Origin of the sequence: Actinoplanes flavus, assembly GCF_017592555.1 — a bacterium.
Classification (GTDB): Bacteria; Actinomycetota; Actinomycetes; order Mycobacteriales; family Micromonosporaceae; genus Actinoplanes; species Actinoplanes flavus.
Window position 1 is genome coordinate 57,672 of record NZ_JAGFNS010000002.1, and the last position, 57,671, is coordinate 115,342.

Consider the following 57,671-nt stretch of genomic DNA (forward strand, 5'->3'; position numbering starts at 1 on the left):
ACGCAGCGCCCCGAGCGCCTGTGCGGTGGGCACGCCCATGGCGGTCAGCACCGGGGACGGGATGTGGGCGCCACTGTGGCAGGCGGAGCCGGTGGATGCGGCGATCTGCGGTGCGGCGGTGAGCACGTCATGACCGGCGACGCCGGTGATGCTGATGTTGAGGGTGTTACCCAGCCGCTGGGTGACGGGTCCGTTGAGGTGGATCCGGTCGGGCAGCGCGCTGGTCAGTCTGTTGTGCAGATCGTCGCGCAGCGCTGCCAGCTGTTGCGGCAGGCCGTCACGCAGATCGTCGGCCGCGAGCTGGGCCGCGGCGCCGAGTGCGACGGCCAGCGCGACGTTCTCGGTGCCGGCTCGTAGGCCGTGTTCCTGGCCGCCGCCGTAGACCACCGGCTCCAGGCGTACGCCGTCGCGTACGTACAGTGCGGCGATGCCCTTGGGGGCATACATCTTGTGCCCGACGACGGTAAGTAGGTCCACCCCCGATTCGTTGACGTCGAGGGCGATCTTTCCAGTGGCCTGTGCGGCATCGCAGTGCATCAGTGCCCCGCGTGCGTGCGCGATGGCGGCGAGTTCACTGAGCGGCTGCAGGGCGCCGGTCTCGTTGTTGGCGGCCATCACCGAGATCAGAACGGTGTCGTCGGTGATGGCTTCGGCGAGCACCTCCGGGTCGAGGATGCCGTGGCCGTCGACCGGGAGCACCGTGACCCGGGCGCCGTGCAGCCGGTGCAGGGCCCGGCAGGTTTCCAGCACGGCCGGGTGCTCAGTGATCTGGGTGATCACGTGTGGCCGCCGACGGCCGCAGGCCAGTACCGGACCGCGCAGGGCCAACAGGTCGGCTTCCGAGCCGGACGCGGTGAACACGATCTGCTGCGGATCCGCCCCGATGAGGTTCGCGACCTGCGCACGCGCCCGGGAAAGGGCGGCCCGCGGTCCGGCGCCGTAGGCGTGACCGCTGGACGGGTTGCCGAACACGGAGGTCAGATGGGGCAGCATCGCCTCGGTGACGCGCGGGTCGATGGGGGTGGTGGCGTTGTAGTCCAGATAGACCGGCATGCCGGCAAGTCCGGGGTGCGCGGCACGGCTGTCGGTGGTGCTTCCCATCCTCGCTCCAACGGGGTTCTGGTGGCGGCCGCCCTCTGTGCGGCTGTGGGCTTCAAGGACACCGGCGACCGGGAGGACGAGGACATCGTCGTCGCCTCCCGGTCCGGCGCTCGGCTGGTGATCGCCTACTTGGGCGCGGTCCCGATCGTCGAACCCGGCGCGTTCGGGATCCGATAGCGGCGCCCGTCCGGCAACGTCGCCCAGACCTCGATCTGCTCGGGAGTGACCGTTGAGGACACCTCCACGACGGCCCCTTCGTCTGCCTGGCCCACCTTGTCGGTGTCGCTGCCGCTCGTCACGCTGATCTGCCGATCGGCGGGTGCCTGAACGAGAACGAACTTGCCGCCGTCCGCCTGCTGCCGTACGACGTAGAAGCCGAGGCCGGTCGGCCGGACCGCGACGCACACGTCGTCGCCTTGAGTGCATCCGTAGTCGTAGGACAGATAGTCCAGTGCCCGGACGAAGGGCCCGGATCCGCTGGCGACGAAGATCTCGGCGGCTTTGCCGCCGGCTGCCGCCTCCTGCTCGTTGGGGGTTCGGCGTACGGCGACGAGCCGTTCCTCGCCGGCCTGCCCGACGGCGAGGATCTGGTTGCTGTCGATCGTCCGGCTGGAGGCGCCGCTGAGTTCGGCGGCCAGCGCGGCGGCAGCGCTGAGATCGGGGTCTGCTGGAAGCCCGTCCGATCCGGCGTTCACCTGTTGAAAGCCGATGAACCCGGCGGCTGCGACCACCGCGGCGGCTCCGGCGGCGCCGATGGCACGCCGGCGGCGATAGGTCTGGGCGTCCTTGACGACGCGCTGGGTGAACCCGGGCGGAAGCTGACCGGTGCTGGCCGCCTGGTCGAGCAGGTCGTGCATGCCGGTGTCCGTCATCTTTTCTGGCCTTCCGCTCCCGATGCGACACAATCCTTCACCAGTTCTCGGAGGCGTTGCAGCCCTCGCGATGATTGGCTTTTCACGGATCCGACCGAGCAGTCCAGGGTCGTCGCCGTCTCCTGCTCGCTGTATCCGAGCCAATAGCGCAGGACAATCACCGCCCGCATGCGTGGTGGCAGTTCCCGTAATGCGTCGAGGAGCATGTTCCGGTTATCTGCACGGCTCATTTCGTCACGGGTGGCGGCGGCGTCGGGAACCTCTGTCTGGCGACGTCGGACCCACGGTGACCGCTGGCGGCTGAGCAGGCGATTGAGCATCGCTCGGCGAACGTAGGCCTCGGGCTGTTGATCGCGTAGCTTCCGCCATCGCGGAAAGGAGCTCACGAGGCTGTCGTGCAGAAGGTCTTCGGCATCGCTGACGCTGCCGCAGAGCAGCACTCCGAACCGGAGAAGCCGGGGGCCACTGTGCTCCACGAATGCCGCGAAGTCATCTTTCATGTTTGCTCCATGTGTACTCAACGCCCTTGGCCCGGCAAAGGTTGAGCGAGCCGTCAGCCTATCTTCGGCAGGCCTTTCCACGCAGGTGGCGTGGTCTGTCCCCACGGCATCTTCGGATCCGAAGACACCGACGCCGATCAAAATGTGAGCCAAGTCACAAGGATAGTTAACAGTTTCCTCCGGGGCGCCCGGTGGAGCGTTTTGTGCGGTTAAGCGCTTCTCTGGCGGGCGATTTGTAGGCCTGTGAGGCATTGAGGGCGCCGCCCATCCGGTAGACGCATCGATGGACCTGTCTGTGCGGGGGCAGACGCCTGTGATCCGGGTGCCGCATGATCGCCTTTCTCGCTGACCGATGTCGATCAACGTTCGGATCGGTTCGCATGAGCTTCTTCATTGGGGGATGGTGCATGGCAAGGACAAAGCAGACCCATCGCGCAATCGCGCCCAACGGCGATGCGGTGACGCTGTCCTGCGTCACCGAAACGATGCAGGACGATTGGTTCTGGCACGCCCGGATGACCAGCAAGACGCTCGCCATCGGTGTTTCGGTCGGCACGCACGAATACGCCGAATACGGCATTGCGCACAACGACTACACCGTCACGCAGACCGTGCAGTACCGGGGGCGGCCACTGCTGGTCGCCGTGTCCCCGGACCGCCTTGGATGGCAGGTCGTCTGGAACGGCCCGTACCACAGCATGATCTTCGGCGGCGCGGGGTCCGCACCGGCCCTGCGCGCCATTGTCGAACTGCTCGACCAGATCACGCTCAAGGACAGCCCGGCCGGCCTGGAAATCAAGCCGCAGCCCGGCAGCGACATCGTCATGTGGAGCCTTTACGGCGTGAAGTTCACCGATTCAGGGATGGTGACGATCTATCCCCGCGACGATGCCGCCGCCCTGATCCCGAAGCAGGAGGGACTCGCCGTCGCCCAGGGCACGGTCTGGAAGAAGACCGTGGACGCCGCCGATGGCAAGGCCAGTCTCGGCAAGTACCTGCACGCCGGGACGGAGGCCGTCGCGATGATCAACGACGACCTCGGGCGCAACCCCGACGTCACCGCCGACGGGCAGGAGCAACTGCTGGCCACCCTCGACATCCGATGGAGCCGCTGAGTTGAACGCCGTCATCCTCGCAATGCTGATCATGTCGTGGGTGGCGATCGCGCTGCTCGTGCTCGGCTACGCGGGCCTGGTCGCCCAGATCAGGGATCTGCAGCGCCGGGCCGTCCCGGACGCCCCCACGACCGTGTTCCCGGAGCTCGCCGCGACCGGGCCCGGCGCCTACACCGTGGCGCTGACCTTGAGCTCCACCTGCGGCACCTGTGACGAGGCCTTCGAGATCTGGCCGCAACTGGCCAGCGAGCTGGTCGCCGGAGGCCACCGCCCGGTCCTGATCAGCATCGACAACTCGCCCGTCTGGACCGAGCGGGGCGCCGAAAACCTGCTGCTGGCCAGCGACCTGTCGGCGCCCCTGCTGCTCACGTACCAGCCGGCGCTCGTCAGGTTCGACTCCACCGGCGCACTGTTCTCCGCCGACCCGCTCGGGTCCGCAGCCGGCCTGCGCGAAGCGGTTCACGAGTTGCTGGCCCCGTCCGTTCCCTCCGCTCGCTGATTCCCTAAGGAGACACATCATGTCGACGTTGCTGGATCGAATCCCGGAGATTCGGATCGACCTGGAAGCCGGCGGTGAGGGCAGCAGTGCCCGGCCGATGGCCACCCGGCCCGCGACGACGCCGGTGCCGGACCTCAAGATCACGGTTCCCGGAGTCGGTCGCCGGACCTTCCTGCGCGGAGCTGTCGCCGGTGGAGGCGCGCTCGCCCTGAGCATGCTCGGCTGGGTAGCCGAGCGAGTACCGGCCTTCGCCGCCAAGGGCGACCGCACCACGTTGAGTCCCACCCACTGCATCAGCTACGACACGCCCGGAGGCGACATCCCCTGCTGGGGCCGTGACTACATCGGCTCCAGCTACTGCGGGTCCGACGGCCGCCACCGCACCGACACGGTGAACAGCGGCAGCTACTCGACCCTGTACAGCTGGGACCCCGCCTGCGCCGGATACGCCGGCTGGTTCTGGCGGACCAGCGCCGGAACCACGAACTGCTGGGACGGCCACTACTACACGCGCACCAACGCGACCGGAAAGCTGAACGGCCCCTACACCACCATCTGCAAGAAGAAGGTCAGTTGAGCACGTCACCAGACCTGCTGCGACCCGCCCTGGCCCGGCTGGCCGCGTCCCCGGTCGCGGTGGCGGCAGGCGTCTCCCTAGCCTGCGCGCTGCTGGCCGGCGCCGGACTGCTCACCGCCGGAGTCGCCGGACTGGTGGTGGCGGCCTGTGCCGTCGGCACAGCCGCGGGCTACTCGACCTCCGGCTCCGTTTGAAGCCACAACTCAGCAGCGCTGCTGACCTCGTCGGTCTGGCGAGGGACCCACAACGTCTCCTATTTCAACCGGGGCCTGATCCTCGGAGGCACAGCGACCGGGATACTGCTTCTCCTGCCGGCCGCCGTGCTGCAGCTCCTTCCTCCCACAGCACGAGTCGTCGCGCTGTGCGCCGTGGTGTCGCTGGCGCTCGGATGCGACACGAAGGTCGTACCGTTCCGCCTGCCGCAGAACGGCCGACAGGTACCCAGCGACATCATCGTCCGGCAGGACGGGACCGGAGCACTCCAGTTCGGTTTCGAGATGGGCACCGGCCTGCGTACGTTCGTGCCGACCCATCTGCCGTACGTGCTGGTCGCCGTGGCGTTGTTCGCCGCACCCTGGTGGGCGGCGCCGGTGCTGGGCGCCAGTTTCGGGCTGGGCCGCACGTTCATGGTGCACTCCGCGGTCCGCTCGGGTAACGCCACCGCATGGGACCGCCGGTTCGCCACGAACCGGACGGTGATCGTGGCCGCATGCTGGGCCGCCACCGCAATGGGCCTGACCGTCCTCATCGGGGATTTGCTGCGTCAGAGCGGGTGACGGCCCGGGGTCGGCGGGCGTGGCGGCATGCTGCGCCCGCCGACCGAAGCATCATGTGCCACAAGACCCGCAGCTATCCCGCGCTCGCAGCCTGATCGAACCGGCCGGCGGTGAGGTCGTCGCCGAGCTCTTCGACATCGGGCTGTCACGCGCGTTGCCGTGGAAGCGGCGGCCGGAAGCGACGCGTTCGCTCGATGCGATCAAGAGCGCGGAGCGAGACTTCGACGCCGTGGTCATCGGTGAGCCGCAACGGGCGTTCTACGGCAGCCAGTTCGGCATGACCTTCCCGGTCTTCGTGCACTACGGCGTCGGCCTGTGGGTGCCCGAAGTCGGCGGTGCCATCGACCCGGGCTCGGACGCTCACGATCTCGTCATGGCTCTGTACGGCGGCATGAGCAAAGGCGAACGCAACCGCATCAAGATCCGCGTCCACTCCGCGATGAAGGCACAGACCGAACTTGAAGGCCGCTACCTCGGCGGACGCCCGCCCTACGGCTACCGCCTCGCCGACGCCGGCCCGCACCCCAACCCCGGCAAAGCCGCCGAGGGCAAGCGCCTCCACCGGCTCGATCCGGATCCCGTCACCGCTCCGGTCGATCGGCGCATCTTTGAGGAGTACGCGGCCGGGCGCGGCATGATCACCATCGCACGCGGCCTGACTCAGGACGGCCCGCCTCTACTACCGCTGCAAGGCATCCCGCGGATTCGTCCGCCAGCATGAGATCGCCCACCCGCCCGTGCTGTACCTCCGCGAAGACACCATCACCGAACCCGTCGACCGGTTCCTGCGCGACGAACTCGCCGGCGACACGCTCACCGCCACCCTGCGCGGACTCGCCGACGCCCACTACCGCGCCGAACTCGCGCGGCACCAGGGCGCCGACCAAAGCCGCTACCTGCGGCAGACGATCGAGGGTTGCGACAACAGGATCAAGCGCTACCGGGCCGCACTCGACGCGGGCGGCGACCCGACACTCATCGCATCCTGGATCAGCGAGACCTCAGCCGAGCGAGACAACGCGACCGCAGCACTGCGGCTGAGCGAAGCACCGCCCCAACAGATCAACGAGGGACAGACCGCCGCGATAGTCGACGGCCTCGGCAGCCTGCTCACTGTCCTGCGGGACGCCGACCCGCGCGACAAGGCGGAGCTTCACAGCCGCATCGGCCTGCGGATGACCTACCGACCTGGCCTAGAAACACTGATCGCCGAGGTTTCCACCCCGGCGAGTTCTCGTGTCTTTGATTGGTGTCCGAGGATCGACACACACCGATACCCAGTATGCCGTATGGCTATCTACAACTATTCCATTGAATTAGTACATGAGGAACCCGTCCGGGAGAAGTTCACCCGGACGGGTTCCTCGCTTCATGGGTTCTGTAGCTGCACCTCGGTCCACGAGGCAGCGCATGCTCGAAGTCGGCAAGGATCTCAACAGCGGTCCCCATGAAGGGTCGACTGGCGACGAGTCTGCCGGCGCGGAGGATCGAGGACGCCGCAGGCGAGCCGGCGAAGCCATCCGTCAGCGAGGCCGAGCAGTCGGGCGAAATCCCCAGTGAGAATTCGGTGCCGACAGCGTCACCGGTGGGGGAGGACGACGTATCCGGCCCCGCGCCGACGGCGTCGGAGGAGCGGGGAACCGTGAAGCGAACGCCGTCACCGAACCGGCGGAACTTCGAGAAAGGGCAGGCAGCAGTAAACCTCATTCGATCTTGCGGCGAGCGCATTGATCGATATGGGGTTTAACGTGTCCGAGTTGAACACCGAGGACCGGGAAGGCCATCGCCGGGAGTCGGTGGGCCTGGCGCGGGTTAGCCGTAAGCCGTTGCCGCTTCCCGACGCGCCGGCGCCGCCGCGCCGGGATGTCGTCTTCGGTATGTGCACCGTCGACAGTAAGGGCCGTGTCTCCGATACCCGGGCCATGTCGACGCTCGGTTGGGTAGCCGGTTTGCGGGTGTCGTTCACGGTCGCGCACAGAGTGGTCGTGATCAATGCTGACGATGCGGGCGGGCAGGGGGTGTGTGGCCGGCATTGTCTGCGGCTGCCGTCGAGCATGCGCCGGGCGGTCGGGATTGGTGTCAACGAGCGGGTGCTGCTGGCCGCGATCCCGGTACCGGGCCTGCTGGTGGTGCACCCCCTGGTCCAGTTGGATCACTGGTCGATGCCGATACACACGGCAGTGCTGGGCGGTGACCTGTGACCACGAGCCGGGTCAAGCCCGAGGTCCTCGAGGCGGCGCGGACGCTGCTGGATCAGATGGGCATCACCGCCGAAGACCTGCTGCAGACAGCCGGGGCGCGGCCGCACGTGCCGACGTTCGGCGAGTACGTGGCAGTGGTGCTGGCCGCGATCGGCGCCGGTGCGGCCCGTACGTACGGCAACTATCTGCGCAAGGTGGTGGACCGGTGGGGTGATCGGCGTCTGGACGAGGTCACCCCGACGGAGGTGGAGACGTTGATGCGGCAGGTGCAGGCCGAGGCGGTGCAACGCCGCAACTTCCGGGGCGGCGCCGGCTCGGGCGAGCATCTGATCACCGCGTTGCGGTGCGTGTATCGGCGGGCGGTCGCGGACCGGCTGATCGCCGACGCCGACGATCCGGCGAAGAAGGTCGCCAAACCACGCCGGCCGGCCTCGCAGCGGATCGCGATACCAGACGAGCGGCTCGCCGAGCTGGTGGCGGCCGCTGCCACCGGGTGTCGGGATCCGGAACTGGACGCGTTGATCGTCCGGTTCCACATCGAGACCGCCTACCGACGCGGCGGCCTGCTCCGCGTACGGCCGAAGGACCTGGACGTGCAGCAGTGTCTGGTCATGCTGCGGGAGAAGGGCGGCACGTTCCGCCGCCAGCCGGTGTCACCGACGCTGATGTCGTTCCTGCTGCACCACGTCCACCAGCGCGGAGCGCCGCCAGATGAGCAGCTGCTGCGGTATTTGACCGGTGGCCCGGTCGGGCGGCGCCGCTACGACGGCCTGTTCATGCGGATCGGCCGGACCCTGCCGTGGGTGACCGCACAGGGAGTGTCCGCGCACTGGCTGCGCCACACGACCCTGACCTGGGTCGAGCGGGTCTACGGCTACGGCGTCGCCCTGGCCTACGCCGGCCACGCCGAATCACCCAACGACACCGGCACCACCGCCCGCTACGTCAAAGCAACCCTGCAAGAGGTCGCCACCGCACTGGCCGGACTGACGTGTGAACTCCATCCGCTCGCGCTCAGCGAGGAGACAGAGGAGTAAAGGCGAAACGGCACCGCGGCGGAGACCTCCCGATCGCAGTCCTCTCGGTGCCGCTGAGCCGTCTGGTTTGGGCCGCGCCCTTGCCTGTTGTGGATCGGCCAAACAACATTGGACTGGTTGCCGTCGGCCTGGAGTGGCAGGTGTGCTCTGCGGGCGGTGATCTGCTGGGCGTGATCGGTCTGGGTGTGCAGTGCGTCGGCGATCAACAGGCTCCGGCCAGGCTGCCCAGCAACCTTTGGCGGCGTTGAGCAGCGGGGTGAACGCCGGGATCTCATTCGAGCTCGACCAGAAGCTTGACCTACCCGCGCCGCGGCACTCTCACACCAAGTCTCTTGTGGTAGATCACGATCTGCCTATACTCAAGATCATCAACTCTGGAGGACACTACTGTGTGTCCTCAGTGTGCGGGGGGATCCTTGATATCTAGTCCCTGGCGGCCGGTAGGCCGCCGTTTCGGTCTGCCTATCAGTCGGTTGGCTGCCTCGTCAGCTGTCTTGCTCGCAGCCGTGTCGGTGGGGGTCGTGACATCGACTTCCGCTGTGGCCGCACCGGTACGAGCGGTTGCGACCTCGGTGGAGCCGGTTGGTGCGGCTGATGCGATGCGGCAGGCATGGAAGACGCGGAAGCCTGTAGAGATCCTCGCCGAGCGGACTGAGACGTCACAGACGTTCGCCAATCCCGACGGAACCTTGCGTACCCGCGAGCATGCCACTCCGGTCAGAGTGAGGCGTGGCTCGGACTGGGTTCCAGTGAACGCGGAACTAAAGACCGCGGGTGGTGCCGTGGTGCCTCAAGCTACCACTTTGGACGTTCGGTTTTCCGCTGGTGGGTCCGGGCCGATGCTGACGCTGATAGGCGGCGAGCGCTCCCTGGCGATCTCTTGGCCCGGCGGCGACCTGCCCACCCCTGTCTTGACAGGTAACACGGCAACGTATGCCGAGGTGCTGCCGGGCGTCGACCTGGAACTGGCGGCGTACGCCGATTCATTCAGCCAGGTCCTGGTGGTCAAGACCCCGGAAGCCGCAACGAATACTGCGCTGCGTGAGTTGCGCTTCGGGCTGGTCGCCGACGGCATCACTATGCGTCAGGACGGCGATGGGTTCATTAAGGCAATGACTCCTGACCAAGTGCCATTGTTCGTCTCCGATGGCGCTCGGATGTGGGATAAGCCGCAAGCCCCGGCGGTGGCTCAGGCTCGGACGAAGAGCTCCGCGTCGTCGACGGTGACCTTGTCGCAGGAACCGGAATCCCGTCGCGTCGAGGATCTGCCCGTGTACGTGGATGACGTCTCGTTGACGGTGATTCCGTCGCAGGCGATGCTGGCCGATCCGAGCACTGTCTATCCTGTTTCCATTGACCCCGGGTTCAACGGCGGCAAGGAGATCTGGACGCACGTCAGCAGGAAGAATCCCACCAAGTCGTATTGGACCGATTCAGCGACCCGCGATGACATGCGAGTGGGTCAGCTGTGGGGTGGCACCGACACGGACGACTGGCGCACCATCGTTCAGTTCAACACCAACGAACTCGTAGACGCGACGGCGATCGTCAAGGCGTCTGTGCACGTCAATGTCAGACATAGCGCCGACTGCACGCCGTCACCCTTCCAGTTGTATCGCACGAACTGGATCAACGGTGCCGGTGCCGTAACTTGGGACAACACCAAAGACAAGACGTGGACGTTGCTCGGAACCGTGAACGCGACGGCGAACAAGAGTGCTTGTCCGAAGGGTAACGACGAGGTCAAGTTCGCCCAGACTGCGGTCAAGACGGCGTTTGAGAGCGTCGCCGCGAACGACTACACGACGTTGACCCTGGCGTTTCGTGCCCAGAGTGAGTCGGACGCGTACCAGTGGAAGAAGCTGGTGCCTGATTCGACCTATCTGGACGTCGTGTACAACAGGAAGCCGGGTGCGCCGAGCAATCTCGGGTTCAGCCCGTGCTATGCCGCGTGCGGCAACGGCACGGCCGTCACTTCCTCCAAGCGGCCGACTCTCAGCATGATGGCTGCAGACCCCGACGGCGGAACCTTGCGCTACGAGTACGAGGTCTACGCGAGCAACAAGACCACCAGAAAAGCGACGTCGGGCACCAGCATGACCGGGATAAGCAGCGGTGTTCAGCGCACTTGGACATTACAGTCTGACCTCGCGGACGGTGACTACTACTGGCGTGGTCGTGCCTGTGACAGCTATGGGTGCGGCCCGGATTCCGCCTGGTTCGGGTTCAAAGTGGATACCGCGAATCCCGGGAATCCTTCGGTGACGAGTGAGAAATATCCACCGACAGGTTGGAACGGCGGACCTGGTCAACCCGGAAAATTCATCTTCGCTCCTGGAAGCGCCGGTGACGCAGTCAAGTACTACACCTATTCACTTAACGGCGGGGCGGAAAGTCAGATCGCGCCGTCGGGGCCGTCCGGCGTTGCTTCCCGAGACCTGACTCCTACCAAGGACCTGGTCAACCTATTGAAGGTCAAGGCAATCGACACTGCGGGCAACCTGTCGGGTGCCTTTGAATACTATTTCAAGGTCAAGCCTGTGGGCGAGTCCTGGTACTGGGCGCTCAACGAAGGTCTCGGAACAACAGCCGCATCAGCGCCGGAGAACAATCGCCCCGCGACTATCTCCGGGACGGGGGTGACGTGGTCGGAGGCCGGAAAGTCCGGTGAGTCCGCAGCGACGTTCGACGGAACGGGAAACCTGTCGACAGCGTCCACCGTGTTCAACACCCTGTCTCCCGCTGGTTTCACTGTGGCTGCCTGGGTGCGGCTGCCGGCACCGCCGCCGACCCCTGACACGGGCGAAGACGACGAGCAGCCCGAACTTCCTTCACCCTTGCCGGCTGGTAACCGGTTCGCGGTATCGCAAGACGGCGCAAACACCTCGATGTTCACCCTCGGCTACCGTACGGATGTCGATGTCGACGATGACGGCGTGAACGATCCGGCCTGGTGCTTCAGTGTCGCGGCGACCGACACGGCCGATGCCGACACGAAAGCTGCTTGCACCACGGACTACGTAGAGGCCGGATCCTGGGCGCACCTTGTCGGCATCGTCGATCCGGCAACCGACAAGATCCAGCTGTACGTCAACGGTATCCCGGAAGCCGACGGCGTCCGAGCGGAGAAGCCGGGACACACGACCTGGGAAGCGACCGGCAAGTTCGGCATTGGGCGAGGCTGGACCGGCGACGTCGACACGCAATGGGTCGGTGAGATCGATGAAGTCCACGCAACGCCGCGCGTCTGGTCCGACCAGGACATTTACAGCAAAGCACAGGCCGGGTAGCCCAGCTAGGCCATAGGCACGGAACAGGTGAAGGGCCCGAACCGCATCAGGGTTCGGGCCCGCGGCCTACCTGCACCCATCTATGCGCTCTTCGGTGGAGCGTCACTTACGGGGAACGGCTGCATTCACGGCCGATAGGGAGAAAATGTGAGTAAAAGGAACCATCGTCAATTCCTGCGACGGCGCAAGATGCAAACGCCGTCACAAACCCTCCGCGCGATACTGATTACATCACTTCTGGCAAGTTCGATTGGACAACTGCCGCTCACAGCAGCCGCCGAAGCCGCAGCAGCGAAACCGCAGGATGTCAAAGGCATCAAGGTGGCGCCGGTAGAGGCCAAGCCCCTCCCGGAATACACCGCTGATGATCGCGAGTTGACCGAAGCCGACATCCCACCGGACCCCACGGTTGCCGCCAAGGAACAGGCCGTCGACCTCACCCAGCAGGGGACCGCACGAGTTCAAGCCGGCGCGTTAGCGGTCTCCGTTGAACCGGTCGCTTCCACACCGACCCTGCAGGGAACACCACAGCAGGACACCGCCAGCGTTCGGAAACTCAAAGTCAGCTCACTGAGCCGCGCCGCCACAGCGGCACTCGGCGTCAAGGGCATCGCAGTCCGTCTGGCCCGTGCCGACGGCAGTAACCTCGGCGGCCGAGTCCGCCTCACCGTGGGCTATCAGCCCGTGGCTGGCCTTTTCAACAACGAGGCACTCAGCCGCCTACGGCTCGTCCGGCTCGAAGATGGCCACCCGATCCCGTCAACTAACGATCCCCGAACCGGTACGGTGAGCGCCACGGTCGAGGTTTCAGGTGCAGCGACCGCGTCCACCTTCGCACTGACAACCGCGGCGGAGGGTGAGAACGGCGACTATTCGGCAACCAGTCTCACCCAGGCGTCGACCTGGCAGGTTTCGCAGCAGAACGGTGCCTTCGCCTGGTCGTACCCGATGAATGTTCCCAAACCGCCCGGAAGTTTCAGCCCCGATCTTTCACTGGGCTACTCCTCCGCAGCGATTGACGGACGTACCTCCGGCAACAACACCCAGGGATCCTGGATCGGCGATGGCTGGTCGTTCGATCCCGGGTTCATCGAACGCAGCTACCGGACCTGCTCCGACGACCAGGACGAGCAGAGCGGCAAAGAACCCAACAGCAAGGACATCCACGGCGGAGACCAATGCTGGTTCGACGACAACGCCACCATGTCCTTCAACGGCTCCGCCACCGAACTCGTCAAGGTCGCCAGCAGCGAGAACGACGCGGACGACACCACCGTGCTCTACCGCGGCAAAGCCGATGACGGCTCGCGCATCGAGCAGATCAAGGGCGACATCGCCAACGGTGACGACGACAAGACCTATTGGCGTCTGACTACCGTCAACGGTATCCAGTACTACTTCGGCCGCGGCAAGACCGACGGCGGCAGCTCGGACGGTGCGAGCACCAACTCCACCTGGACGGTCCCCGTCTACAGCAACCACCCCGGTGAACCGGGCTACAACGAGAAATTCGCCGAAGCACGCAAGACCCGCGCCTGGCGATGGAATCTCGACTATGCGATCGACCTGAACCGCAACACGGTCACCTACTTCTACGCCAAGGAGGAAGGCGCCTACGCCCGAGAAGGTGACGAGCAGAAACGCACCACCTACGACCGTGCCGGCTATCTCACCAAGATCGAGTACGGCAGCCGCAGCAACGCCGCGGCAACCGCACGGCCGGTCAACCGCGTCCTGTTCGACGTCGCGGACCGCTGCATCGGCACGTGTTTCACTAGCGCCGGAAAACCGATCGCCAAAAGGTTCCCCGACGCCCCCTGGGACCAGTACTGCGATGCGGCACCCTGCAGCGTGGCCCAGTACGCACCCACCTTCTGGACGGCGAAGCGGCTGGCCAACGTCAGAACCCAGGTCTACACGGGCAGCGGCGACGCCTACACCACCGTCGACAGCTACGCTCTTGCGCACGCCTACCTGCAAGCCGGCGGCAACGAGAGCACACCGATGTGGCTCAAGAGCATCACTCACACCGGCCACGTCACCACCGCAGGGGGTCCCGCGGTGACGGACCCACCCGTGGTGTTCAACCCGAACGCTGACGTCATGCCGAACCGGGTCAACACCCCGAACGGCCACTCCAGCCTGTTCCGCAACCGCATCCAGTCGATCACCACCGAGTCCGGCGGTCAGATCGGCATCACCTATTCGAAGCCCGAATGCGACGGCATCACCCTGCCGAAACCATGGGCGAACGGCAAGCGGTGCTTCCCGCAGTACTACGGAGCCGAGGGCGAGGAAGCCACACTCGACTGGTTCAACAAGTACGTTGTCACCCGCGTCGACGTCTACGACAACACCGGTGGCTTCGAACACCAGCAGACCAACTACGACTACCTCGACACCCCCGCCTGGGCCTACGACAACTCTCAGCTGACCGACCCCAAGAAGCGCACCTGGGGCGACTTCCGCGGCTACGGCCGCGTCCAGATTCGCACCGGCGTCGACACCGACACGCAGTCCCGCACCGAATACCGCTACTTCCGCGGCCTCAACGGTGACCCTCAGCCCGAGAACGAAGTCCTGCCGCCCAAGGGCACACCACGTAACGTCCAGGTCACCGACTCCCTCGGCGGTACGGTCACCGACCACGAAGCCCTCGCCGGAATGCTGCGAGAACAAATCACCTACAACGGCAACGACTGGATCTCCGGCACCCTCAACAACCCAGCCGTCCAAGGACCCACAGCCACAGCCGGAACCCTCAAAGCCTGGCGAACCCACGCGGGCAGCGAACGCCAACGCACCAAACTCGCCAACGGCGGCACCCGGTGGACAGCCACCATCACCAAAGTCAACGCCGACCACATGATCAGCGAACTCCACGACGCCGGCGACGAGGCCGTCGCCGGCGACGACCGCTGCACCCGCATGGAGTACGCCCGCAACGAGACGGCGTGGATCCTCGACCGAGTCAAACGCAAACTCGTCGACGGCGCCGACTGCACCGCCGGCAGCAAACCCGCGACCGTGATCAGCGACACCCGCTCCTACTACGACGACAAGAACGACTACGGGACCGCGCCCACCCGCGGCCTCGCCGTACGCATCGACGAACTCGACCACTTCGACGGCAGCACACCCGTCTTCGTGACATCCGTTCGCACCGGTCATGACGAACTCGGCCGAGCGATCCAGCAGACCGACGCCCTGAACAACACCACCAGGACCGACTACACCCCAGCGACCGGGGGACCGGTCACCCAGACCAAGGTCACCAATCAACTCGGCCACACTGTCATCAACACACTCAACCCTGCACTCGGCCTAGCGGTGAAGGTGACCGACGTCAACGGCCTGATCACCGAATCCGCCTTCGACGGCAACGGCCGCCTGCTGAAGGTCTGGGCACCCGGACGCTCACGGGCCACGTATCCCAACGACCCGTCCGTCAGCTACACCTACAACGTCAGCAAGACAGCATCCACCTCGATCGTCACCAAGCAACTGATCGCTTCGGGCACGAAGAACTACCGCACCACCATCGCGCTCTACGACGGCATGCTGCGCCTGCGCCAAACGCAGACACAAACGCTCGCCGGTGGCCGAGCCATCACCGAAACCGTCTACAACTCCCGCGGCCTCGTCGTCTGGGCGAGCAACCCGTACTACGACATCGACAACTCCCCACCCAGCACCACCCTGGTGACCGCCGTGCGACGCCCGGAGATCCCGTCGCTCACCACCAACATCTACGACGGTGCCGGCCGAATCACCGACGCGATCTACACCGTCAACGGCGACGAGGCATGGCGCGAACGCACCAGCTACCTGGGAGAGCGAACCAACGTCACACCCCCACGGGGCGGCATCCCCACCACCACGATCACGGACGCCCATGGCCGTCTCACCGATCTCCGCCAATACAAGGATCCGGCAAAACTCGGCAGCGACGATCCAGCGACCTTCGAGCGAACCATCTACCAATACACCAACCGCGATCAGCTCAAGTCGGTGACCGGGCCGGGCAACAACACCTGGACCTACACCTACGACCTACGCGGCAACAAGATCCGCACGGACGACCCCGATACGGGAATCTCGACCAGCGGCTATGACACCCTAGGCCGACTGAGCTGGACAAAGGACGCCCGACAGAAGGCGACCTTTTTCAAATACGACGAACTCGGACGCAAGACTGCCGCGCGGGAAGGCGCCGAGGACGGCCGACTACTCGCCGAATGGACGTACGACACTCTCGCCTACGGCGTAGCAAAACCGGCCACCGCGACCCAGTACGAGTACGACGCCAACGGCAACCGCGCGGCCTACATCACCGCGACGACCGGCTACGACGCTGCCGGCCGCCCGAAAGGCACGTCGGTAACTGTCCCGGCGAACGACAGCGGACTATGCGTCTCGGGCGAAACCAACCCGTGCACCTACACACAAACCTTCGGGTACCGCCCGAACGGTGGTCTCGAAAAGGTCACCACCCCAGCAGTTGCCGGACTTCCCGCCGAGACCGTCACCACCCTGTTCAACACCATCGGACTGCCCAACGGCCTGATCGGCAAGCAGATCTACGCCCAAGAAATCGTCTACAACCAGCTCGACGACCTCATCGGCCAAAACCTCGGCGAGCACGGCAACCGCGTCGCGCTCACCTACGGCTACGACGACGCCACCGGGCGCAAGACAACCTTCAACGCAGTTCCTGAACTGAAAAACGACGTCTACAACCTGCGCTACAAGTACAACGAAGCCGGCACCATCGAGGCGATCACCGACACACCAGACGGTGGGCAGGCCGCCGAAACACAGTGCTTCCAGTACGACGCGCTCAACCGGCTGACCGAAGCCTGGTCACAGGCGACGAACACCTGCGCCAACACGCCGACCCCCACCGTCGTGGCCGGACCCGCCGCCTACTGGCGTTCCTACACCTACGACCCGGCAGGCAACCGCAAGACCGAAACCATCCACCAGAGCACCGACATCACCCGCACCTACAACTACCCACCCTCCGCCGGCGTTGCAGGCAGCAAGCCCCACGCGGTCACCTCGATCACTGGTAGCGGTGGAAGCACCGCGGTGCACCAGTACGCCTACGACGCCAATGGCAACACCCTGTGCCGCCCCACCAGCACCGCCGCGAACCAATGCGCTGCAGACGGCACGGCAGGTACAGGAAGCCAAGCCCTGGTGTGGAACCACCAGAACCGGCTGAGCTCCAGCACCGACGCCACCGGAGCCACCAGCTACACCTACGACGCCGGCGGCAGCCGACTCATCCGCCGCGACCCGGGCGGCGCGACACTCTATCTGCCCGGTGGCATCGAAATCCGTAAACCGAAGAGCGGCAACGCCACCGGCACCCGCTATTACAGCCATGCCGGCTCCGCGATCGCCGTACGCACACCCACAACCCTGACCTGGCTTATCAACGATCATCAAGGAACCGCCACCGCCACGGTCTCCAGCGATGCGGCGCTGACAGCCACCCGCCGACGTACTACCCCTTTCGGGGAAGACCGAGGCGTCAAACCGACCTCCTGGCCCGGAGAGAAGGGATTCGTCGGGGGCACCCGCGACAACACCGGGCTCACTCACCTCGGAGCACGCGAATATGACCCAGCGATCGGCCGATTCGTATCAGTCGACCCGATCATGGACCTCGCCAACCCACAACAATGGAGCGCCTACTCCTACGCAAACAACAGCCCCATCAGCTCCTCCGACCCCACCGGCCTACTCCCGAAATGCACCGAGGAATCCGCGAACAGAGTTTGCGGTGGCGGTGGCGGCGGTGGCGGTGGCGGGGGTCCGGCCCCCGGAGAAGATGGCGGCAACAGCACCGGCGGCAACGATGGTGGCTCGTCCAGTGACACCAAGGAAGTACTTCCCCGCGTTGAGCAGCACGTAAAATGCTTCCCGGAATGGCTCTGTGAGGGATGGGAACTGCTCTGGGATAATGTGGAAGCGAACGCCGACGCGATCGTCGATATCGCAGTCGGCACCGCCGAGGCTGCTGTCGGAGTCGGTCTCGTGGGAGCGAGTACGCCCGTGGTCGCCGCTGGCGGCATTGCAATTGTCGGCTCCGACGGTTTGCTGATTTGGGTTGGGGCGCCAGCTGTCGCAGCGGGAGTCGCCGGCATTGTCACCGGTGCCGGCTTTGCAGTAGACGGAGCCGCACGCCTAGGCAACGGCTTCTCGAGACTTCAGTGGAACAATCAAGCCACACGCGGCGGTGCGGGTGGCGCCAAGCGCAAGGTTACAATCGACGACGATCACATTAAGAACGGCCATACCCCAGAGGGAATTTTCTCGACTGACTCGTCGAAGACGGAATGGGTTCCGGGGACAACCCCGGAAAGTCGGCGAGCTATGATCGAAGAGGTTCTTGAGAAGGGGCGGGTCAACAAAAATACCGGGAATAGGGATGGCGTCGTCAAGGAGCTTCGATTCAAAAATCCGGTGGGGTACAAGCGAGACCTAAAGCGGACGCCGCTCTATACGATGCGCGTCTACTTCGACCCTGCTGAGAACTTCGTGCGCAATGCCTTCCCGGTGCCATGAGGAGGTGGTGATGGAAATTTCGTTCGCGTCTGATTCTGAGTATTCCGGTCATGGGCGTGAGTTCGCTCAAGAGGGTGGTTTAGAGCTCGTTTCTCGCACTGATCTCCGGTGGTACTATTTTCTAGGTCGCTTGTCGATATCCAAGTCGGGGATCGATGTTGGTCCACCGTGGGGTTGGGTTCCGCTGTTTGATGCAATGTATTCTGTTCAGCAAACCATGCTATTTTTGCAGGGGAAAGGGGCCTTTGGTGACATCGATTTCACTGAGAACGATGAATTGATCAAGTTTGAGGTCACTCAAGGAATTCTTCATGTGGTTCCGACCTATTCCGAACTCGAGATTCGCTGTTCTGTGGACGAGTTCCTGGAGGCTGGAACCGGTTTCATTAAAGAGCAATTGCGGCGTGTGGCGACGGAATTTCCAACGCTCGCTCATAATAAGCATGCTCTTGCGCTTGGCCAAGACTTCGGCCTGGACAATTTAAGAAGGTAATGGATGCCAGTCTGCACCTCCGTAACGTGCAGACTGGCCTCTTTCCTCTTGGTTGTTCGAGGCGTCAATCCGCCGCTAAGCCCTGATTCATCAATGAATGGTCGGTTGCGGGGACCCGGAGATACAGGGGCATTGGCAATCCCCTGAAACCGTAGAGACTTTGATCTTGAGGTTTTTAGATCTTGATAGGTGGGAGAGAGCGGCGGCGTAGCCGCCTCCTTCCCCCTATCTTCATGCCGCCCGTTCGGCACGGACCCGGGCCTCGTAGACCGCCGGTGGGAGCCGGCCTGCCGTCGAGTGCCGTCTGTCGTGGTTGTACTCATCGATGAACGCGGCGACCGCGGTCCGGGCCTGGGCCCGGGTGGCGTAGCGGCCGGCGGCCGCGAGCAGCTCGAACTCCAAGGTCGAGTTGAACGACTCGGCGACCGCGTTGTCCAGCCCGGAGCCGGTGCGGCCCATCGACTGGCGCACCTTCGCCCGGCCGCAGGCGGCGCGGAACAGGTTGCCGGTGTACTCCCCGCCCTGATCGGAGTGGAAGATCACCCCGGCCACGTCACCGCCGCGGACCGCGATCGCGACCTGCAACGCCGCGGTCGCCAGCGCGGCGTCGTGGTGGGCGCCCATGGCGAACCCGACCGCCCGGCGTGAGTGCAGGTCCAGCACGGTCGCGAGGTAGAACTTCCCTTCGTCGCAGGGGATTTCGGTGAGGTCACCGACCCACGCCGTGTTCGGTGCCGCCGGCGGGGTGAAGTCGCGGTGGAGCAGATCGGGTGCCTTGCCCGCGGACTTGTCCGGCTGGGTCAGGTTGCGGCGGACCTTTGGAAGAACGGCGGCCAGATCTATGACGTACGCGTCACGGTGGAAAACCTCGCCCTCGCGGCTGCCCTCGCCGCGCTCACCGCCTGGGCAGCGGCACAGCTCGCCCCACCACCTGGATCCTCACCACACAAGCCGGCGACACCGCCACCACCGGCGCCCTGCTCCGTCGCGGCTACCTCGCAGCTGCAGCCCTCGGCCTCGCTCTCGCCGGGCTCTGGGGCCTCGGAACCGGCGCCGCCGTCGGACTTCCCGACGACGCCTACCTCAAGGCCGCCCTCTACGCCACCATCCCCATCGCCGCCAGCGCAGCGCTCGTCGCGCTTACCGCGCCACGCATCCCAGCGTCCGCGATCGCATCGTGGCTGCGCCGAGCCAGTCCACCGGTCCTGGCCATCGGCCTCGCCGCCAGCGGCGTCTACCTTCAAGAAGCAGCCAACACGCTCAGCTTCCCCGCCAACCTGCTCGGACCGCCTGGACTCGTGCAGACCGTCGGCGCCGCCCTGCTCGGCGTCGCGACCGCCATGACCGCCACCCGCCAACCGTTCCTGCGCATCATCACCGCCGTGATCCTCGGCAGCGGATACGCGCTGGTGGCCAACGTCGCCACCGCCGGCTACCTGACGATCGCCTACATCCTCGTCCTCGCCTGGTGGGCCGCCACAACCGCCATCGCCACAATCATCACGGGTGGGACGGGCAACGCCGGATGGATCACCCGCTGGCTCCCACCCTCCAGATAGAGCACGGCATACGACCAAGAGCCGCACCTCCCCGAATGCCGGGGAGTGCGGCTCTTGGTCGTATGCCGTCGGCGCATTGCCACTCAAGCTTGGAGCGGGCTTCGAGATCTGCCGCAACCGTGATTGAACGCCGAAGGCAGCTAATCAAAGGAATCGAAAGGAGCGCCATGAACGCGCACGAAAGAAGTTCCGATTGCAACGCAATTATCTGGGGGAATGTTGGCGAAAAGAGACGATATCGAATTGGCTGTTCCATCTGAAACGGAATATGATTGCGGCGGCGCTGCTGCTGACGCTGAAACGGGCGAATATCGCATAATTGTTCCACCGGAACCGCCGGATTTTGGCCCGGCAGCTGCCCGTGCATTCCTGCGCATGCTCGTACGTGCGCATCGAAAGCACGCAGGAGAATCCGCCGAAGCTGTTCTGGAGGAAGAATGACAGTAGACCACGCACGCTTGGAAGCCGACCTCGCCACTGCAAATGCCGTCGCCCCGAAGCTATCGTTCGCCTTCTACGGGCGAGTCTCGACGGAAGACAACCAGGACCCGGAGTCCTCCCTGCAATGGCAGCTCTCACGGGCCCGGACCCTCATCGCACCGCACGGTGGCCTGATCATCGCCCAGTTCTTCGACATCGGGCAGAGCCGCGCACTGCCGTGGCAGCGCCGGCCCGAAGCCAGCCAACTCCTGGCCGCGCTGAAGGACCCTGCCCGCGGCTTCGACGCCGTCGTCATCGGCGAGCCGCACCGCGCCTTCTACGGCAATCAGTACGGCCTGACCATGCCGCTGTTCACCCACTACGGCGTCCAACTGTGGGTGCCCGAGGTGGGCGGCCGCATTGATCCCGACAACGAGGGCCACGAGATGGTCATGTCGGTCTTCGGCGGTATGTGCAAGGGCGAACGCAACCGGATCAAAGTCCGCGTCCGCACCTCCATGAAATCTCAAACCAAACTCGAAGGCCGCTACCTCGGGGGACGACCGCCCTACGGATACATGCTAGGAGACCTCGGACCCCACCCGAACCCGGCGAAGGCCGCCGCGGGAAAACGACTGCACGGCCTCATCCCCGACCCGCAGACGGCTCCCGTGGTGCAGCGGATCTTCGCCATGTATCTAGACGGATACGGCCTGCACGCCATCGGCGAGAGGCTCAATCGAGACGGCATTCCGTGCCCATCGGCATACGACCGTGCGCGGAACAAGCACCGCGATGGGCTGGCATGGGCGAAGAGCGCCATCCGTGTCATCCTCAACAATCCGCGCTACACCGGGCACCAGGTCTGGAACAGGCAGCGCACCGACGAGGTGCTTCTGGACGTTGATGACGTCGCGCTCGGATATACCGCCGTCACGAAATGGAATGGCCGCGAGCGGTGGATCATCTCGGACAAGCCGGTACACGAGCCACTCGTGACAGCAGAGGCTTTCGAGCACGTGCAGCAGTTGATCGCCAAGCGAGGACGTACCTCCACCGCTCCCCAGCGGGTGTACCGCTCACACCACCCTTACGTGTTCAAGGGCCTGGTCAACTGCGGGGTATGCAACCGGAGGATGCAGGGCAGTCGCGCCAACGGGATCGCCTACTACCGCTGTAGGTACCCGCAGGAGTACGCCTTGACGAACAAGGTCGACCACCCTCGTACCGTCCTGCTGCGAGAGGACATCCTGGTCACCCCGCTGGACACCTGGCTGAGCCAAGAGTTCGGAGAACTCCAGCGCCGCCACACCGTCACGAAGATCCTGGAGCAAGCCGCCATCGGCATGCCCGTTGTGGCGCCGGCCTCGCCGAGTGGGCCGACCATCGCCGAACTCGACGCCAAACTCGCCCGTTACCGGGAGGCGCTGGATGCGGGCGCGGACCCGGCCGTGGTCGCCGGATGGATCGCCGAGACGCAGGCCGACCGTCAAATCGCACTGTCGCGTCAGCGTTTGGAGAGGACCGGGGCCGCCGACGGGAGCGCCTATCGCCTGACCGTTGAGGAGGTCACCGCCATGATCGAGGAACTCGGAGGTATGGTTGCCGTCCTCAAGACGGCCGCCCCGGAGGATAAAATCGACATATACCGCGATTTGGGTCTGCGGATGACCTACCTGCCGGAAACCAAAACGGTGCGGGCTGATCTTGCGATCGCACCACACCGTTGGCCATCGGTTTGTGTCCGAGGGGGGACTTTTCCACCCTCGTGCGGCATTCTGCACACATTCGGACAACTGGTCAACGAGTGCGCCTGAACACCTGGTTACGGCATCGCTGCCACCCGGAGTTCAGGCTTTTCGCCTGTATCCCTCGAGTGGATCTGCCGCCTGCCGGGCTGGTGAAGTCCCCGGTTTTGTAGTTGTCGGAGCAGTGCTCCTGCCACTGACTGTAGTCCTGCGGTCGCGGTTGCGCAGTCACTCGGGCGGGTGGTCGTCGTGGTGAGGGGCGTGCCGCTGCCGGCGCTGGTGCCGCGGATGAACACCGAAGACCGGGAAGGCCACCGCAGGGAGTCGGTCCGGCGGGCCCGGGTGAGCCGCAAACCGCTGCCGCTTCCCGAAGCTCCTCCGCCTCCGCGGCGGGATGTCGTGTTCGGTATGTGCGCCGTCGACAGTAAAGGCCGGATCTCCGATACCCGAGCCATGGCCACGCTCGGTTGGGAGGCCGGTTTGCGGGTGTCGTTCACGGTCGCGCACAAGGTGATCGTGATCAATGCTGACGATGCCGGCGGGCAAGGGGTGTGCGGGCGGCATTGCCTGCGGCTGCCGTCGAGCATGCGCCGCGCGGTCGGGATCGGTGTCAAAGAGCGGGTGCTGCTGGCGGCGATTCCGGATCCCGGCCTGCTGGTGGTGCACCCGCTGGTTCAGTTGGATCGTTGGTCCGCGGCCGTGCACACGGCGGTGCTGGGCGGTGAACGGTGACCACGAGCCGGGTCAAGCCCGAGGTGCTCGAGGCGGCGCGGATGCTGCTGGATCAGATGGGCATCACCGCGCAGGATCTGCTGCACACCCCGGGGGTGCGGCCGCACGTGCCGACGTTCGGCGAGTACGTGCCCGTGGTCCTGGCCGCCATCGGCGCCGGCGCGGCGCGAACCTACGGCAACTACCTGCGCAAGGTTGTCGACAGGTGGGCCGACCGGCGTTTGGACGACATCACGCCGACCGAGGTCGAGACGCTGATGCGCCAGGTCCAGGCCGACGCGGTGCAGCGTCGCAACTTCCGGGGCGGCACCGGTGCCGGTGAGCATCTGATCACCGCGTTGCGGTGCGTGTATCGGCGGGCGGTCGCGGACCGGCTGATCGCGGATGCTGATGATCCGGCGAAGAAGGTCGCCAAGCCCCGCCGTCCGACGTCGCAGCGCATCGCCCTGCCGGATGAACGGCTCGGCGAACTCGTGGCAGCAGCCGCCACAGGGGGCCGGGATCCGGAGCTGGACGCGTTGATCGTCCGGTTCCATATCGAGACCGCCTGCCGACGTGGCGGCCTGCTGCGGGTACGGCCGATGGACTTGGACGTCCAGCAGTGCCTGGTGATGTTGCGGGAGAAGGGCGGCACGTTCCGGCGCCAGCCGGTCTCACCGACCCTGATGACCTTCCTACTGCACCACGTCCACCAGCGCGGGGCACCGCCGGACGAACAGCTGTTGCGGTATCTGACCGGTGGCCCGGTCGGGCGTCGCCGCTACGACGGCCTGTTCACGCGGATCGGCCGGGACCTGCCGTGGGTGGTGACGCAGGGTGTGTCGGCGCACTGGCTGCGCCATACCACCCTGACCTGGGTCGAACGGGTCTACGGCTACGGCGTCGCCCTCGCCTACGCCGGCCACGCCGAATCACCGAACGACACCGGTACCACCGCCCGCTACGTCAAAGCGACCCTGCAGGAGGTCGCTACGGCGCTGGCCGGGCTGACCGGTGAACCGCATCCGCTGGCGCTGTCAGAGGAGGAAGCAGGGTAGAGCCGGCCAAGCGGGATGCTGCGGCAGGGGTTTGGCTTTGTCGCGGCATCCTGCACGGATCACACGCTGCGCCGGATGGCTCGAGTGTTGGTGGTTGCCGGTGGCGGTGGTGCGGGGAGGAACTCGGCGGACCGAATGGCTTTCACTGAGCACAGTGGATCCTGCAAACTGCGTACATGTCGGCGAAGCAGGGCACCGAGATTCCGGAATCGATCAGATTGGGAAGGCCTGACTCGCGGGATCGCGAAGCCATCGGCGCGGCGATCCGGCTCGGGGATGCGGCTCGTTCGACGCTCGGTCACATGCCGTTCTCGGCCTATGACAGTGCGGCCGACAAAGGCACGCTGTTACTGGCCTACTGCGGTGATCTCGTGGTTGGTTATGCACTGTATGCGCTGGCTCGCCGTCGTGTGCGGCTCAGTCACCTGTGTGTGGATCCGGCATGGCGCGGCAAGGGTATTGCGCGGCTGCTTGTTGAGGAGATCAGCCAACGTCACCACGATCATCTCGGGATTTCGGCGCGTTGCCGGCGCGACTACCGTCTCGGTGAGATGTGGATACGTCTCGACTTCGCCCAGCGTGGCGAACGTCCCGGCCGCAGTGCGTCGAAGGAACCGTTGATCGACTGGTGGCGTGATCATGGCCATCCCAATCTGTTGTCTGCGGATGCCGAGACCGTTCTGGTACGCGCGGCCATCGATATGAACGTGCTGCGCGACTTGACCGAAGATGGTCGGACCAATGCTGACGAGTCGTATGCGCTCCTCGCGCCGCACCTTGTGGGCCTGCTGGAGATTGTCCGGACGGCGGCGTTGAACACCGAGATCGATCGCATGGACAGTGATCTGCGGACTCGGTGCACTGATCGGGCGCAGAGGTTTCCGGCGGTGCGCTCCGATCCCGGCCTACGTCGTCGAGTTGTCGACGAATTGCGGCAGCACACCCGGCCGCTCGACCCTCAGGATCCGAAGGACTGGGGAGATTGGCTCGATCTTCGGCATGTCGCTGAGGCGATAGGTGCCGGGCTGAATGTTCTTGTGACCAATGACCGGGAGCTGACCCGGATCTACGGGAGCGTTGCCGAACGGTACGGGCTGCGCATCATGCGACCCGCTGATGTCGTGGTCCACATCGACGAGCTGGCGCATGCAGAGGCGTACCGGCCCGCCAGCCTTCAGGACACCGGCTATGTCGAGCAGCGCCTGCGCAGAGGTGAGAACCAGGCCATCGAGACGTTGCGCAGCCAGGCCACGAAAGAACGTCCCCGTGACCTGCAGAGCGCGCTGGACAGCCTTGCCCTCAGTGGCGCGCAGCGGCTCGGCATCTATCAGCCGACCGGAGAGCTTGTTGCGGCGTACGCGACCCTGGGCGCGGCGGGAGTGTTGCGGGTGCCGTTGTTGCGGGTGGCGAACCGGCCGCTGGCGGACACGCTCGCTCGACAGTTGTTGTTCCGGTTACGCCAGCAAGCACGCCAGAGCGGCCTTGCCGTGGTCCAGATTGCGGATCAGCATCTTTCGCCCCAAGCCCGGCTTGCTGCGGCGAATGACGGCTTCCAGGAGGTCGACGGCGGACTTTCCTGCTACGTCATCGACTTCGTCGGTCCGGCATCCGACGTAGAGCGGGCGGCGATTTCAGCCGCCAGGGTGGCCGGAATACTCGAACCCGTCCCGTTAAGATCTGGTATGCCCACCGTCGTTGCCGCCGAGCTTGAACGGATCTGGTGGCCGGCCAAGATTGTCGACAGTGAGCTGCCGACGTACATGATCCCTATCCAGCAGCCCTACTCGACACAGTTGCTCGGCGTCCCGGCAAGCTTCCTGCCCCGTCACGACGCCCTGGGCCTCAGCCGAGAGCACGTCTACTACCGCAGTCCGGGTGGCATCAGACCGCAAGCACCTGCACGGCTGCTCTGGTACATGAGCGAAGGCGGCCACACCACCCAGCAGCCGGCGGCGATCATCGCCTGCTCTCAACTCGATGCGGTCGTCACCGCGCCGGTCGACGAACTCTACGACCGCTTCCAGCACCTCGGCGTCTGGGACCGCAACACCGTGCGCCAAGCAGCCCGTGACGGTGTCGCACAGGCACTGCGATTCACCAACACCGAGATCTTCCCCCGCCCGATCCCGCGCTCCGCCATCCGACGCCTTGCTATCGAACACGGCGGACCGGCCAATGCGCCACAGCAACCCACCCGCATCCCCGCGGCCATGTTCGCTGCCCTTTACCAGGAAGGTCGAGCCTGATGACTGCCCAGCGGACACTGCTGCTCTCCCTACGTCCCCGTTTCGCCGCCGCCATTCTGGCCGGCACGAAGACCATCGAGATCCGCCGCCGGCCGGTGAACGCCTCACCGGGAACGCCGATCATCCTCTACGCCAGTTCTCCGCAGATGGCGGTTGTCGGTACGGCCCGGCTCGGCAGCGTTACCGTCTGCCCGCCCGACGATGGCTGGCAGCGCTTTCACGACGAGTTCGGCCTCGACCGCGAGGAATACGACAGCTACCTCGATGGTGCGGCCAACGCCCATCTACTTCACGTAACGGCGGTCAACCGCCTCAATGAGCCGCTGCCGCTGCGGCACCTTCGCGAGCAGGCACCGTTCCAACCTCCGCAAAGCTTCCGCTACGTGGCCGCAGGCGACCCGGCGGGCCTTCGGGATCTTGTCAACAGCTGACTGGAGCAGTCGAGACTTGCGGGCGTGAAGGCTACCGAATTGAGGGTTGCCTGAAATGCCGATTCGCCGGGGCGGCGCGGTGTGGTTTGCCGGGATACCAGAAGGTGTCGCCGAGGAGCATGGCGATGGCGGGGACGAGCAGGGTCCGGACGAGCAGGGTGTCGAGTAGGACGCCGATGCCGACGATGATGCCGAGTTCGGTGAGGGTGACCAGGGGCAGGACGCCGAGGACGGCGAAGACGGCGGCGAGCAGGATCCCGGCGCTGGTGATGACGCCGCCGGTGGCGGCCAGGGCGGTGCGCATACCGTCTCGGGTGCCGAGGGCGTGGGCTTCTTCGCGGGCGCGGGTGGCGAGGAAGATGTTGTAGTCGATGCCGAGGGCGACGAGGAAGATGAACGAAAGCAGCGGGACCTCGTTGTCGAGGCCGGGGTAGCCGAGTACGTGGACGAAGAGGAAGGTTGCGGCGCCGAGCGCGGCGAAGTAGGTGGCTACGACGGTCAGCATCAGTACGATCGGCGCGACCAGCGAGCGCAGTAGCAGGATCAGCACGAGCAGCACCACGGCCAGTACCAGCGGGACCACGGTGCTGAGGGCGTCGGTAGAGGCGGTGCGTTTGTCCAGGTTGGCGGCCACGGTGCCGCCGACGGCGGCTTCGGCGCTGGGGATCGCGTGGACGGCGGCGCGTAGCGCGCGGATGGTGTCGTAGCTGCCGGTGGTGTCGGGGGCGTCGCGCAGGACGACGTCGATTGCGGTGAGCCCGTCGGCCTGTTCAGTGGGATGAGCGCTTACGACCCCGGGTGTGCCGACGATCGCGGCCAGCACCTGCTGTTGGGTGCTCTGGCGGGTGATGATGATGGTCGGGTCGGCGGCGCCGGCCGGGAAGTGCCGTTGCAGGGTGGCGAAACCGTCGAGGGACTGTGCCTGTACCCGGAACTGCTCGGTGCGGCTGAGCCCGATCGACGCGTCGGCGAGCCCGGCGGTCAGCACGGCGAGCAGGGCGAGCGAGAACGCGAGGATCCGGCGCGGGTGGCGGCTGACCAGGGTGCCGAGGCGGGCCCACACCCCGGTTGTGGTGCTGTTGGGCTGTCCGGGCTTTGGTGTGAAGGGCCAGAACAGGCGGCGGCCGCAGACGGCCAGGGCGGCGGGCAGTGCGGTGAGCGCGAAGACCGCGGCGATGGCGACGCCGAGGGCTCCGGCGATGCCGATCGTACGGGTGAAGGTCAGCGGCGCCGCGAGAAGCGCGAGCAGGCCCAGGCACACGGTCAGGGCGCTCGCGGCGATCGCTGGTCCCGCGGTGTGGACGGCGTTGCGCAGTGCCGCGCGGCGGTCCTCGTTCTGGCGTAGTTCCTCGCGGTAGCGGGCGATCAAGAGTAGGGCGTAGTCGGTGCCGGCGCCGAAGACGAGTACGTCGACGATGCCGGTCGTGGTGGAGTCCAGTGGCAGGTTGGCGGTCCGGCTGAGCAGGGCGAGGGTCGCGTTGGTGGCCCCGTCGGCGGCGCCGACCACGGCGAGCGGGACGATCCACAGCCACGGGCTGCGATAGGTGATCAGCAGCAGCGCGGTGACGACCGCGACGGTGGCCAGCAGCAGGGTGGTGTCGGCGCCGGAGAACGAGGCGGCGATGTCGGCGGTGAATCCGGCGCCGCCGGTGACCTGGGCGGTCAGCCCGTCCGGCAGCTCGTGGCCGGCGACAGCGCGCAATTTCTCCACAGTGTTCTGTAGGTCCTCGACCGGCATGGCGGCGTCGAGAGGCACCGCGACCAGGGCGGCCTGCCCGTTGTCGGCGAACACCGGAGGGCTTACCCGGCCGGCGAGTGCGCTTTGGGCGTACTCGATCGCGTCGTTCTTGAACTTGTTTTTGTCGCTCTCGGTGAGTGCGGCGTCGTCGCGGGCGTAGATGACCAGAGCGGGATTGAGGCGGCCGCTGGGCAGGCGTTTCTGTAGGTCCGCGGCATGCGTTGACTCGGCGTTCGGTGGGAGGGCCTGCACAACGTCGCTCTGCTGTGCGGTGCCGCCCAGGCCGGTGAGTACGCCGGTGACGGCGAGTGCGGCGGCGATGGCGAGCCAGGCGGTGACGCGCCCGGTAAGGATCCAGATGATCCGATGCATGCGGGACATCATGGCAGACGAGTATCTCTGCAAACGAGATACCTAACGGGTGGCCTCTATAGTTGCTGGCGTGACCGACGGCGACACCCCGCGAGCGCAGCTCAACGGCGAGATCATCACGGAGTTGCACCGGTACGCCGGGCATGTCCAGCAGATCGGCGGCACCTTCGCCGCCCGGCATGGTCTCGGCGCCGCTGACCTGCAGGCGCTCATGCTGATCGTGGCGGGGGAGCGATCCGGGCAGCCGGTCACGCCGGGCGAATTGCGGGAGGCGCTGAACTTCTCGTCCGGATCGATCACCGGCCTGATCGATCGCCTCGAGGCCGCCGGGCATGTGTACCGGGGCCGCGACGCCGACGATCGCCGCAAGGTTCTGTTGCGGCAGGCCGCGCCCGCCGTTGCGGTTGCCCGCGGCTTCTTCGGCCCGATCGCCCGCCGTACCGAAGCGGTTCTGGACGACTTCACCGAGCCGGAACTCGACGTCGTGCGCCGCTTCCTGGCCGCACTATCCACCGCGATGGGTGAGCACCGCGACGACCTGCGTGCGCGGTAAGGGACGACTGCCGGAATCGGGGTGGTTCCCAGCTCAGCCGAGCAGATGGACGGTCAGCCCGACGACGGCATTCGTGGTGGGGTTCATCGGCCGGCCTGGTCCGTGCCGGTACAGCACGCGCCGGTGCAACCCGGGCCGCATCCGCAACTGTCGGTGGCGCTGTCGGCGGGTGCAGGCAATGCGCAGTCGTCGCACTGTTCGCCGCGCCACGCTTCGACGCCTTCGCGGACGGCGACGGCGGCGATCACCAGGGCGGCGGCGGGGTCGGCCCACCACCAGCCGAGGGTGGCGTTGAGTAGCAGCCCGGCCAGCACGATCGCGGACAGGTAGGTGCAGAGCATGGTTTGCATGGAGTCGGCGACCACGGTCGCTGAGCCGAGTTCGCGGCCGGTGCGCCGTTTCGCCCAGACCAGCAGCGGCATCACCACGACCGAGGTCGCGGCGATGGCGATGCCGACCACGGAGGTGTCGGCCTGTTCCGCGTTGAGCAGTGAGCGGGCGGCGTCGACGGTGACCCAGGCTGCCAGGGCGAAGAAGGAAACGGCGATCAGGCGCAGCGCGAGTTGTTCGCGGGCCTCGGGGATCCGGGAGCGGAACTGCCAGATCACCACCAGCGCACTGGACACCTCGACGAAGGAGTCCAGGCCGAAACCGAGCAGCGCGGTGGAGGATGCCGCCGCACCGGCGGCGATCGCGACGATGCCTTCGACGAGGTTGTACCCGGCGGTCGCGTAGGCCAGGTACAGGCTGCGGCGATTCAGCTGCGCACGTCGTTGCGGCGACACGGTCAGGTCGAGTGGGCTGTTCACCGGGTCACCACCTCGACCGCGGTAGCGGGTTCGCCGGGTCCGTAGGCCGGGCAGAGCACCACGGCGGCACCGGTCGCCGCGAGCACGCCCTCGGCGGCGGCCAGCAGGTCCAGCAGTTCGGTGCGGGTCAGGGCATAGAAGGACTGCCGGCCTTCGACGCGGTAGTCGACCAGCCCGCAGTCGCGCAGACAGGCCAGATGCTTGGAAACCGTGGACTGCGCCAGGCCGAGCTCGCCGGTCAGGTCGACGACGCGGGCCTCGCCCGCGGCGAGGCGTTGCACGATCCGCAGTCGGGTCTCATCGGCCAGTGAGCGGAATAAGGCCACCGCTGGCGTCATCCCCGCCGCCGCGGCCGCGGTCACACACCCATCCTCTTTCATCGCCATACTGCGATGATAGCTCGAATGGGTGATGATAAAGAGGGTCGGGTGGATGTCCTTCTCCCTGGCGCCGCGCGACTGGCTACGGAGCCCGTGATCTGGTGATTGTTCGCCGCTTTGGTAGAGGTGACCCGCAGGGCGGGCACCTCCCGTTCGGCTCGGCAGAGCGGTTGACCCGGCTGCGGCCGATCCGGCTGACGAGCTGGCCGACCCGGACTGCCGTTACAGCGGTTTGGCGCCGTTGCGGTCAATCATCTCCTGCAGCGTGGCGATCTCGGTTTGCTGGCCGTTCAACATGATCTGCGCCAGCCAGCGCACGTCCTCATCGTCGCTGAGGTCCAGCACTGCTTTGGCCATGTCGATGCCGCCGAGGTGGTGGCGCAGCATCAACTGTGCCCACTGGATCTCGAAGTCGCGGCCGGTGGCGGCCCGTAGTTTCGTCAGCTCTTCATTGCTGGCCATGCCCGGCATCAGCCCGCCGGAGGTGTTGCCGGTGTGTCCCATCCAGGACATCGCGGGTTGGTCGCCGGTAGGCATCAGCTTCCACTCGCGGAGCCAGGCCTGCATGATGCCGACCTGCCCGTGCTGGGTCATGGCGATGTCGCGGCCGACAATGCCGATTTCGGCGCGCGGTGCTTGGGCGTAGGCGAGTAGCCCGAGTTCGACGGCCTGGGAGTGGTGCGTCGACATGTCGCGGACGAATCCCGCCTCTACCGAGGCGTCGTCGTATCGATGGTCCGGCTGCTGGGTCAGCTGCAACGCGGCGACAGCGCCCACGCCGCCGGCCAGCAGCACGGCGACGATAAGGACCGATAGCGCGGCTCGGATCGATACCACACGACCACTCATAGGGGATGCATCCTCCAAAATCACAGCTTGTCCGGTACAGCGGATATCCTGTACTCCGGTGGGGTGAGGACACAGGAGCCACGCGGCGGCGCCACCCTTACGGCCTAATATCTTCCGGTTACGGGCACCTCCGTCAGGGCCGAAAGTCCCGCACCAGGACGAAGGCAGGCCTCACCCGAGGCGGTGACGTATTCGTTCAGGCTGTGGCAGTCGCTGGCCCGGCCGTCCGAGAGTAGTGCTCGACCGTTGAGCAAGGAGTCCGAGGGCGGTGCCACGTACTTTGAGGACATCGGCTGATGATCCCCTCGTGGGCGGGCGGCCCCGCCGCCCCCCCCCCCCCCGGGGGGGGGGGGGGGGGGGGGGGGGGGGGCGGGGCCCGGGGGGGGGGGGGCGGGCCCGCCCCCCCACACCTCTGAGTCAGCTGTGGGTGGCGTGCTCGTGGTCGGCGTGCCCGGCGAGTTCGAGCTGAAACGTGGAGTGCTCGACGTCGAAGTGCCCGGCCAGGCAGGTCTGCAGCCTGTCGAGCAGTTGCGGGGCGTGGCCGTCGTGGAAGCACGAGTCGTCGACGACGACGTGGGCGGTCAGTACCGGCAGGCCCGAGGTGACGGTGTAGACGTGCAGGTCGTGGACATCGACGATGTGGTCAAGCTCGGTGATGTGCTGACGGATCTTGTCGAGATCGACGTCGGCAGGCGCGGCCTCGAGCAGGATGTTGACGGCCTCCCGCAGCAACTTGACCGCCCGCGGGGCGATGATCAGGCCGATCAGGATCGAGACGATCGCGTCGGCGCGAGTGAAGCCGGTCATCGCGATGACTGCGGCGGCCACCAGCACCCCGACCGAGGTGACGGTGTCGGTGGCGACCTCGAGGAAGGCGCCACGCATGTTGAGGCTGGCCTCGCGGGCACGGTAGAGCAGGGCGACGCCGATCAGGTTCCCCACCAGGCCTATGACACCGAAGACCGCCATCCCACCCGGTTCGACCGGGGCGGGTTCGATCAGCCGGCGGATGCCTTCGACGAAGATGTAGACGCCCATGCCGGCCAGTACGAGCCCGTTGATGGCGGCGGCGAGGATCTCGGCCCGTGCCCAGCCGAACGTGCGCCGCCCGGTCGCGGGGCGGGCGGCCAGTAGTGTCGCGCCGAGGGCCAGGGCGACCCCGCCCGCGTCGGCGAGCACGTGGCCGGCGTCGGCGAGCAGCGCGAGGCTGCCGGTGATCACGGCGCCGACCACCTGGACCAGAAAGACCGTCACGGAGATTCCCAGTGCGGCGGTCAGTACACCGCGATGCCGCCCGGTGGCCGTGACCGTACCGCCGTGGTGACTGTGTCCGTGTCCCATGACCTGCCCTCTCTCAACCCTGCCTGATGATGCGGGGCGCAGCCCCAACCCATGCTCATATGCGCACAACACTATGTGTCCGGGGCGATGATAGTTCAGCAATCCCTGTATTGAAAGGGCCGGGCCTACCGGTGTTCACGGTCCCGGGCGGCAAGGCCAGCGAGCATCGCGTTGTAGGCGGCGAGTTCGGCATCCTCCTGTCCCTGTGCTTCGGCCCGGTCGGCTACCCGGTCCCGGCGGCGGGCCTCGCGTTCGTCGGCGGTCATCCACTGCCGCAGCAGCGCGGCCAGCACGATCGCCATCGGCACCTCGCCGAACGACCAGGCCATGCCGCCGCCGAGCCGCAGATCCGCTAGCGGGCTCGGACCCCACGGCCGGTCCAGCGACGCGAACCATTCCGCAGCCAGGGGTGTGTTCGACAGCATTAGGGCCACGCCGAGGAACGCGTGCAGCACCATCGCCGCGAACACCAGCACCATTCGCAGCGGGTACGGCGTGCGCCGTGGTGACGGGTCGACACCGATCACGGCGGAGAAGAACAGGTAGCCGGTGAGCAGGAAATGCCCGACCATCGCCAGGTGCGCGGCATGTGAGCGCAGCGCCAGCTCGTACAGACCGCTGAAGTACATGACGTACAGGCTGCCGGCATACAGCGCCAGCGCCACCAGCGGATGCGACAGCAGCCCGAGCGCCCGGGAGTGCAGCAACGCCTGCAACCATTCACGCGGGCCCGGCCACGCTGGATCGCCGGCCGGGCGCAACGCCCGCAGGGCGAGGGTGACCGGCGCGGCGAGCACCAGCAGGATCGGCACGACCATGTTTAGGACCAGGTGCTGGCCCATGTGCACGCTGAACAGCACCGGCGCGTATCGGGCGATACCGCTGCTCGTGGCCACGATCAGCAGCCCACAGCCGGCGAGCAGGACCACGATCCGGTGTACGGGCCACGCGTCACCCCGCCGCCGCAACCGTACGACCCCCGCGAGATAGAGGCCGGTGGCCACCAGCGCCGCACTCAGATACAGCGGCTCGGGCAGCCAGTCGCCGGCCACCCGGGCGAAACTGATCGGCTCTGGCATCGCAAAGCCGAGCAGCGCCTGCGCGGGCGTCTCGTCCGACTCGTCGCTGATCACCGCCGGGGGAGTGCGCGACAGTGCCGCCGCAGCGCCCATCGCGGCCGCGAACACCAGCACCTCACCAGCCGCGACCAGCGCGAACCGGCGCCGATCACCGGCCCGCAGCGCCGGTATCGCAGCCCGCCGCTGCATCCACCCCAGCACCGCCAGCGCCACCAGCAACTGCGCCTTGACCAGCGCGATCTGCCCGTACGGCGTACCCCACCACAGCCCGAGCTGCGGGATCCGCACCGCAGCCGACACCAGCCCCGACACCGCGACCGCCGCCAGACACCAGGTCGCGATCACCGAGAACCGGCGCACCGCCACCGCCAGCACGGTGCCCCTAGTCCGAGGCGTCAGTAGCAGCGCCAGCAGGCCACCGGCCCACACCACGACCGGCACCACATGCAGCACCAGCGCGGAGATCGCCACCTGATGATTGCCGCCCGCCGCCGCATGCCCGGTGAACAACGCGGGCACCAGCGCCCCGACCGCGATACACAGCGCTGTGACGGTTCCGCCGACCGACACCGTCACGAAACAGGTGACCCCGGCTGCCAGAGCCAGCAGCCCGGTCACGGCCATCGCCTGCCCCAGCGGCACCGACGTGACGAAGTTCGCCAGTGCCCGCGCCGACACGATCTGTGACACCGGCAGGCCCACGATGTCCGACAGCGTGAGGCACACCGTCGCGCCGCAGCACAACGACCACACCAGTGCCGACCAGCGCGCCACCCGGATCCTCCGGTACGCCACCGCCGACAACCGGCCCTCATTGCGCGGCGACAACACCGCGGCGGCCAGCAGCATGCCTATCGTCGTCACTGCCGCCAACTGTCCGCCAAGACGCGCGGCCGGAAGCAGCCACGCGGTCAGGCCGGGATCCGGCAGGCCGACGATCGGCTCCCCACCGGCGCCACCGCCGTACCGCAGCAGCAGCGCCAGTAATCCGAACGCCACCATCACCGCCGCGGCCAGCAGTGCCGGGTGCCGCAGCACGACGGGAAACGAAGACTCTTTCCTGCCCAACATCACCTATGAAGCTTAGGAGATGGGTGGTCGGTGACCTGCCGCCGGTGCCGGTGCCCGCCGCGGCTACGGCTGAGCGGGTCCGCGTCGCCGCCGCGCCACCAGCAGGCCCGCCGCGGCCAGCACCGCAAGAACCACGACGGCCACGATGATCCACACGCCGGAGCCGGACTCCTCGGCCGCCTCGTCCGGCTGTGCTGTCGCCGTGGCTACCGGTGCCGCGGACGGTGACTGCGGCACCGCCGACGGCTCCGGGGCGGCGCTGCTGACGACCGGGCTGGGGCTGGCGGCGCCCGGGGCGGCGGCTTTGACCTTCAGTACGGGCGCCGGGTTGTCGGGTTCGGGCTGCCCCTCCTCCGGAACCTCGATCCAGCGCGAGACCTTACCGCCGCTGTAGGTCTCCACGGTCTTGAACACCAGCGTCGTGCTGTCGACGGGCAGCTGTGCGACCAGGATCGAGAACTCGGCGTCCTCGCCCGGATCGAGGGCAGGCCCGGCAACCGTCACGTCGTTCGCGCCGGGGCTCAGCTTCCACTCCTTGGGTGCCTTTTTCAGCCGGACGTCGGCGGGACCGATGCCCTCGGGCAGCACAACGCGCTCGGAGATGATGCCCTCGGTGGACGACTCCGCCTCGCCGACGAACGTCAGCGTCACATCACGGGCGCCGGCTTGAGGCTTGTCTGCCTCGACCTCCACGTGTGCCCATCCCGGCGCGGCGATGGCAGCCGACGCGAGCGCTCCGGCCAGGGCGGCGACCAGTATGCGCCGGGCCGTGCCGATTCCGATGGCATCCACGCGCCGGTCTCCTTCAGTTCGTGAAGCGGCAGCACCCGGCGCGATTACGGCGGGTTCAGCCTGGATAGTCGCCGGCGGCGGATTGGTTCCCGCCGTGTCGGGCCGGTGTCCCTGCCGGGTCAAACTCATGAGCACGATCACCTAAGCAGCTTAGGATTTCGGTGGGTGAGGCTCAACTCGCGACACACGCTCACCCTGTCGTGGCCAGGTCAGCGAACCTGCACGGTCGTGGTCACGGTGGCCTGGTCGATGTCGGAGGTGCGTACCGTCAACGTCAGCGTCCACTGCCCGGGGATTGGGAACGCGACGTTGCCCAGACCCTGGTTGCCGAGCAGCGGCCCGACCGGGTTGTCCATGGGTTCGATGCCGGCGGCGGGCAGTGCGGCGGTCAGTTTCCACTCGGCGACGTCGAGGGGTTTGCCTTCCGGGGTGTAGGCGAAGCCGTGGAAGGTGTTGTACTCGCCGACCTGCGCCGGGAAGATCTCGAACTGTACCGCGTACAGGTTGCTGTTGAGCGTGGTGACGAACCCTTTCGCCGTCGCCGTAGCAGCGGCCTCCACCCCGGCGCTGCGCGCCGGCGTGGCCTGGGTCAACAGCGAGCTGGCCGCCAGGATCAGCGCGGCGATACCGGCCTCGGCCGTCATCGTGAACCGCAGCGCCCGTGCCGAGTCACCGGCACGCCGACGGACCAGCCTGCGGGCGTACGCGGCGGCGGCCAGCACCGCGACGACGAGACCGACCTTGACCAGCAACAGCCTCCCGTAGACGGTGCCGGTCAGCTGGCCGAGCGCTCCGGTCTGGACCAGCGCCTGCACGACGCCCGTGGCGACCAGCCAGTAGACCGCGACGGCCGCCCACCGCGACCAGACCGGCAGGATCAGCCGCAGCTGCCGGGCGTGCGCGCGGGGCACCACGAACGCGAGCAACGCGACCAGGCCGCCGACCCAGACCGACATCCCGGCCAGGTGCACGACGTCGGCGGAGGCCATCACCGCCGGCACGGCCGAGGCCATCGGATGCCCGGCCAGCGGCCACGTCACCAGCGCCACCAGCCCGACCACCGCCAGGCCGACCCGGGCCGCACGCGAGCGGCGGGCCCGCACCAGGTAGGCCACCACGGCGCAGGCGGCCACGATCAGGCCCAGCCGGGCGAGCAGCGCCAGCCCGTACCCGCTGACCATCGTTTGCCGCAGTTCAGTGCCGGACACATCGAAGACACCAGCGCCGGAGACGTACGGGACCTGCAACCACAACGACGCCACGGTGCCGGCCGCCAGCACCCCGCCACCGACTGACGCCAGCAGCAGCGGCCCGCGCCACGACCACCGGCGCGGCCGGAACACCAGCAGCACCAGCAACGGCCCGACCGTCAGCGTCAACCCGGCGTAGCCGGCGTACTTCGCGACCGCGACGGCGGCCTGCACACCCGGGCGGGTCTCCACCTCGCCGATCCCGGCCGTGGTGGCCGACGGGGCACCGACGGAGAACGTGAACGCGCCCGCGATGGCGTGGTTGTCGGCCGAGATGATCCGGTAGCTGACCACATAGGTCCCCAGCGGCCGGGCCGGGTCGCGCAACGTGACGGTCAGCCGCTGACCGTCGGTGACCGGATCGCCGGCGTTGATCCGCTTGCCGTCGGGCGCGATCACCTGGGTGCGGCCGGCGATCACCCGGACCGGCTCGTTGAAGGCCAGCTGCACCGTGCGCGGCGCCTGCGACACCACCGATCCCTGGGCGGGGCTGGTCGCCGTGATCACCGCATGAGCCTGCGCGGGGGTAGCGGGCCCCAACAGGACGGCCAGCGCCCCGACAATCGCCGCAGCACCGACCACGAACCGCCGCCGCGGCCGCCCGGCCCGTACAGCGGTCGCAGAGGTCATGGAGTTTCCACCAGGTCGGCCTTGATCTGTTCGAGCGCGGTGATCTCGCTCTGCTGGCCGCGTTTCATCGACGTGGCCAGGTCGCGGACCAGAGGGTCGGGGCCGCGGGCGAGAACCGCGTCGACCATCTGGATACCGCCGTTGTGGTGGCGCACCATCAGGTCGACGAACGAGCTGTCGAATGCGGCACCCTGTTGCTGCCGCAGCGCGTCCAGCTCCTGCGGTGTGGCCATGCCCGGCATCGCTGCCCGGTCGCCGTCAGGGGCGGGTTCGGCGGTCATGTCTTCGTGGTTCATGCCGGTGTCGTCGTTCATCCAGGCCATCGGCGCTGCGGTGGAGGTGGGGGAGAGGTTCCACGTGTCGAGCCAGGCCCGCATCATGCCGATCTGCGCCTGCTGGGTCAGGCCCATGTCCAGCGCCAGGGTCCGCAGGTCCTCGCGGCCGCTGCGCTGCACCGCGAGCATCGACATCTCGACGGCCTGCGCGTGGTGGGTGGCCATGTCCCGAGCGAAGCCCGCCTCGGCGGAGTCGTCGCCGGGATCCCCGGCGTTGCCGGCCAGGAACCCGGCCCCGGCCGCGGACATCAGGAGCAGGACCAGCAGACCGGCAAGGACGGCACGCCGCGGCGACCGGACGGTGCCGTCGTCGGCGGTCACTGTTGCCCGCCCTGCTGCGGGGTGGTGCCGGTGGCGGTGTTCCCGCCGGAACAGGGCGCCCCCTGCTCAGGGCCGGCCTTGACCCTCGCCGCGGAGATGAACGTGTCGATGCGCGCGTCGTCGGCGGAGTCGACGGCCAGCTGGTAGCCCCAGGCCTGCACGGTGACGTTGCTGGTCAGCTGGTCGTGCGGGCTCATCAGCGTGTAGTCGCGGCCCTGAACCCGGTCGGCGAGCTTCCTGACCTGCCCGGCGTCGAGGCCGGGCCGGTAGGTGACCCACACCGCCCCGTGCTCGAGGCTGTGGGTGGCGTGTTCGGTCGCGATCGGCGCGTCGTAGACGGTTCCCGAACAGTTCTGCCAGGCGCCGTTGTGATCGCCGCCTACCGACGGCGTCACCTCGTACGGCAGGCTGCCGGGTTTGTGTTGCTGGGTGAGCCAAGCGGGCTTCTGCGCCACGTAGTCGGTGATCCCGTCGATCGCGGCGAGCTTGTCGGTCCACGGCCGGTCGGCGAGCGAGGATGCGTAGACGCCATAGCCGATGATGCCCGCCGTGAACGTCCCTACGACGGCGAAGGCGGCGATCGTCGCCCATGGGCGGGGCCGGCCCACGGACAGCGGCCGGGCGGCTCGTTTGCGTGCCATCACTGTGCTCCTCGTATCGCAGGGGACGGGGTCGCTGGGCGTCGCCGCCGTGAGATGAGGACCGCGGCCGCGGCGACGACCAGCAACGCCACACCGATCGGGGCCGTCCACCACCACCCATACGGCGGAAATTCCGCCAGCAGAACCAGGCCCGCGAGCACCGCGGCTACCACCGGCTGTGGCGCCTCCGCTGCTGCGCAGTTGCTGGCCGCCGCACTGTACCTAAGCAACTTAGGAGATTAAGTGTTGGGGCCCGAGGGCGGTACTCTCTGCCGAGGCCGCGACACGAAAAGGGGTGTGCATGCGAGGGTTCGGCGACCTGGAGTCGGCGATCATGCAGGCGTTGTGGGACCAGGATGGGCCGACCAGCGTCCGCCAGGTGTGGTCGGTGCTGCAGCCGGACCGTCCGCTGGCCTACAACACGGTGCTGACCGTGGTCGACAACCTGTACAAGAAGGGCTGGCTGCACCGCGAACGCGACGGTCGCGCCTTCCGGTACTGGCCGAAGGCCACCCGCGCTGACTACGGCGTCCAGCTGATGCGCGACGCGATGGCCGAGAGCGGCGACCCGGCCGGCTCGCTGGTGAACTTCGTCCGCCAGCTCGACGACCAGCAGAGCGCCGCACTGCGCGAAGCCCTGCAAACATACGAGGCCGGCGAGAACCCTTCATGATCTCGATCCTGCTGCTGACGGTCGCCGCGACGGTGCTCACCGCCGCAGCACACTGGCTGCCCGCAGCCAGTTGGGTGTACCGGGCCCCGCGGCTCGGGATCGCCGCCTGGTACGCGGCACTGATCACCGGCGCCGCGGCGATCGGCTGTGCGGTCGCCGAGGTTCTGTGGCCCTGGCAGGCGGCGGGCGAGCACGGCCCCCTAGTGTGGCTGATGGTCCGGCTGCTGGCCGCCGGCGCGGTTGCCGTGACCGCGCTGGTGCTGCTGCGCACCGCTCGTGCGGCCCGCACGATCGTGGACTCCCGGCGCCGGCACCGTGATCTGGTACGCCTGACTGGACGGCGCCGCCCCGACCTCGATGTCACGGTGATCGAGCATCCGCAACCGGCGGCCTACGTCGCCGGCCCGTCGTGCACGGTAATCACCAGCGGAGCGCTGGATTGCCTCGACGGCCGGGAGGTCGCCGCGGTACTGGCCCACGAACGCGCCCACGGCGCCGGCCGCCACCAACTGCTGCTCGACATGCTTCAGATCGCCGCCCTGGTGTTGCCGCGCTCCCGTGTCGTCGCCACTGCGCGCGAACAGGTGGGCAGGCTGGTGGAGATCCGCGCCGACGAGGTCGCCACCCGCCGGCATGCTCCGCTGAGCCTGGCCCGGGCCTTGGTCGCCATGACCACCACCGCGCCGGGTGGAGGCCCCACGGCACCGGCCGGCGTGACAGCCGCGACCGGCGGGCACACCGCCGAACGGATGCACCGGCTGATGCGCCCCCCACCGCCGCTGCCCACCTTCGCGAGCGCCGTCCTGCTGTCGGCGGTGATCGCTTTGCCCGTGCTGCCACCGACGCTCGCGGCGGCCTGCCGGTGGTGGCCGATCCTGGCCTCCTGCCTGTGGGATCTGTGGCCGTGACCGCAACCCGCCGCATTCTGGCCGCCCTGGCCGTCGGATGGTTGCTGGCCCTGCTGACTCCGGCGACCGCGGCGCAGGCACACGCGACCCTGGCGAGCAGTGACCCGCAGTCCGGCGCCGTACTCCCGCAGGCTCCAGCCACGGTGACCTTGACCTTCACCGAGTCCGTGCAGGCGATCACCGACCGGATCAGGGTGCTCGACCCCGACAACGCCCGCGTCGACAAAGGGCAGCCGACGGTGTCCGGATCCACGGTGTCGATCACCGTCGACGCCGGCAAACAGGGCACCTACCTGGTCAGCTACCGAGTCGTATCCGCCGACAGCCACCCGGTCGCCGGAGCCTTCACCTTCTCCGTCGGCGCGCCCTCGCAACGTTCGGCCACCGACGACGAGGCCCCGGCCCAGGCGTCGACCGCGGTGCGAACCGCGTTGCCGATCGTCCGGTGGGCGGGCTACGTGGGCCTGCTGCTGACCGTCGGCGCGGTGCTGGTGCTGACGATGCTGTGGCCGCACCGGCTCTCCCGCGCCGGGCCGGCCCGTCTCGCGTACACCGGCTTCGGCTTGATCACCGCCAGCACACTCGCGGGACTGTGGCTGCAGGTGCCCTACACCACCGGCGGCGGCCTGCTCGACGCCGGACCAGGCGAACTGGCCGACCTGATCGGCACCAAGTTCGGGACAGTACTGCTGATCCGGCTCGTCGTCGTGGCGGTCGCCGTCGTGCTCGCCCGGCCACTGCTGTCCGGCACGGGTGACTCCCAGCGCCTGCACCGGGACGTCCTCGCCGTCCTCAGCCTGGTCGGACTGGCCACCTGGTCACTGAGCGGGCACCCCGCCGCGTCCCCCGTCCCGACCGTATCGGTCATCATCGACACCCTGCACCTCGGGGCCATGGCTGTCTGGCTCGGCGGCCTGGTCATGCTGCTGGCTCTTCTACTGCCCCGGGCCAGCGACAGCGAACGACAGGCGATCCTGCCGATCTGGGGACGTTGGGCCGCCGCTGCCGTCGCCGCCCTGGCCTTCACCGGCATCGTTCAGGCCCTCATCGAGATCGGCACCTTCTCCGCCCTGATCACCTCGACCTATGGCCGGCTGCTGCTGGCGAAACTGGCGCTGGTTGCTCTGGCACTGGGCGCGGCCGCGCTCGCCCGCCGGCACCTATCGCGCACGGGCGGTACCGGCACGCTGCGGCGCCTGATCGCCACCGAGGTCGTGATCACCGCCGTGGTGCTGGCGGTCACCAGCGTGCTGGTGCAGACTCCACCGGCCCGGGTGCCGCCCGCCGCCCCGGCGACCGGGGAGACCGGCCAACAGGTTCAGACCTTGCGGCATCGGACGTTCTCGTTGCAGGTCACCGTCTTCCCGGCCCAGACCGGCAACAACACCCTGCACCTGTACGCCTACGCGCCCGACGGCAAACCGCTGCCAGTGGTCGAGTGGACGGCGACCGCCGCACTGCCCGAGGCCGGTATCGAGCCCATCGAGATTCCGCTGCTGCGCATCACCGACAACCACGCCATCGGCGACATCGCCCTGCCGTCGGTAGGGCAGTGGCAGTTCAAGTTCACGTTGCGCACCTCCGACATCGACCAGGGCACGGTGACCGCCACGTTCCCGATCAGCTGACACCCGCGGTCGATGTCCTGCAGCCGAGGTCGACGCCCCGGTCGCGCATCCACGCGGCCGGGTCGACGGTGTCGTCCCAGCCGCCGTCGCGGACCTCGAAATGCAGGTGCGGTCCGGTGGACCGGCCGGTCGAGCCCTCGGCGCCGATCGGCTGGCCCGCCACGACCCGCTGACCCGGGCGTACGGTCGCGGCCGCCAGGTGCGCATAGTGGGTGCTGGTTCCGTCCGAGTGCTGGATCAGTACCGAGACGCCGTACCCGCCGTAGACGCTGCCCGCCGTGACCACGGTGCCGGACCCGGCGGCCACGACCGGTGTCCCTTGCGGGGCGGCCCGGTCGATTCCGGCGTGCAGCCGTCCCCACCGCGGCCCGAAGCACGAGGTCACCGCGCCCGACGGCATCGGGTCAACCCACTGGGCTGCCGGCCGCGGCCGGACCCGCCGCTGAACCTGGTCGGCCACCGGCATCGCGGTCAGAGCCGTCTGCGCCGGTAGTGCCTCTCGCTGTACAGGCGCTGCCGGCAGTGGGCTGATCGGCGCTGCTCGCGTGGACCGTCCGTCCGCGGATGCCGGGCTTGCCTGCTCCGCGGCGCCGAGCAGCGACGCCAGCACCGCCACGCCGCCCAGGGACGCCGCCGCCGCCGTCGTCGCAGCAGCCCGAGACGACGGCGGCCCGGCACGATGCCGGCCGGGTCGTCCGGTGCGGCGATGCCGGCCCGTCGTCGCTGCTGGAGCGCCGTACGGCGAAAGCATGATCCTCCTGGCTGCGCAGAGCGACACGAGCATGTGTCATGTCGGCGGCGAACCGCCGCGGCCCAAGCGCGTTGGCGCACCGGCAACCGCACCGCACCAGTCCCGCAACCATCTCCTAAGCTGCTTAGGTGATCAGATTTCGAACCGCCGCTCCAATGCAGGGCGACACCCTGCTCGTACGACCCCGCCGCCTCCGCCAGGCCACCGCCGGATTCGCCGCCATGGTCCTGATCTCGTTCGTCGTCTCCGGCCTGACCCTGCCGGAAACCACCGCCACCGGTGGCCGACTGTTCGCCACCGATGCCGGGGGCCTGATCGGCACCGGCCTGATCCTCGGCGCCGCGGCGCTCACACCGCTGCGGATCAGCGTGCGCGCCGACGCCGACGGCATCCACATCCGCAACCTTGTCAGCGCCTACGACCTTGCCTGGCCGATGGTCCGAGCAGTGCGCTACCAGCGAGGTGTCCCGTGGGCCACCATCGAACTGATCAACGACGAGCACGTGCCCATCCTCGCCGTCCAGATCAGTGACGGCGGCCGGGCGCTGGAGGCGATCCGCGGCCTGCGCGCCCTGCACGCCACCGGAGCACAGCACCCCCAGGCCTGACCAGGCGGTCGCCGGAAAGCTTCACCTGTCACTTTCTGGACAAGATGGTCGGCAACACCCCGGTGCTGTGGATCTTGTGGCGACTCGTGTCCTCCCTGAACTACGACGGACGCCGAATGTTTCATGAAGCGTGACCCCGGTTCCGAGGTGTCACGATGGCGGCATGGGCGAGGTGACTGACTACATCGCCGACCGGGAGGAGCCCGCCCGCTCGGTGCTCGAGCGGTACCGCCTGCAGACAATGACCGTCGTGCCGGAAGCGGAGCAGGGCAAGGGCTACGGGATGGCGGCACTTCGGTACCGGGGCCGACCGCTGGTCAGCGTCGTCTCGACGCGGCAGGGCTATTCCGTCTTCCCCTTCAGCGCCGACGTGGTCGCTAGCGTGGTGGCCGGGCTCGACGGCTTCGATTCCACCAAGGGCGGCATCAGATTCACCGACCAGCGGCACTTGCCTGACCAGGCGTTCGAGGCTCTCGTGGCGCGCCGGCGCGACGAGATCGACGCCGCTCTGGCCCGCCCGCGGCGCGGGTAGCCCAACGCAGTACGGACGTTCGGCCCTAACGCGACGTGCGGGGGCAGGACACCGTGGCGACTACGCACGGACCCGTGCTCAGTTGTCGTATACCCATGGGAGGCCGCAGTGCCGGACGGCAATCGCTACCTCCTCGGTGTCTTCGTCGCGGCGCACCGATGACCGCCGGTCGGGTTCGTCTTTTGCCAGGACCGGTCCGGTCCGGTTGGTTCCCCTCGCTGGGCGGCGTGCTGATTACCGCCATAGCGTGGCTGCTCAGCCATCAGCTTCCGATGGTGGCGGTGCAGCGCTGCATGGCGCCGGACCGGCGGTTGGCGTGGCTGGGGATTCACCTGGCGTTGCTGCGTGAGCATGCGGAGTGCGCCGCGGGTCAGATGGCGTTGGACGTCAGCCCGGGGCGTATCGCCGGGATCGTGGTGCTGGTGGCCGTCCCGCAGCTGCTGGGCAACCTGTTCACCCTCGCCGGGGCGGCCGGTTTGTGGGCCATGCTGCGGGTGGTGCTGGCCGGCGCGGCGGCGGCGCTCGGACGGTTGTCGCCGCGGCTGCACGTCCACGTCATTGCCGCCGCCGGATCGTGCCGGCCGGTGCTGGATCCGGCCTGGGGCCTGTCGCTGCGGCCCTGGCAGCTGGATCGCTCTCCGGTACGCCGTCGCGGGCCTCCGCTGCCGTCCCCGCTCTGACCTCGTTCGTGCCGGGATGCCGGCCGCGGTATCCGTGCGCGGTGCCGGCGGCTGAAGCTGCGACGGCGGGTCGGAATTCGGTGGCAGTCCGGATGGCAGACCGAAGCGCACCCGGCGCTGCCGTGTGGCGTGGTGCCGTGGCGCCACTGGCCGATCGTGCTCGCGCTCCGCCGGAGCGCGGTCGGGGTGCCTGCGCCGACACGGGTGCGAGACACCCACGCTCACGCGGTTGCGGGCTGGAGCGCTCAGCAGAGAAAACGAGATCTGATCATGGGTAAGCAAGCACGACTGAAGTCACGCGAGGTACGCAAGGCCCAAGCGGCCATCGCCGCGCAGCGCAAGAGTCCGATCAACGTGGTGACCTGGATCGGCGGGCTGGTCATCGTCGGCCTGCTGATCGCGATCGTCGCCGTGGTGGTCAACGCCACCCGCGACGCGAAAGGCTCGGACGGCAAGCTGGTCAACCCGGCGAACCTGACCGCCAGCGAGGCGCTCCTGGTCGGACAGGCCAGCGCCCCGGTGACAGTGGAGATCTACCTGGACTACATGTGCCCGGCCTGTGGCAGGTTCGAGACGACCAACGCCGCCGAGCTGGACCGGCTGATCGATGCCAAGACGATCAACCTGGAACTGCGCCCGATGAACTTCCTGGACAAGCAATCGCAGGGCAGCCGGTACTCCACCAGGGCGGCCAACGCGGTCGCCACGGTCGCCGACCAGGCACCGGACAAGGTATGGGCGTTCACCAAGGCGCTGTACGCCAACCAGCCCGAGGAGGGCACCACCGGCCTGTCCGACCAGGCGATCGCCGACCTGGCGGTTCAGGCGGGGGTCGCGCAGACCGTGGCCGATCGGTTCAAGGACCGCACCTTCGATGCATGGGTGACCGAGTCCAACGACGACGCGTTCGAGGCCGGGGTCACCGGCACCCCGACCGTCAAGATCAACGGTACGAAGTTCGAGGGTGACGTGTACACCGTGGGCCCGCTGACCCAGGCCATTGAGCAGGCCGCAGGGGGCGCGAAGTAGCGGGTGGTCTCCTGGACCGGTGGGACCGCCTCCGGCACGCGTCGTCAAGTACAGCCACGCGCTGTTCGGATAGGCGCGCGCCGGCGCGGCCCCACTCGCCCGGTCGTGGGCGAGCGGGGCCGCGCCGGATCGGCGCAACGTCAGGCCGGCTTCACGCGACCAACAGCTACAACGACGCTGCAGGTGCTCCGCGACGCGAGGAACGTCGTGACGAGCGTTACGGGTCGGTATAGGCCGACAGCAGGCTACTGCTCCTCGACCATGTCGGCAGCGACCGGCGGATCGTCTACGCCGTCCAGTGGCTGGCCGAACGGATCACCATTCTCCTGCAGGGCGAGCACTTCACGCGGTGCACCCTGCCGCTCGTCGAAGCAGCAGGCTCCGAGACCGTGGAGAGCGAGATACTCAAAGCCGGGCATCGTGCAACGGCTGCACGCCCGCCGCCTGCAATAGCGCTCACCTGACGACACCGTCACTCCGACGAGTACCGGCGAAATACCAGGACAAAATGGTGTAATCGCTAGAATCTACCGGTAATGGACTGTAGCGCAAGCCCGCGTTCGGCGATCACGCCCGGGCTGATCACACGGCTGATCGCTGTGCTGCTCATCCTGGCCGGGGCCACAGCCGCGCAACATCCGAGCACCGCCGCCCAGCACGGCAGCACCGACATCCTGCTCACAGTGCAGACCATGGGTGAATACGCCACCGCACTCCACCAGCGATCCACGGATGGCGGCAGCAGCCACGGCCACGCGAACCCCGGCTTTCGGCTAGCGCATCCATGCCCACAGTCGGTCGCGCCGCCGCAACCCGGCTGGACCGCCCCATCGCTGACACTCGCCACGGTCGGCGTCGTGTCCCAGGGCGAAGGCATTCCCGCCGACTGCACCGCCGGCACGGGTGTTCCACGCGACGTACTGCTGTTGACGAGCGTCAGCCGGATCTGACAGGGCCCACACGCCGCGCACTGCGGGGCGTGTCACCGACGCCCACATTCGTTCGCCCGCCGTCCGAAGCCCGGCGCGATCGCGCCGCGCCCTCGAAACGGCGACCTGTCAAGAACGGCTTGATCCATGACTCATGTCCTTCCCGCACGCCCGGCCCCCAGCCAGTTGATCTCCAGCTCCACCTGCCACTTCCTGGACCAGATGGTCGGCAACACCCCGGTGCTGTGGACCAGCGACATCCACAGCACACCCGGCCGCGGGTTCTGGGCCAAACTCGAAGGCCACAATCCCGGCGGCATCAAGGACCGGCCCGGCCTGCACCTGATCCAGCAGGCCCGCGCCCGCGGCGATCTCGCCCCCGGCGCCCCGGTCGTCGAATCGACCTCCGGCACCCTGGGACTCGGCCTCGCCCTGGCCGGGCTCGTGCACGGCCATCCGGTCACCCTGGTAACCGACCCCGGCATGGAGCCGTCGATGCGGCACCTGCTGTCCGCCTACGGCGCGACCGTCGATGTCGTCGACCGGCCCCACCCGACCGGCGGCTGGCAACAGGCCCGCCGCGACCGGGTCCAGCGGCTGTTGACCCAGCATCCGGGCGCCTACTGCCCGGACCAGTACAACAATCCCGACAACGTCGACGCCTACCAGGGCTTGGCGCTGGAGCTCGTTGCCCAGCTCGGCCGCATCGACGTGCTGGTGTGCAGCGTCGGTACCGGCGGGCACAGCGCCGGCATCAGCCGCGTGCTGCGCGAGTTCTTCCCACGGCTGCGGCTGATCGGCGTCGACGCCACCGGCTCGACGATCTTCGGCCAGCCCGCCCGTAGTCGGCTGATGCGCGGGCTGGGCAGCAGCATCCACCCACGTAACGTCGACTACACGGCCTTCGACGAGGTCCATTGGGTCGCCCCGCACGAAGCGGTCTGGACCTGCCGGCGATTGGCCTCCACCGGCTATGTCACCGGCGGCTGGAGCGTCGGCGCGGTCGCCGTGGTCGCCTCATGGGCCGCCCGCACCCTGGCCGACGACACCCGTATCGTCGCGGTCTTCCCCGACGGCCCGCACCGCTACGCCGAGACCATCTACAGCGACGATTACTGCCACCAGCACGGGCTGCTCGACCAGCCGCCCGCCCACGAACCGGACGAGATCAGCCATCCCGGCCAAGCCGAAGCCGTGCGGTGGACCCGGTGCACGACCGTCGTCGATCCGGCACACCCGTGACCGGCACCGTCGCGCAGGTGCGCTCCTTCAACCGGCCGATCCAGTTGCTGCTGGTCAACCAGCTGAGCATCAACATCGGCTTCTACATGCTGATGCCCTACCTCGCCGGACACCTGTCCGGCACCCTTGCCCTGGCGGCCTGGGCGGTCGGACTCATCCTCGGCGCGCGCAACCTCAGCCAGCAGGGCATGTTCCTGATCGGCGGCAGCCTCGCCGACCGGCTCGGCTGCAAACCGCTGATCCTGGCCGGCCTCGGGCTGCGGGTCGTCGGGTTCGGGCTGCTCGGCTTCGCGTCCTCACTGCCGATGCTGATCGTGGCGTCGCTGCTGACCGGGCTGGCCGGGGCACTGTTCAACCCGGCCGTGCGCGCCTACCTCGCGGCTGAGGCGGGCGACCGCAAGACCGAGGCGTTCGCCGTGTTCAACGTCTTCTACCAGGCGGGCATCCTGGCCGGTCCGCTGGTCGGCCTGGCCCTGCTCGGCGCCTCGTTCCGCTGGGTGTGCGTCACCGCCGCGGTGCTGTTCCTGATCCTGTTCGTCCTGCAGGCCCGGGCCCTGCCCGCCCGGCAAACCGACGCCGCCGAGCCACGGCAGCGGCTGCTTGCCGACTGGCGGCAGATGACCACGAATCGGCCGTTCCTGCTTTTCAGCCTGGCGATGGCCGGCAGCTACGTGCTCAACTTCCAGGTCTACCTGGCTTTGCCGATGCGCGCCCAGGAGCAGGCCGGGGGCCAGGTCGGCGTAGCTGTCATGTTCGCTGTCTCCGGGCTGCTCACCGTGGCTGGGCAGGTTCGGCTGACCGCGTGGGCGAAGGCCCGGTGGAGCCCATCGGAAGCGATCGTGCGGGGCTTGTGGTTGATGGCGGCGGCGTTCCTGCCGCTCGCGGTCACCGCCGGGCTCGGACCAGCCGCGCCCGGTTGGGTGAGCGCAGCGCTGCACTTGACGCCGGTGCTGACCAGCACGATCCTGCTCACCGCCGCCACCATGATCGTGTACCCGTTCGAGATGGCCACCATCGTCAACCTGGCCGGGCCACGCCTGGTCGGCACCTACTACGGGCTGTACAACACGATCGCCGGGGTGGGCATCGCCGCCGGGAACCTGCTCACCGGCGCCGCTATCGACGCCGGTCGTGAGTCGGGTCTTGACGCACTGACCTGGATCGCACTGACGGCCATCGGAGCAGCCTGCGCGGTCGCGGTCGCGATGCTGGCCCGCTCCGGTGGTCTGGCCCGTACACGGGCCCCGGCACGCGCCGGGAGCTGACCCGCACCTGTTGGATCTGAGCCGAGATCGATCTCGGCTCAGATCCAACAGGGACCGGGTCCGATCACAACAGCGTGCGCCAGTAGTCCCAGAACTCGACGCCGATCAACGCCGTGACAGCTAGCACCCACACCGTCGGGACAACGCTGTGCACCCGCAGCAGAGCGTCGGTCAAACCGGCCGGAGCCGATAGGTGGCCCCGTTCGGCGTTGTAGAGGACGAGGTAGGAGAACAGCACGATCATGACGACCCAGACGACCATGCAGTACGGGCAGAGCGCTCCGATGCGGTAGAGGCTCTGGAACATCAACCAGTGCACAAAGGCGATCCCGAACACCGTGCCGGCCTGCACGGCGAGCCACCACCAACGCGGCAGACGGACACCGGCGAGCACCGCGGCGCCGGTGGCGGCCACCACCGGGAACGCGGCGATGCCGATCAGCGGGTTCGGGAACCCGAACACCTCGGCCTGCCCGGTCGTCATGATCGACCCGCAGGACAGGATCGGGTTGATCGAACAGGACGGCGTGTACGACGGATCCTTGAGCAGCGCGATCTTCTCGACGGTCAGGATGAACGCGGCGAGCGCGCCGACGAGTCCCCCGATCGTCAGCAGCCAGCCGATCAGCCGGTCGGACAGCACCGGTTCCTCGACCGTGATGTCCTCCCGCAGCACGGCCGTCACTTGGCGAGAGCCGTGTCGATGGTGGACTTGAGCCCGTCGTAGGACGGCTGCCCGGTGAACTTCTCACCGTTGATGAAGAACGTCGGCGTACCGGCGACGCCCAGCGACGTGCCATCGGCAGAGTCGGCCTTCACCCGGGCCGCGACGTCGCTGTCGGTCACGTCGGCCTTGAATTTGGCCAGATCCAGGCCGAGGTCGGTCGCGTACTGCTCGAACACGGCAGCCTGGGACTGCTCGTTGTGGCCCCACGTGGTCTGGTTGTCGAACAGTTTGACGTACATCTGCTCGAACTTGCCCTGCCGGGCGGCGGCCTCCGCGGCGTGGGCGGCGTTGTAGGCGTTGGGGTGGCTGGCGATAGGGAAGTACCGCACCACGTAGGTGATCTTGTCGCCGTACTCGGCGCGCAGCTTCTCCACGCCGGGGTAGGCGGCGCCACACGCCTCGCACTCGAAGTCGAGGAACTCCACCACGGTGACCTTGCCGTCCGCCGCCGTCGACAACCGGTGACTGTCGGCCCGGACCAGCGCGTCGGCGCTCGCGGCCGGCGAGGAGCCGCCGCTGTTGACCAGCACCACCACCACGACGGCTACGAGCGCGGCGGCCAGGACACCGAGGGTCACCTTCAGATTGGTGCTCATGCCGGGTTTGCGCAGCTGACGGGTGGCTTTACTCGCCGAGGCTCTAGCCGCTGCCTTGCCGTGCCCACGCGTCGGCGCGGTGTTGCGGTTGCGGGCCTTGGCGTCACTCGCCGGCATCACGGTCCTCCTTCAGCCGCGAGGACGGGTTCCTCGCGGCACCGTCGTGACGATACAGCTGCCGCTTTATCGTCTGCCGGATTACGTCACTGAGGGTTTCCTGTGAAGCACTGTAGGGTGATGCCGTTTCAGGGTCACCGGTCCACCTGCGGGCGTAGGCAAGCGCCGTACATGCCACCGGCAACGGCCGCCGTCATCGACGGCGAAGCTGCTCGTAACGCTCGCGTGGCTCGGCGGTGAGCGGATCGATACCGTGCCGCCGGCACCAGAGCACATGGAAGACGGCGCCAGCCGCGGGCAGGCCGACGATCCAGATGAAGGTCCACGGCCGTCCGGCCCACAGGCCGATCAGGCCGGTGACCGCGAGGTACGCGAGCCACCGGCTGACCCGCGCCCACCAGGGCCGGACGGTCTCGAAATGCCCGAAGCCCGTGGTGAGCACGGCGATCAGGACCGAGCTGGTCAGCCACTCCGCCGCCATTACCGCTCGTCGGCGCAGCAGCCGTCGGCGCAACCGTCGTCAGCGCCTGCCTCCTGGGCGGCGGCGAGGGGGTTGGGTGCGCAGCAGGCGTCGCCGCGCCAGGCCTCCCGGCCTTCCTTCACCGCGACGGCCGCGATGACCAGCGCGGCGACCGGGTCGGCCCACGACCACCCGAACAGGCTGTTCACGGCAAGACCGACAAGCAAGACCGCGGAGAGGTACGTGCACAGCAGCGTCTGCTTCGAGTCGGCGACCGCCGACCGTGACCCGAGTTCACGCCCGGCGCGGCGCTGCGCGTACGACAAGCCGGGCATGATCGCCAGCGAGAGGGCCGCCAGAGCCAGGCCGATGGTGGAGTGCTCGGCATCCGCGCCGCCGATCAGGGCACGCACCGATTCGACGGTGACGTAGGCGGCCAGAGCGAAGAACGAGACCGCAATGATCCGCAGCGCGGTCTTCTCTCGCCGCTCGGGATCCTTACCGGCGAACTGCCAGGCCACCGCGGCGGCCGAGGACACCTCGATCACCGAGTCGAGACCGAACCCGATTAGCGCGGTCGACGACGCGATCGTGCCGGCGGTGATCGCCACGACCGCCTCGACCACGTTGTAGGTGATGGTCGCGGCCACGAGCCAGCGAACACGGCGGGTCAGCACGGCACGCCGCTGCTGGGCGGGGCCGACCGGGGCGATCTGGATCAGCGGACCGCTCATCAACAGCAGCCCTTCTCGGCCGAGTCGGCGCAGACTTCCGGGTCGACGGCCAGCGCTAGGCCGAGCAGGTCACCCAAAGCGTGCGCGAGCCGCTGATCGGCGAGCTCGTAACGGACCCGGCGGCCCTCGGGTACCGCGACCACCAGGCCGCAGCCGCGCAGGCAGGTCAGGTGGTTCGACAGTTTCTGCCGGGTGCAGCCGAGCATGTCGGCCAGTTCGGCTGGATAGCCGGGGCCGTCACGCAGGGCGAGCAGAAGCCGGGCGCGGGTCGGGTCGGACAGGGCGTGGCCGAAGCGTGCCAGTACCGAGCCGTGAGTCAGGGTCTCCACACCAGAACAGTACATCGAATGCTGTACTGTCGCCAGGTGAAGCCACCACCGAAAGGGAAACCACCATGGCCTGGCTCGCATTCACCCTCTACCTCACCGGCGTACTCGTCGCCTTCGGGCTGCGCACCTGGCTGCACCGCCGCCGTACCGGCGACACCGGCCACCGGCACAGCCACCCGCCGATCGGCACTGCCGCCTGGTGGGCCCAGATCCTGCTCGCCGCTGGCCTGCTCGGCGGCTTCGCGGCACCGCTGCTCGACGCCACCGGGCTCCTCGCCCCAGTGCCGATCCTCGACCATTCCTGGCTGCACATCGTCGGCCTGATCGCCGCCGTTGCCGGGTTCATCGGCATTCCCGCCGCCCAGCACGCCATGGGCGCGTCCTGGCGCATCGGCGTCAACGCGGCCGAACGCACCACGCTGGTCACCGCCGGCGCCTTCCGGTTCGTGCGCAACCCGATCTTCACCGCCATGCTGACCGCTACCGCCGGGATCACCGCGATGACCCCCACCTGGCCTCAGCTGCTCGTGCTGGCCGCCGTGTTCGCGGGAATCGAACTACAGGTCCGCGTCGTCGAAGAGCCGTACCTGCAAGCAACCCATGGCCCGGCCTACGTCGCCTACACCCGGCGCACCGGCCGCTTCCTGCCCGGAATCGGCAAGGCCGGACACGAGATCAGCGCTTGAGCACTCTCGGCACTCCCGCTACGGCGTGGGCGGCCGCGGATGCGGTGCCCGGCGAAGCCGGACGGTGGCGTCGATACCGCCGGCGGGTGCGGCACGGAGTTCGGCCTCGCCGCCACTGATGCGGGCGAGCTGCCGGACGATGGTCAGCCCGAGACCGGAGCCGTCGTCGGCGGAACCCGCCACCCGCCAGAAGCGGTCGAACGCGCGGGCCCGGTCCTCGTCGCTCAAACCAGGCCCCTGATCCACGACATGCAGCTCCACGGTGGCTCCATCCTCGGGTGGGACCGTGGCGCCGACGGTGATCACGGTCTGTGGCGGCGTGACGCGCAGAGCATTGGCGAGAAGGTTGTCGACGATCTGCTCGATCGCTTCGGGCACCGCCCAAGCGGTACCCAGCGCGCCCGGGGAGCGAACCAGGGCGACGTCCTGTTCGGACGCGTACGCCGACCAGTTGTCGATGCGTTCGTCGATGAGTGTGTCCAGGTCGACGGGTTCCCGGTCGGCCGCCTGGTGCTCGAGGTGCGCCAGAGCGAGCAGCCCGTGGACCATACGGGTGAGGCGGTCCACCTCGGTGATAGCGGCGTCGAGATCGGGACGGGCGGTGTCGGCGACGGCGGGTTCCAGATTCTCCAGCCGTAACCGTAACGCGGTCAGCGGCGATCGTAGCTGGTGGGAGACGGTGGACGTGAAGTCTCGCTGACCGGTGATGAGCCGGTGCAGCCGCCGCGAGGTCTCGGACAGGCGGACGGCGAGACGCCGCAGCTCCGGCGGGCCGATGCCCGCGGTCGGCAACTCGCCGCCGTGGCCGATTACCTCAGCGGCATCTTCAAGGCGACGAACGGGACGGGTGATCCAACGCGTCAGTGCCAGGCCGGCGACGGTGACGAGAAGGAGAATGAGTGCACTGCCGACGGCGAGCGTCAACCAGAAGCGAGTCGCCGCCGCATCGACCGCAGTGGACGGGTAGGCGATCAGTACCGCCCCCAGGACATCGGCGCCGATGCGGGCCGGGACCGCAACGTACAGCTCGGTGTCGTTGCCCGGCAGGGGGCGATATCCGATCGCGTGCCGACCGGTCAGGGCTGTGCTGATCGCGGCATCATCGCCGGTGAGTCCCGTACCGGTCGCGGCAAGCACACTTCGGTCGAGACCGACGATTAGAACCCGCGCGTCGCCGGCCATGCCGAAGGCGGTGGTGTGCTCGGCCAGGTGCGCGGTGTCGCCGGTGGCGATGTCGGCTTCGGCCTGTTCGGCCAGGACGACCGCGTCGCGCTCGACGTCAGCGGCGAAGCCGTCACGTTCATGATGGGCATAGACGGTGCCGAGCGGGATGCCGAGAGCGAGCAGAACGGCCACCGCGACAGAGAGGTAGGTGAACAGGATCCGGCGGGTCACGGCGTACCCGGCGTGGCGGATCCGTCGGTGGTGAGCCGGAAGCCGACGCCGCGCAGCGTCTCGATGACCGCGGGGTCGCCGAGTTTGCGGCGCAGTGCGGCGATGTGTACGTCGAGGGTCTTGGTGGGGCCGAAGAAGTGCGGATCCCAGACGGTGTCCAGCAGGTGCTGCCGCGAGCAGGCGGCGCCAGGATCCTCGGCAAGGGCGGCGAGCAGATCGAACTCCTTGGGCGACAGGGCGACGGCGATGCCCCCGACCCGGACCTTGCGCGTACGGCGGTCGATGCGGATCCGGCCGAGTACCTGCTCGCCGCCCGTCGACTCCGTCGCCGCGGGCTGACCGGTGCGGCGGGCGACCGCACGGATACGAGCGACGAGTTCGCGCAGGCCGAAGGGCTTGGACAGGTAGTCGTCGGCGCCCAGTTCCAGGCCGACGACCCGGTCGGTCTCCTCCCCGCGGGCGGTGATCATGATTATCGGCGTGGCGGAGTGCTCGCGTAGCCGGCGACAGACGTCGATGCCGTCCATGTCGGGTAGCCCCAGATCGAGCAACACCATGTCGGCTGGTGCAGCGGACAGCGCCTCGGTGCCGGTGCGGACCCGGGTGACGACGAACCCGTAGCGGTCCAGGCCGGCGATGAGCGGTTCGGCGATGGTGTCGTCGTCCTCGACCAGCAGCACGTCCACCGCTTCAGGATGCCACCGCCCAGCGCGCGCAACCTTGGCCGAAATTTGGGTTCACGCTGGCAATGCCCTAACCGGGTGGTCCCTAGCGTAAATGGAGTGACCGTCAAAACGCCCCCCACCGCACCGGCCCCACTATTTCGCAAAGCACGACGATTCCTGCACGCGGTAGCAGGCACCGTCCGCACGAGAGGAACCGTGGCCGCGGTACGGCTGGCCGCAGCACTGATCGCGGAGATCCTCCTGCGACCTGTCACCCGGCGCCAGGACCGCCTGATGGACCAGCGCCTCGGCATCGGCACCGGCCGCAGCACCGCCGAACCGGTCCTCGACCCGGCCGTGGTTGCGTCGGCGCAACATCGAGACAGCGTCGCGTACTCGCCGACCCCGGTCCACCAATTCCGCAAGATCCTGCGGAGCCTCCCGATCCCGACACCGTCAGCCTTCACCTTCGTCGATCTGGGCTGCGGCAAGGGCAGGACGTTGCTGCTGGCCGCGGAGTACGGCTTCGGCCGAGTGGTCGGTGTGGAGTTCGATCCCACCCTGGCCGAGACAGCCCGCCAGAACGCCACGGGATGTGGCCTGGTCACCCGGTCGACCGCCGGTGCGGTGGAGGTGGTGTGCGGCGATGCCGCACGCTACGAATTCCCTCCCGAACCGACCGTGGTGTTCCTGTTCAACCCGTTCGGCGAGGACACACTGCGGGCCGTCGTCGACCAGATCGAGCAGACACTCGCCCTGTGGCCGCGCCCATTCGTGGTGGCCTACTTCAACCCGATGCACCAGGAGGTACTCGAAGGCAGCACCACGCTCAGAGCCACGATGCGCAACTCCCGCTGGTGCATCTACACCTCAATGGCGGTATGAGAGCCCCTGCAGGCTGGAGCTGTTGGCAGGGTACGAGCGGGCCGTCGCGGCGGGTGAGGACGAGGCGTTTCTGCGGCATCGGCGGTGGCTGCCAACTCCGGATCCGTGCAGGGCAGAGAGCATTCGGCGCGCCATTGGCGGCTGTCACCTTCGAGAGTGGCGGTGCGCTTCTTGTAAGCGTCGCCAGGGTGACTGGCTTTGATGTCCTTCTTGCCCGGTTCGGTGGTGCAGCTGCTATCGATGGATTAGGGCTCGTTGCTCTCCATCGAGGTGATTCACGATGCCGACCACCATGCCTTCTCCTTCTCCGCCAACAATTGATGCCTTCGGCGCCTGGCTACAGGCCGGGCCGTCCACACCGCGGGCTCGTGGCCGTGTCTACTCGCCGGATTCCGGTGCAATTCGGTTCGCCTTCTACGGGCGCATTTCGACGAGTGAGTATCAGGACCCGGTGTCGTCGCGGGCGTGGCAGATCGAGTCGGCGCAGCGGCTGGTCGCCGGCCGGGGCCGGATCGTGGCGGAGTTCTTCGACCCCGGTGCCTCGCGAAGCCTGCCCTGGCGCCGACGTCCGCAGGCGGCCGCGTTGCTGGCCGCTGCTGCCGGCCCGGACCGCCATTTCGACGCTGTTGTGGTGGGGGAATTCGAGCGGGCCTTCGCCGGCGGTGAGGCGCAACGGGTGATCGAGACTCTGCAGAGTTTCGGTGTGCAGGTGTGGTTGCCGGAGGCGCAGGGGCCGGTCGACCTTGATGATGCCGAGCATCGGGCGTTGTTGATGATGCTGGGGCATCAGTCGCAGCGGGAGGTGCGCAGTCGGTTCCGGGTGCGGTCGGCGATGGCGGCGCAGGTTCGTGAGCAGGGCCGTCATCTGGGTGGCCGTCCACCATACGGATACCAACTCGTCGACGCGGGCCCGCACCCGAACAAGGTCCACGCCGGTTGGGGACGGCGCCGGCATCGCCTGGAAGTGGATCCGGCGACGGCGCCGTACATCCGTTGGATCTTCGCCTGGCGGTTGGAAGGCATGAGTACGGCGGGGATCGCGCGGGTGTTGAACGAGCGGCGGATTCCGTCGCCGGCGGCATATGACCGGGTGCGTAACCCGCATCGTGAAGGTGCGGTGTGGACGTTGCGGACGGTCGCGGCGATCCTGGCGAACCCGCGGTACACCGGCCGGGAGGTGTGGAATCGGCAGTTCACCGACCATCGTGAGGCGGTGCCGGGGGATAGGCGGACCAGTCTGGGTCCGGTGCGGGTGTGGAATCCGCGGGAGGACTGGGTGGTCTCGCCGGAGCGGATGCATCCGGCGTTGGTCAGTGACGAGGACTTCACCGCGGTGCAGGCGATCACCGCCCGCGCGATGCCCGAGGACGGGCAGGTTCATCGGTACGCGCTGACCGGGTTGCTGGTGTGCGGGTTGTGTGGCCGGCGGATGTCGGCGCACTGGCTGCGGCGGGCGACGTA

General features: G+C 67.7%; 55 protein-coding genes (2 of these 55 cut by a window edge). 33 read left to right on the top strand and 22 right to left on the bottom strand.

Annotated features, from left to right (window positions below):
* The 3 genes from J5X75_RS03285 to J5X75_RS03295 all read right to left on the bottom strand — a co-directional run.
* On the bottom strand, nucleotides 1-1,101 hold the 5' portion of the coding sequence (locus J5X75_RS03285; protein ID WP_238487281.1) for a cysteine desulfurase family protein. 120 nt of this gene lie to the left of the window's left edge; 1,101 of the gene's 1,221 nt are visible here — the first part of the coding sequence; it begins with the start codon at nucleotides 1,099-1,101; its stop codon lies beyond the left edge, outside the window.
* 125 nt (nucleotides 1,102-1,226) lie between these two features.
* Complete coding sequence (locus tag J5X75_RS03290; RefSeq protein ID WP_208465755.1) at nucleotides 1,227-1,973, bottom strand: hypothetical protein; 747 nt, start codon at nucleotides 1,971-1,973, stop codon at nucleotides 1,227-1,229.
* Nucleotides 1,970-2,473 carry a SigE family RNA polymerase sigma factor gene (locus J5X75_RS03295; RefSeq protein ID WP_208465756.1) on the bottom strand — a complete coding sequence of 168 codons (504 nt, stop codon included), beginning with the start codon at nucleotides 2,471-2,473 and terminating at the stop codon, nucleotides 1,970-1,972. Before J5X75_RS03295 ends, J5X75_RS03290 begins: the two co-directional genes overlap by 4 nt.
* A gap of 407 nt (nucleotides 2,474-2,880) precedes the next feature.
* Between J5X75_RS03295 and J5X75_RS03300 the strand changes: the two genes are divergently transcribed.
* From J5X75_RS03300 to J5X75_RS03355, 12 genes are all read left to right on the top strand, one after another.
* Nucleotides 2,881-3,588 (top strand): hypothetical protein, encoded by a 708-nt coding sequence (locus J5X75_RS03300; RefSeq protein ID WP_208465757.1) that lies wholly within the window; start codon nucleotides 2,881-2,883, stop codon nucleotides 3,586-3,588.
* 1 nt (nucleotide 3,589) lies between these two features.
* Entirely contained in the window at nucleotides 3,590-4,087 is a 498-nt protein-coding gene (locus J5X75_RS03305; protein ID WP_208465758.1) for a hypothetical protein, read from the top strand.
* A gap of 19 nt (nucleotides 4,088-4,106) precedes the next feature.
* On the top strand, nucleotides 4,107-4,664 hold the full coding sequence (locus J5X75_RS03310; protein ID WP_208465759.1) for a hypothetical protein: 558 nt from the start codon (nucleotides 4,107-4,109) through the stop codon (nucleotides 4,662-4,664).
* Complete coding sequence (locus J5X75_RS03315) at nucleotides 4,661-4,858, top strand: hypothetical protein (protein WP_208465760.1); 198 nt, start codon at nucleotides 4,661-4,663, stop codon at nucleotides 4,856-4,858. The genes J5X75_RS03310 and J5X75_RS03315 overlap by 4 nt, the downstream gene beginning before the upstream one ends.
* Before the next feature lie 126 nt (nucleotides 4,859-4,984).
* Nucleotides 4,985-5,440 (top strand): hypothetical protein, encoded by a 456-nt coding sequence (locus tag J5X75_RS03320; RefSeq protein ID WP_208465761.1) that lies wholly within the window; start codon nucleotides 4,985-4,987, stop codon nucleotides 5,438-5,440.
* Between the two features lie 55 nt (nucleotides 5,441-5,495).
* A complete protein-coding gene (locus tag J5X75_RS03325) occupies nucleotides 5,496-6,161 on the top strand; it encodes a recombinase family protein (RefSeq protein ID WP_208465763.1) in 666 nt (221 codons plus the stop codon).
* Nucleotides 6,162-6,177: 16 nt separating this feature from the next.
* The gene (locus J5X75_RS03330) at nucleotides 6,178-6,891 is read left to right on the top strand and encodes a hypothetical protein (protein WP_208465765.1); all 714 of its coding nucleotides are present in this window, start codon (nucleotides 6,178-6,180) and stop codon (nucleotides 6,889-6,891) included.
* Between the two features lie 306 nt (nucleotides 6,892-7,197).
* The gene (locus J5X75_RS03335; RefSeq protein WP_208465767.1) at nucleotides 7,198-7,641 is read left to right on the top strand and encodes a hypothetical protein; all 444 of its coding nucleotides are present in this window, start codon (nucleotides 7,198-7,200) and stop codon (nucleotides 7,639-7,641) included.
* Nucleotides 7,638-8,678: a tyrosine-type recombinase/integrase gene (locus tag J5X75_RS03340; RefSeq protein WP_307797904.1), complete on the top strand. Its 1,041-nt coding sequence runs from the start codon at nucleotides 7,638-7,640 to the stop codon at nucleotides 8,676-8,678. The genes J5X75_RS03335 and J5X75_RS03340 overlap by 4 nt, the downstream gene beginning before the upstream one ends.
* Before the next feature lie 839 nt (nucleotides 8,679-9,517).
* Nucleotides 9,518-11,968: a LamG-like jellyroll fold domain-containing protein gene (locus J5X75_RS03345; protein WP_208465768.1), complete on the top strand. Its 2,451-nt coding sequence runs from the start codon at nucleotides 9,518-9,520 to the stop codon at nucleotides 11,966-11,968.
* A gap of 147 nt (nucleotides 11,969-12,115) precedes the next feature.
* Entirely contained in the window at nucleotides 12,116-18,544 is a 6,429-nt protein-coding gene (locus J5X75_RS45850; protein ID WP_208465769.1) for an RHS repeat domain-containing protein, read from the top strand.
* Between the two features lie 10 nt (nucleotides 18,545-18,554).
* The gene (locus J5X75_RS03355) at nucleotides 18,555-19,037 is read left to right on the top strand and encodes a hypothetical protein (RefSeq protein ID WP_208465770.1); all 483 of its coding nucleotides are present in this window, start codon (nucleotides 18,555-18,557) and stop codon (nucleotides 19,035-19,037) included.
* 231 nt (nucleotides 19,038-19,268) lie between these two features.
* Here the strand turns inward: J5X75_RS03355 and J5X75_RS03360 are convergent, their stop codons facing one another.
* Nucleotides 19,269-19,955, bottom strand: coding sequence for an IS3 family transposase (locus J5X75_RS03360; RefSeq protein ID WP_208466138.1), 687 nt, complete (start codon nucleotides 19,953-19,955; stop codon nucleotides 19,269-19,271).
* A gap of 380 nt (nucleotides 19,956-20,335) precedes the next feature.
* On the opposite strand from J5X75_RS03360, the gene J5X75_RS03365 reads away from it, so the two are divergent.
* The 7 genes from J5X75_RS03365 (at nucleotide 20,336) to J5X75_RS03395 (ending at nucleotide 27,210) form a co-directional block, all read left to right on the top strand.
* The gene (locus tag J5X75_RS03365; protein ID WP_208465771.1) at nucleotides 20,336-20,596 is read left to right on the top strand and encodes a hypothetical protein; all 261 of its coding nucleotides are present in this window, start codon (nucleotides 20,336-20,338) and stop codon (nucleotides 20,594-20,596) included.
* 216 nt (nucleotides 20,597-20,812) lie between these two features.
* Complete coding sequence (locus J5X75_RS03370) at nucleotides 20,813-21,037, top strand: hypothetical protein (RefSeq protein WP_208465772.1); 225 nt, start codon at nucleotides 20,813-20,815, stop codon at nucleotides 21,035-21,037.
* 17 nt (nucleotides 21,038-21,054) lie between these two features.
* Nucleotides 21,055-22,833 (top strand): recombinase family protein, encoded by a 1,779-nt coding sequence (locus J5X75_RS03375; RefSeq protein ID WP_208465773.1) that lies wholly within the window; start codon nucleotides 21,055-21,057, stop codon nucleotides 22,831-22,833.
* A 171-nt stretch (nucleotides 22,834-23,004) separates the two neighbouring features.
* Nucleotides 23,005-23,496: a hypothetical protein gene (locus J5X75_RS03380; protein ID WP_208465774.1), complete on the top strand. Its 492-nt coding sequence runs from the start codon at nucleotides 23,005-23,007 to the stop codon at nucleotides 23,494-23,496.
* Entirely contained in the window at nucleotides 23,493-24,533 is a 1,041-nt protein-coding gene (locus J5X75_RS03385; RefSeq protein WP_307797905.1) for a tyrosine-type recombinase/integrase, read from the top strand. Before J5X75_RS03380 ends, J5X75_RS03385 begins: the two co-directional genes overlap by 4 nt.
* A 176-nt stretch (nucleotides 24,534-24,709) precedes the next feature.
* Nucleotides 24,710-26,779 carry a GNAT family N-acetyltransferase gene (locus J5X75_RS03390; RefSeq protein WP_208465776.1) on the top strand — a complete coding sequence of 690 codons (2,070 nt, stop codon included), beginning with the start codon at nucleotides 24,710-24,712 and terminating at the stop codon, nucleotides 26,777-26,779.
* Nucleotides 26,779-27,210: an ASCH domain-containing protein gene (locus J5X75_RS03395; RefSeq protein ID WP_208465777.1), complete on the top strand. Its 432-nt coding sequence runs from the start codon at nucleotides 26,779-26,781 to the stop codon at nucleotides 27,208-27,210. Before J5X75_RS03390 ends, J5X75_RS03395 begins: the two co-directional genes overlap by 1 nt.
* A 31-nt stretch (nucleotides 27,211-27,241) precedes the next feature.
* Here the strand turns inward: J5X75_RS03395 and J5X75_RS03400 are convergent, their stop codons facing one another.
* On the bottom strand, nucleotides 27,242-29,320 hold the full coding sequence (locus tag J5X75_RS03400) for an MMPL family transporter (protein WP_208465779.1): 2,079 nt from the start codon (nucleotides 29,318-29,320) through the stop codon (nucleotides 27,242-27,244).
* A 70-nt stretch (nucleotides 29,321-29,390) separates the two neighbouring features.
* Here J5X75_RS03400 and J5X75_RS03405 point away from each other — a divergent pair, with 70 nt between their 5' ends.
* Nucleotides 29,391-29,873, top strand: a complete 483-nt coding sequence (locus J5X75_RS03405; protein WP_208465780.1) for a MarR family winged helix-turn-helix transcriptional regulator — start codon at nucleotides 29,391-29,393, stop codon at nucleotides 29,871-29,873.
* A gap of 83 nt (nucleotides 29,874-29,956) precedes the next feature.
* On the opposite strand, the gene J5X75_RS03410 is transcribed toward J5X75_RS03405, so the two are convergent.
* The 9 genes from J5X75_RS03410 to J5X75_RS03450 all read right to left on the bottom strand — a co-directional run bounded on the left by J5X75_RS03410 (nucleotide 29,957) and on the right by J5X75_RS03450 (nucleotide 39,371).
* Nucleotides 29,957-30,682, bottom strand: coding sequence for a cation efflux transmembrane domain-containing protein (locus J5X75_RS03410; RefSeq protein WP_208465781.1), 726 nt, complete (start codon nucleotides 30,680-30,682; stop codon nucleotides 29,957-29,959).
* The gene (locus J5X75_RS03415) at nucleotides 30,679-31,068 is read right to left on the bottom strand and encodes an ArsR/SmtB family transcription factor (protein ID WP_238487282.1); all 390 of its coding nucleotides are present in this window, start codon (nucleotides 31,066-31,068) and stop codon (nucleotides 30,679-30,681) included. The genes J5X75_RS03410 and J5X75_RS03415 overlap by 4 nt, the downstream gene beginning before the upstream one ends.
* 216 nt (nucleotides 31,069-31,284) lie before the next feature.
* The gene (locus J5X75_RS03420) at nucleotides 31,285-31,911 is read right to left on the bottom strand and encodes a DUF305 domain-containing protein (protein ID WP_208465782.1); all 627 of its coding nucleotides are present in this window, start codon (nucleotides 31,909-31,911) and stop codon (nucleotides 31,285-31,287) included.
* Between the two features lie 417 nt (nucleotides 31,912-32,328).
* Complete coding sequence (locus J5X75_RS03425; RefSeq protein ID WP_208465783.1) at nucleotides 32,329-33,252, bottom strand: cation diffusion facilitator family transporter; 924 nt, start codon at nucleotides 33,250-33,252, stop codon at nucleotides 32,329-32,331.
* Between the two features lie 125 nt (nucleotides 33,253-33,377).
* Complete coding sequence (locus J5X75_RS03430; RefSeq protein WP_208465784.1) at nucleotides 33,378-35,402, bottom strand: bifunctional copper resistance protein CopD/cytochrome c oxidase assembly protein; 2,025 nt, start codon at nucleotides 35,400-35,402, stop codon at nucleotides 33,378-33,380.
* Between the two features lie 63 nt (nucleotides 35,403-35,465).
* The gene (locus J5X75_RS03435; protein ID WP_208465785.1) at nucleotides 35,466-36,335 is read right to left on the bottom strand and encodes a DUF1775 domain-containing protein; all 870 of its coding nucleotides are present in this window, start codon (nucleotides 36,333-36,335) and stop codon (nucleotides 35,466-35,468) included.
* A gap of 68 nt (nucleotides 36,336-36,403) precedes the next feature.
* Nucleotides 36,404-38,074: a copper resistance CopC/CopD family protein gene (locus tag J5X75_RS03440; RefSeq protein ID WP_208465786.1), complete on the bottom strand. Its 1,671-nt coding sequence runs from the start codon at nucleotides 38,072-38,074 to the stop codon at nucleotides 36,404-36,406.
* On the bottom strand, nucleotides 38,071-38,730 hold the full coding sequence (locus tag J5X75_RS03445) for a DUF305 domain-containing protein (protein ID WP_307797906.1): 660 nt from the start codon (nucleotides 38,728-38,730) through the stop codon (nucleotides 38,071-38,073). Before J5X75_RS03445 ends, J5X75_RS03440 begins: the two co-directional genes overlap by 4 nt.
* Nucleotides 38,727-39,371: a thioredoxin-like domain-containing protein gene (locus J5X75_RS03450; protein WP_208465787.1), complete on the bottom strand. Its 645-nt coding sequence runs from the start codon at nucleotides 39,369-39,371 to the stop codon at nucleotides 38,727-38,729. The genes J5X75_RS03445 and J5X75_RS03450 overlap by 4 nt, the downstream gene beginning before the upstream one ends.
* 301 nt (nucleotides 39,372-39,672) lie before the next feature.
* On the opposite strand from J5X75_RS03450, the gene J5X75_RS03455 reads away from it, so the two are divergent.
* Genes J5X75_RS03455 through J5X75_RS03465 form a run of 3 tightly spaced genes read left to right on the top strand, consistent with a single transcriptional unit; the run spans nucleotide 39,673 to nucleotide 42,580 of the window.
* Complete coding sequence (locus J5X75_RS03455; RefSeq protein ID WP_208465788.1) at nucleotides 39,673-40,044, top strand: BlaI/MecI/CopY family transcriptional regulator; 372 nt, start codon at nucleotides 39,673-39,675, stop codon at nucleotides 40,042-40,044.
* Nucleotides 40,041-40,952: a M56 family metallopeptidase gene (locus J5X75_RS03460; RefSeq protein WP_208465790.1), complete on the top strand. Its 912-nt coding sequence runs from the start codon at nucleotides 40,041-40,043 to the stop codon at nucleotides 40,950-40,952. Before J5X75_RS03455 ends, J5X75_RS03460 begins: the two co-directional genes overlap by 4 nt.
* Nucleotides 40,949-42,580, top strand: a complete 1,632-nt coding sequence (locus tag J5X75_RS03465) for a copper resistance CopC/CopD family protein (protein WP_307797907.1) — start codon at nucleotides 40,949-40,951, stop codon at nucleotides 42,578-42,580. Before J5X75_RS03460 ends, J5X75_RS03465 begins: the two co-directional genes overlap by 4 nt.
* Here J5X75_RS03465 and J5X75_RS43890 read toward each other — a convergent pair.
* Nucleotides 42,573-42,980, bottom strand: coding sequence for a M23 family metallopeptidase (locus tag J5X75_RS43890; RefSeq protein WP_238487283.1), 408 nt, complete (start codon nucleotides 42,978-42,980; stop codon nucleotides 42,573-42,575). The two genes, J5X75_RS03465 and J5X75_RS43890, sit on opposite strands and share 8 nt — an antisense overlap.
* A 479-nt stretch (nucleotides 42,981-43,459) precedes the next feature.
* Between J5X75_RS43890 and J5X75_RS03475 the strand changes: the two genes are divergently transcribed.
* From J5X75_RS03475 to J5X75_RS03505, 7 genes are all read left to right on the top strand, one after another.
* Nucleotides 43,460-43,939, top strand: a complete 480-nt coding sequence (locus J5X75_RS03475) for a PH domain-containing protein (protein WP_208465796.1) — start codon at nucleotides 43,460-43,462, stop codon at nucleotides 43,937-43,939.
* Nucleotides 43,940-44,102: 163 nt separating this feature from the next.
* Nucleotides 44,103-44,471, top strand: coding sequence for an iron chaperone (locus J5X75_RS03480; protein ID WP_208465798.1), 369 nt, complete (start codon nucleotides 44,103-44,105; stop codon nucleotides 44,469-44,471).
* A 227-nt stretch (nucleotides 44,472-44,698) separates the two neighbouring features.
* Nucleotides 44,699-45,151 (top strand): hypothetical protein, encoded by a 453-nt coding sequence (locus tag J5X75_RS03485; protein ID WP_208465799.1) that lies wholly within the window; start codon nucleotides 44,699-44,701, stop codon nucleotides 45,149-45,151.
* Between the two features lie 270 nt (nucleotides 45,152-45,421).
* The gene (locus J5X75_RS03490; RefSeq protein ID WP_208465800.1) at nucleotides 45,422-46,180 is read left to right on the top strand and encodes a DsbA family protein; all 759 of its coding nucleotides are present in this window, start codon (nucleotides 45,422-45,424) and stop codon (nucleotides 46,178-46,180) included.
* Nucleotides 46,181-46,779: 599 nt separating this feature from the next.
* A complete protein-coding gene (locus J5X75_RS03495) occupies nucleotides 46,780-47,130 on the top strand; it encodes a hypothetical protein (protein WP_208465801.1) in 351 nt (116 codons plus the stop codon).
* A 126-nt stretch (nucleotides 47,131-47,256) separates the two neighbouring features.
* On the top strand, nucleotides 47,257-48,351 hold the full coding sequence (locus tag J5X75_RS03500) for a PLP-dependent cysteine synthase family protein (RefSeq protein WP_274383413.1): 1,095 nt from the start codon (nucleotides 47,257-47,259) through the stop codon (nucleotides 48,349-48,351).
* Nucleotides 48,318-49,616: an MDR family MFS transporter gene (locus J5X75_RS03505; RefSeq protein ID WP_307797908.1), complete on the top strand. Its 1,299-nt coding sequence runs from the start codon at nucleotides 48,318-48,320 to the stop codon at nucleotides 49,614-49,616. The genes J5X75_RS03500 and J5X75_RS03505 overlap by 34 nt, the downstream gene beginning before the upstream one ends.
* A gap of 64 nt (nucleotides 49,617-49,680) precedes the next feature.
* On the opposite strand, the gene J5X75_RS03510 is transcribed toward J5X75_RS03505, so the two are convergent.
* From J5X75_RS03510 to J5X75_RS03530, 5 genes are all read right to left on the bottom strand, one after another.
* A complete protein-coding gene (locus J5X75_RS03510; RefSeq protein WP_307797927.1) occupies nucleotides 49,681-50,292 on the bottom strand; it encodes a vitamin K epoxide reductase family protein in 612 nt (203 codons plus the stop codon).
* Nucleotides 50,293-50,297: 5 nt separating this feature from the next.
* A complete protein-coding gene (locus J5X75_RS03515) occupies nucleotides 50,298-50,939 on the bottom strand; it encodes a DsbA family protein (protein WP_208466144.1) in 642 nt (213 codons plus the stop codon).
* Between the two features lie 310 nt (nucleotides 50,940-51,249).
* Nucleotides 51,250-51,537: a hypothetical protein gene (locus J5X75_RS03520; RefSeq protein WP_208465803.1), complete on the bottom strand. Its 288-nt coding sequence runs from the start codon at nucleotides 51,535-51,537 to the stop codon at nucleotides 51,250-51,252.
* Complete coding sequence (locus J5X75_RS03525; RefSeq protein ID WP_208465804.1) at nucleotides 51,537-52,250, bottom strand: cation efflux transmembrane domain-containing protein; 714 nt, start codon at nucleotides 52,248-52,250, stop codon at nucleotides 51,537-51,539. Before J5X75_RS03525 ends, J5X75_RS03520 begins: the two co-directional genes overlap by 1 nt.
* Entirely contained in the window at nucleotides 52,250-52,594 is a 345-nt protein-coding gene (locus tag J5X75_RS03530; RefSeq protein WP_208465805.1) for an ArsR/SmtB family transcription factor, read from the bottom strand. Before J5X75_RS03530 ends, J5X75_RS03525 begins: the two co-directional genes overlap by 1 nt.
* A gap of 50 nt (nucleotides 52,595-52,644) precedes the next feature.
* Here J5X75_RS03530 and J5X75_RS03535 point away from each other — a divergent pair, with 50 nt between their 5' ends.
* Nucleotides 52,645-53,265 carry a methyltransferase family protein gene (locus J5X75_RS03535; RefSeq protein ID WP_208465807.1) on the top strand — a complete coding sequence of 207 codons (621 nt, stop codon included), beginning with the start codon at nucleotides 52,645-52,647 and terminating at the stop codon, nucleotides 53,263-53,265.
* An 18-nt stretch (nucleotides 53,266-53,283) separates the two neighbouring features.
* Here the strand turns inward: J5X75_RS03535 and J5X75_RS03540 are convergent, their stop codons facing one another.
* Complete coding sequence (locus J5X75_RS03540) at nucleotides 53,284-54,660, bottom strand: sensor histidine kinase (protein WP_208465809.1); 1,377 nt, start codon at nucleotides 54,658-54,660, stop codon at nucleotides 53,284-53,286.
* Complete coding sequence (locus J5X75_RS03545; protein ID WP_208465810.1) at nucleotides 54,657-55,346, bottom strand: response regulator transcription factor; 690 nt, start codon at nucleotides 55,344-55,346, stop codon at nucleotides 54,657-54,659. The genes J5X75_RS03540 and J5X75_RS03545 overlap by 4 nt, the downstream gene beginning before the upstream one ends.
* 195 nt (nucleotides 55,347-55,541) lie before the next feature.
* Here J5X75_RS03545 and J5X75_RS03550 point away from each other — a divergent pair, with 195 nt between their 5' ends.
* A complete protein-coding gene (locus J5X75_RS03550) occupies nucleotides 55,542-56,210 on the top strand; it encodes a methyltransferase domain-containing protein (protein ID WP_208465812.1) in 669 nt (222 codons plus the stop codon).
* Nucleotides 56,211-56,724: 514 nt separating this feature from the next.
* On the top strand, nucleotides 56,725-57,671 hold the 5' portion of the coding sequence (locus tag J5X75_RS03555) for a recombinase family protein (protein ID WP_372450832.1). The gene runs 478 nt beyond the window's last position; only the first 947 of its 1,425 coding nucleotides appear in the window; it begins with the start codon at nucleotides 56,725-56,727; its stop codon lies off the right edge, out of view.

Excerpts from the sequence above, each read along its gene's own strand:
- J5X75_RS03535 (WP_208465807.1), top strand. The coding sequence starts at position 52,645 with ATGGCCTGGCTCGCATTCACCCTCTACCTCACCGGCGTACTCGTCGCC.
- J5X75_RS03460 (WP_208465790.1), top strand. The coding sequence starts at position 40,041 with ATGATCTCGATCCTGCTGCTGACGGTCGCCGCGACGGTGCTCACCGCC.
- J5X75_RS03455 (WP_208465788.1), top strand. The coding sequence starts at position 39,673 with ATGCGAGGGTTCGGCGACCTGGAGTCGGCGATCATGCAGGCGTTGTGG.
- J5X75_RS03480 (WP_208465798.1), top strand. The coding sequence starts at position 44,103 with ATGGGCGAGGTGACTGACTACATCGCCGACCGGGAGGAGCCCGCCCGC.
- J5X75_RS03440 (WP_208465786.1), bottom strand. The coding sequence starts at position 38,074 with ATGACCTCTGCGACCGCTGTACGGGCCGGGCGGCCGCGGCGGCGGTTC.
- J5X75_RS03530 (WP_208465805.1), bottom strand. The coding sequence starts at position 52,594 with ATGTACTGTTCTGGTGTGGAGACCCTGACTCACGGCTCGGTACTGGCA.
- J5X75_RS03345 (WP_208465768.1), top strand. The coding sequence starts at position 9,518 with ATGCTGACGCTGATAGGCGGCGAGCGCTCCCTGGCGATCTCTTGGCCC.
- J5X75_RS03310 (WP_208465759.1), top strand. The coding sequence starts at position 4,107 with ATGTCGACGTTGCTGGATCGAATCCCGGAGATTCGGATCGACCTGGAA.
- J5X75_RS03355 (WP_208465770.1), top strand. The coding sequence starts at position 18,555 with ATGGAAATTTCGTTCGCGTCTGATTCTGAGTATTCCGGTCATGGGCGT.
- J5X75_RS03300 (WP_208465757.1), top strand. The coding sequence starts at position 2,881 with ATGGCAAGGACAAAGCAGACCCATCGCGCAATCGCGCCCAACGGCGAT.
- J5X75_RS03500 (WP_274383413.1), top strand. The coding sequence starts at position 47,257 with ATGACTCATGTCCTTCCCGCACGCCCGGCCCCCAGCCAGTTGATCTCC.
- J5X75_RS03430 (WP_208465784.1), bottom strand. The coding sequence starts at position 35,402 with ATGTTGGGCAGGAAAGAGTCTTCGTTTCCCGTCGTGCTGCGGCACCCG.
- J5X75_RS03370 (WP_208465772.1), top strand. The coding sequence starts at position 20,813 with ATGTTGGCGAAAAGAGACGATATCGAATTGGCTGTTCCATCTGAAACG.
- J5X75_RS03415 (WP_238487282.1), bottom strand. The coding sequence starts at position 31,068 with ATGGCGATGAAAGAGGATGGGTGTGTGACCGCGGCCGCGGCGGCGGGG.
- J5X75_RS03515 (WP_208466144.1), bottom strand. The coding sequence starts at position 50,939 with ATGAGCACCAATCTGAAGGTGACCCTCGGTGTCCTGGCCGCCGCGCTC.
- J5X75_RS03390 (WP_208465776.1), top strand. The coding sequence starts at position 24,710 with ATGTCGGCGAAGCAGGGCACCGAGATTCCGGAATCGATCAGATTGGGA.
- J5X75_RS03420 (WP_208465782.1), bottom strand. The coding sequence starts at position 31,911 with ATGAGTGGTCGTGTGGTATCGATCCGAGCCGCGCTATCGGTCCTTATC.
- J5X75_RS03395 (WP_208465777.1), top strand. The coding sequence starts at position 26,779 with ATGACTGCCCAGCGGACACTGCTGCTCTCCCTACGTCCCCGTTTCGCC.
- J5X75_RS03525 (WP_208465804.1), bottom strand. The coding sequence starts at position 52,250 with ATGAGCGGTCCGCTGATCCAGATCGCCCCGGTCGGCCCCGCCCAGCAG.
- J5X75_RS03290 (WP_208465755.1), bottom strand. The coding sequence starts at position 1,973 with ATGACGGACACCGGCATGCACGACCTGCTCGACCAGGCGGCCAGCACC.
- J5X75_RS03425 (WP_208465783.1), bottom strand. The coding sequence starts at position 33,252 with ATGGGACACGGACACAGTCACCACGGCGGTACGGTCACGGCCACCGGG.
- J5X75_RS03490 (WP_208465800.1), top strand. The coding sequence starts at position 45,422 with ATGGGTAAGCAAGCACGACTGAAGTCACGCGAGGTACGCAAGGCCCAA.
- J5X75_RS03450 (WP_208465787.1), bottom strand. The coding sequence starts at position 39,371 with ATGGCACGCAAACGAGCCGCCCGGCCGCTGTCCGTGGGCCGGCCCCGC.
- J5X75_RS43890 (WP_238487283.1), bottom strand. The coding sequence starts at position 42,980 with ATGCCGTCGGGCGCGGTGACCTCGTGCTTCGGGCCGCGGTGGGGACGG.
- J5X75_RS03520 (WP_208465803.1), bottom strand. The coding sequence starts at position 51,537 with ATGGCGGCGGAGTGGCTGACCAGCTCGGTCCTGATCGCCGTGCTCACC.
- J5X75_RS03295 (WP_208465756.1), bottom strand. The coding sequence starts at position 2,473 with ATGAAAGATGACTTCGCGGCATTCGTGGAGCACAGTGGCCCCCGGCTT.
- J5X75_RS03400 (WP_208465779.1), bottom strand. The coding sequence starts at position 29,320 with ATGCATCGGATCATCTGGATCCTTACCGGGCGCGTCACCGCCTGGCTC.